This window comes from Bacillus cereus group sp. Bce041 (genome assembly GCF_052646455.1).
Genome location: NZ_JBQXON010000002.1, coordinates 287,029 through 344,699, shown reverse-complemented (window position 1 = coordinate 344,699; position 57,671 = coordinate 287,029). Strand labels below are relative to the sequence as shown.

Here is a 57,671-nt window from a genome sequence, read left to right as displayed (position 1 = left end):
AAATTTAAACTTCCGACAAAAATAGACAGATACTCCATCACACATATTATTTTATAGGTACATATTATATATGTAGAAACTTATGTGAAGGAGGAGAGAATGCATGTTTCAACAACCTAACTTATATCAGCAAACGAATCCATATGCACAGCAAAATATGTACCAATATAATACGGATACATATTTACGGTATAATATGTATCCTTTCGAGCCTTATTATGGAAATCAAAATTATTATCAACCGTTTGAAGTGTCCTTTATGAATCAAGCTCAACAACCACAACAGCAGCAACCTTATGTGAATCAAGCTCAACAACCACAACAGCAGCAACCTTATGTGAATCAAGCTCAACAATCACAAGCTCAGCAACCATACATGAATCAACCACAGCAGCAGCCTTATATGAATTTGCAATATTATATGCCACCACCATCTCCGTATGCTAATCAACAAGCGATGTTTTATCCACCAAAACAACCGTACCCGACGCAGGGTAAGCAAAAGCAACAACAGCCAAGTCAGTTTTCTAGTTTTGTTTCTCAATTTAAAACATCAGATGGTAACTATGATGTAAATAAAATGATGAATACAGCTGGACAAATGATGAATGCGATGAATCAAGTGACAGGTATTGTAAAGCAAGTTGGAGGCTTTTTTGGTAAGTGATGTTGAAGAATTGTCTATAAAAACAATGTAAATGAAATAAAGGACTAGACAAATTTCCTTGTAATAAATGGGTATATATAACAAACGGCTTTCTCTCTTTTCTCATACTGTAAAGTGTAATCAGATTTTTTTAACGAGAGAGGAGAGAAAAAACTATGCATCATTGTCATCCTTGCTTTGGAGGGCATAAGCCTACAGGACCTATTTGTACGACTGCTCCTGTCATTCATCCGACGAAACAATGCGTAACACACTCTTTTTCAACAACGGTGGTGCCACACATTTTCCCAACACATACAACACATGTACATCATCAACAAATTAAAAACCAAAACTTCTTCCCGCAAACAAATTCAAATGTAAATGTTGTGGACCCAATCGACCCAGGATTCGGTGGCGGATGTGGACCGTGTGGCCATGGTCATCATCATCATCACCACGGTCATCAAATATCTCCATTTGGGCCAGGACCGAATGTATCACCGTTTGGACCAGGACCAAATGTATCACCGTTTTTACCAAACAATGTATCACCAGTAGGTCCAAATATCGGACCAAACGTTGGTGGAATATTTAAAAAGTAAATGATATGTTAGAACTAGCGAAATGCTAGTTCTTTTTTTGTAATTGGAGTGTTGATATGAAAGTTATTGCAGTAACAGGATATAAGCCATTTGAACTTGGAATATTTAAAAATGATCATCCAGGAGTGGAGTGTATAAAGAAAGCATTACACCGTAAATTAATCACTTTTGTAGAAGATGGTTTAGAATGGGTTATAATAAGCGGCCAATTAGGTGTAGAATTATGGGCTGCTGAAGTTGTTTTTGAAATGCAAGTAGAATATCCTGATTTAAAATTAGCGGTATTCACTCCGTTTTTAGAACAAGAAGAAAATTGGAAAGAAGATAATCGTGAATATTACGAATTTATTCTTTCTCAAGCAGACCATGTTGATAGTATCACGAAACGGAAGTATGAAAGCCCAGAGCAATTTAAATTAAAAAATCAATTTTTTATTGAAAAAAGTGATGCGCTTTTAGCGGTATACGATGAAGAAAAACCAGGAAGTCCCAAATATATTGTAGAATCAGCAAAGAAAAAAGGGGAAATAGAAAATTATCACAGTTATTTCATTCTTTTTTCTGATTTACAAGATATAATAGAAGAGGAACAGTGGAATAATGCAGAGTAATATGTAATATAGTACTCGTATATATGATTGACAAAAAGCATTGTTTCTGAAAAAATTTAGTTAATGAAAGTTTTGGTAAAAATTTGAGGTGAAGAAAATGATTTCGGATAAAATTAAATTAACAGCGAAAGATATTTTAGAAAAAGAATTTAAAACAGGTATGAGAGGTTATCAGCAAGAAGAAGTAGACAAGTTTCTTGATATGATCATTAAAGACTATGAAGCTTTCCACAAAGAGTTTGAGCAATTAAAGCAACAAAATGCTCGTTTAAAGCGTGAATTAGAGGAACAAAAACTAGCAGTAACGCAAGTTCCACAACAACCTGTACAAACACCAGTTGCACAACCGGTTTATAACAACACGAATACGGATATTTTAAAACGCTTATCTAACTTAGAAAAAGCTGTATTTGGAAGTAAGTTATACGAATGATGTAAGGTGGGAAAAGGTTTAAGCATTTTACATAGAAAAAAACGTTGCAAAATCTTTTTGTTTCCACTATACTAATGGATGTCATAACGTTTGGGTAATCGCTGCAACGCCAACGTTGTAGAGGAAAGTCCATGCTCGCACGGCCTGAGATGGCTGTAGTGTTCGTGCCTAGCCAATTCATAAGCTAGGGTATTCTGGCTGTAAGGCTGGTTTAACGGCAGGGAAAAAACCTAAGTCCTTTCGGATATGGTTTGACTACCTTTAAAGTGCCACAGTGACGAAGTCCTTGAAGAAATGATAGGAGTGGAACGAGGTAAACCCCACGAGCGAGAAACCCAAATAATGGTAGGGGAATCTTTTCCAAGGAAATGAACGACGGGAAAGGACAGGTTTTATAACCTGTAGATAGATGATTGCCACCGGAGTACGAGGCGTGGGCCGTTTGTAGTACAAAGGAACAGAACATGGCTTACAGAACGTTATGAACCAACTATGAAATAACTCAGCTCTCCTTTGTTAGAGGAGGGCTTTTTATTTGTATGAAGTTATAAAGTATGAGTTAAAATGGTTAATGAGAAAATTTTTCGTAAAATGTAATAATTAATAGGACCAATTGCTATTAATTATTGTTTGAATATACATAAGAGGTGAATGCAAATGGGAAAAGTTACTTTAATTGCAACAGCGGCAATGGGTATTGAAGCGTTAGTTGCCCGAGAAGTTCGCGATCTTGGTTATGAATGTCAAGTAGAAAACAGCAAAGTAACATTTGAAGCAGATGAAAAGGCGATTTGTCGTACGAACTTATGGTTACGTACTGCGGACCGTGTAAAAATTAAAGTTGGCGAATTTAAAGCAACGACATTTGATGAGCTATTTGAAAAAACGAAAGCATTAAACTGGGGAGATTATATTCCAGAGAATGGTGAATTCCCTGTTATCGGTAAATCTTTAAAATCTGAATTATTCAGTGTTTCGGATTGCCAACGTATCGTTAAAAAAGCTGTCGTTGAAAAATTAAAAACAACATATAAACGTACAACTTGGTTTGAAGAAGATGGTCCGTTATTCCGTATCGAGATTGCAATGCTCAAGGATATTGCAACATTAACAATTGATGCGAGCGGTGTTGGGCTTCATAAACGTGGATACCGTATGGATCAAGGGGAAGCTCCGTTAAAAGAAACATTAGCTGCGTCTTTAATTAAATTAACAAACTGGAAGCCAGATCGTCCATTTGTTGATCCATTCTGTGGATCAGGTACAATTCCGATTGAAGCAGCATTAATTGGACAAAACATTGCACCAGGATTTAACCGTGGTTTCGCATCTGACGAGTGGGGCTGGGTAGGTAAACAAAACTGGCGTGAAGCTCGTCAAGAAGCTGAAGATTTAGCGAACTATGATCAACGATTACAAATCATTGGATCAGATATTGATCATCGTATGATTCGAGTTGCTCAAGATAACGCAGAAGAAGTAGGCTTAGGCGATTTAATTACATTTAAACAAATGCAAGTAAAAGATTTCACAACAAAAGAGGATTATGGCTACGTTGTAACGAATCCTCCATACGGAGAACGTTTAAGTGAAAAAGCACTCGTTGAACAACTGTATAAAGAAATGGGACAAGTATTCCGCCCATTAGATACATGGTCAGCGTATGTATTAACAAGCTACGAAGCATTTGAGAAGTGTTACGGAAAAGATGCGTCGAAGAAGCGTAAGCTGTTTAACGGATTTATCCGTACAGATTACTACCAATACTTCGGAAAACGTCCACCGCGTAATTCATAGTATAAAACTCCTCTAGCGCGCATATACTGGCTATTATGTAATGCGTAAAGGAGGAAGTCATATGGATAATTTTCAATTATCAATGATTCAAAAAGCTATTCACCGTACGTATGATGAGCTCGGAAAAGAAGTGGATAGTCAAGGTACGATTGTAGATGAAATACAAAAAGCACAAGAAGAATATTTGTCAGCTCTTTCACATGAAACAGCGATTGATAAACGGTATTTAAAGTCATTAATATAGAAGAAAATTTTCCTTTTTCGAAAGGAAAATTTTTTTTCGTGAATTTCTATGTATTGCAACAGGGGAAAGTGGCTGCACACATATGCGTAGCAGTTGCTATTATCTTTTTATAGAAAAACTTTTTGGTTGGAGGCTAAGGATGTTTACTGAGAAGAGATTACCATTTGAAGTAGGAAAACAAGATAATTTTTATGATAAGTTGAATGAATGGATTGGAGATGTGTTTTACGACATCCTTCCGGAAAAAGGCTTTGAAGAGCGTGATGAACAAATTTTTATGGCGTTTCAGTTAGAACGCGCTTTCCAAGAAAAGAAAGTTATGTTCGCAGAAGCTGGTGTAGGAACAGGGAAAACAATTGTATATCTTCTATATGCAATTTGTTACGCGCGTTATACTGGGAAACCAGCTATTATTGCTTGTGCAGATGAAACGTTAATTGAGCAGCTTGTGAAAGAAGAAGGGGACATCGCTAAGTTATCTGAAGCATTAGGGCTATCTGTTGATGTAAGGCTTGCAAAATCAATGGATAATTATTTATGCTTACGTAAACTTGAAGATGTTATGAGTGGACGAGCTCCAGAAGTAATTGAAGACGTATATTACGAGTTACCACAGTTTGTATTCGATCATGGTACGATGCAAAACTTTACTCACTATGGTGACAGAAAAGAATTTTCACTTTTAAATGACGAAGAATGGTCAAAAGTAAATTGGGATTACTTCCAAGATTGCTTTACTTGTGATTCTCGTCATCGTTGTGGACAAACTCTTTCTCGTGAACATTATCGTAAAGCAGCAGATTTAATTATTTGTTCTCAAGATTTCTATATGGATCATATTTGGACGTACGATGCTCGTAAGCGTGAAGGGCAAATTCCATTATTACCAGAAAGTAGCTGCGTTGTATTCGATGAAGGACATCTTGTAGAATATGCAGCTCAAAAAGCTTTAACATACCGTTTAAAGCAAACGATGATGGAGCAACTATTAACGAGATTGCTACAAAACGATATTCGTGAGGAGTTTGCACATTTAGTAGAAGAAACAATTTGGCAAACTGAACGATTCTTTGATGTGTTACAAGAGAATAAAAAGGAAATTGCCGGTTCTGATCGTCTAGAAATTACTGTGACAGAAAAAGTAACAGCTGAAGCGAAACGACTTTATGCAAAAATCGGTGAAGTTGGAGATGCATTAGTATTCGAAAGTGAAATGCATACAGTAAACACGTATGATTTAAATATTGTTGATGAGCATTTAGATGTATTAGAACATTCACTTCGTCTGTTCATGCACGAGAAAAATGTAATTACTTGGGGTGAAGAAGGTGATGGTGCCTTCACGTTAGTTATTATGCCACGTGCAGTTGAAGAAGTGTTACAAGAGAAAGTATTCTCGAAGAAAATACCGTATATTTTCTCTTCTGCGACATTATCGAACAACGATTCATTCGCTTTCACAGCTAATAGCCTAGGGGTAAAAGATTACTTGTCATTCTCAGTTGCTTCACCGTTTGATTACGAAGAGCAAATGACAGTAAACTTACTATCACATACGAAAGAAAATGAATGGGAAAGAAAGTGTCAATATACACTTGAAAATATACAAAAAACAAATGGACGTACGCTTGTATTATTCCGTACAACGCAAGAGCTTGCAGCGTTCAAAGAGTATGTAAGTAAAGAGCAAATGTCGGTTCCGTTCTTATATGAAGGAGATCAGGAAATTAGCCAGCTCGTTTCTCGTTTCCAAAATGAAGAAGAGACTGTACTTTGTGCGGTTCATTTATGGGAAGGTTTAGATATTCCTGGTTCATCATTATCGCACGTTATTATTTGGTCTTTACCATTCCCTCCAAACGATCCTGTGTTTGAAGCGAAACGTAAGCACGTAAATGATCCATTCTGGGATGTAGATGTACCATATATGATTTTACGACTTCGTCAAGGAATTGGGCGTTTAATTCGTACAAGTGAAGATAAAGGTGCTATATCAATTTTCTTATCTGATTCAGAAGATGAGAAAGTAGTTGCAGCTGTGAAAAATGTACTGCCAGTAGAAGGTAAAGAATTATAAGGAGAAAGCTTGGCGCTTGCCAAGCTTTTTTTCTATTATAAAAGGAATTTATGTTTCTGTGTCGAATTAAATTTGAGGTAGAAAAAGGAGGCTTTTATACGATGACAGTTGCTACATATGAAGTAGAAAAACAATTTTTAACATACGTGAAGAAGATACAAAATTACGGAGAAGCATTAAGTTTAATGTTTTGGGATTTAAGAACAGGTGCACCCAAAAAAGGTGTAGATCAGCGTTCAGAAGTAATTGGTATGCTTTCGTCAGAAGTGTTTGCTATGTCGACTTCAGATGAGATGGGAAACTATTTAACAGAACTTGAAGCTTTAATACGTGAAGATAAACTTTCTGAAACGACAAAGAAAATGGTTGAAGAGTGTCGGAAAGAATATGATAGAAATAAAAAAATTCCACAAGCTGAATATGAGGCTTATGTGAAATTAGAAGCGAAAGCAGAGAGTGTGTGGGAAGAAGCTCGCGAAAAATCTGATTTCGAAATGTTCCGCCCGTACTTAGAAAAAATTGTTGAATTTAAAAAGAAATTTATTACATATTGGGGTTATGAAACATATAAATATAATACATTATTAGACATGTATGAGCCAGGTATTACAGTAGAAGTTTTAGATCACGTATTTGGTCAACTTCGTGAGCGCATCGTGCCGCTTGTAAAAGAAATCTCTGAGTCTAAAAAAGGATTAAAAACAAGTGCTTTATCGGAACAGTTTTCAAAAGAAAAACAAAAGAACTTTACATTAGAACTATTAAAGCAATTGAATTATGACTTTGAAGCAGGTCGTCTTGATGAAACAGTACATCCTTTCGAAATTACATTAAATAGAGGGGATGTTCGTATTACGACACGCTATGATGAAAAAGATTTCCGTATGGCTGTATTTGGAACAATTCATGAATGTGGTCATGCAGTATATGAACAAAACATTGCAGAACAATTTGAAGGTACACCACTTTGCAGTGGTACATCTATGGGTATTCACGAATCACAATCATTATTCTTTGAGAACTTTATCGGCCGTAATAAATCATTCTGGAAGAAAAATTATGATTTATTAAAAGAGTATAGCGATGGTCAATTTGATGATATGTCAGTCGATGAGTTTTATGATGCAATTAACGAATCGAAGCCGTCATTCATTCGTATAGAAGCAGATGAGCTTACATACCCGCTTCATGTTATGGTGCGTTATGAATTAGAGAAAGAATTATTTGATGGTACATTACAAGTGAAGGACTTACCAGCAGCTTGGAATGATAAGATGGAAGCATATTTAGGAATTCGTCCGGAAAATGATGCACAAGGTGTATTGCAAGATGTTCACTGGGCTGGTGGCTCATTTGGATACTTCCCATCTTATGCGCTTGGTTACATGTATGCAGCGCAATTTAAGCAAAGAATGTTAAAAGACATTCCGAACTTTGATGCATTATTAGAAGAAGGAAACGTAACACCGATTCGTGAATGGTTAACAGAAAACATTCACCAATACGGTAAAACGAAAAAGCCACTTGAAATTTTAGAAGATGTAACAGGTGAAGGCTTAAATGCAAACTACTTAGCCGATTATTTAGAAGCGAAATATAAAGAGATTTATGAGTTGTAAAAAAAGAGCTGCTTAATTGCAGCTCTTTTTTAAAGGGGGATGGGAGAATGGACTATACATATACAGTAATGACGCAAGAAGAAGCAGAAGAAATTGCATACAACTGGCATTATGAAGGGAAATATTCCTTTTACGATATAGAGGCAGATGAAGAAGATTTAGCTGAATTTTTACATGATGAAAGTAGAGGGGATCATACATTTTCTGTGAAGGAAAATGGCACTCTCATTGGTTATTTTACTGTTTGTAAAATAAATGACGGAACGGTTGATATTGGTCTTGGAATGAGACCTAATATGACTGGGAACGGATTTGGTTTACAGTTCTTAAACGCTATACTAGCTTTTAGTAAAGAAAAATATGGATGCAAGTATATAACACTATCAGTAGCTATATTTAATGAGAGAGCGATTAAAGTGTATAAAAGGGCAGGGTTTGAAGTAGTTGGAACGTTTATACAGAAAACAAATGGTAGTTGTTTTGAGTTTTTGAAAATGAATTATATATGTAAAAATGATTAAAAAACAGAAGAATCTCCTTCTGTTTTTTTATGCAGAAATAAATCATACTTTTTGTAATTAGAAGTTTTGAAATTTTGGAAGAGGATGTGTATGATTGAAGTTTAATAGTAAATAGCAAGTTTAGTAAGGAGAGACAGCATGAGTATAATTAAAACGAAAAATGAAATAGAGTTAATGCATGAATCTGGAAAATTACTTGCTTCATGTCATAGAGAAATTGCGAAGATGATGAAACCAGGTATTACTACAAAAGAAATTAATACGTTTGTTGAAGCATATTTAGAACAGCATGGTGCAACGTCTGAGCAGAAAGGGTACAACGGATATCCATATGCGATATGTGCATCTGTAAACGATGAAATGTGTCATGCGTTTCCGGCCGATGTTCCTTTAACTGAGGGTGATATTGTAACAATTGACACGGTAGTAAACTTAAATGGGGGTCTTTCAGATTCTGCTTGGACGTATAGAGTTGGAAAAGTTTCTGATGAAGCAGAAAAGTTGTTGCTAGTAGCTAAGAATGCTTTGTATAAAGGAATTGATCAGGCGGTAATTGGTAATCATGTAGGAGACATTGGCTATGCAATTGAAAGTTATGTAACAAATGAAGGTTTTTCTGTCGCAAGAGACTTTACGGGACATGGAATCGGTAAAGAGATTCATGAAGAACCAGCAATTTTTCATTTTGGGAAACAAGGACAAGGACCTCAGTTACAAGAAGGAATGGTAATTACAATTGAACCGATTGTAAATATAGGTATGCGATATTCTAAAGTAGATTTAAATGGGTGGACTGCACGAACGATGGACGGGAAATTATCAGCTCAATATGAGCATACAATTGCGATTACAAAAGATGGGCCAATCATTTTAACGAAGTTGTAATTGGGAATGAAAGAGTTTGCAAAACTCGAACAAAAATAGTAGTTTTTAAAAATTTGTACGTGTTTTTTCGATACATGCTTTTCAAAGCATAAAAAGTACGTTATAATCCTTCTATAAAATAAATAGTTAGCTACACTCATATAATCGCGGGGATATGGCCTGCAAGTTTCTACCGAAGTACCGTAAATACTTTGACTATGAGTGAGGACGAATATAATTGCTTGTTTAGCATTCTTTTTTTGCGAAACTCCAAAAGCGCGTCTCTCACTTGTAACGAGTGGTGGCGGCTTTTGGAGTTTTTTTATTGCATAAGAGGGGGAACAAACATGAAAGTATTACAAGAAAAGATTTTGAACGAAGGAAAGGTTTTATCTGGTGACGTATTAAAGGTAGATGCTTTTTTAAATCATCAAATTGATCCAGTACTTATGCAAGAAATCGGAAAAGAATTTGCTAAACGTTTTAAAGAAGAGAACATTACAAAAATCGTGACGATTGAATCTTCAGGCATTGCACCAGCAGTTATGGCTGCATTAGAGCTTGGTGTAAAAGTAATTTTTGCACGAAAACGTAAATCGTTAACGTTACAAGATAATATGTACGTTGCAAACGTATATTCATTTACAAAACAAGAAACAAATGAAATTTCATTATCTCGAAATCATATCGATGAAAATGATCGTGTATTAATCATCGATGACTTTTTAGCAAACGGTCAGGCTGCTTTAGGTTTAATGAGTTTAGTAGAGCAAGCTGGAGCGAGTATTGCAGGAATTGGAATTGTTATTGAAAAAGCATTTCAAGATGGAGGAAAGAAGCTTCGTGAACAAGGCGTTCGTGTTGAATCACTAGCAGAAATTGCATCACTTGATAACGGCACAGTTACATTTGTACAGCAAGAAACTGCGGAGGTGAAATAAACGATGAAGCAGCATCCATTTAAAATTGCATCGCTTGGTATGCAGCATATGCTTGCAATGTATGCTGGAGCAATTATCGTTCCGCTTATTGTGGGCGGTGGACTTGGTTTAAATCAAAAAGAGTTAACATATTTAGTCTCAATTGATTTATTAATGTGCGGCGTTGCGACAATTTTACAAGCATTATCAAATCGCTTTTTCGGTATAGGACTTCCCGTTGTACTTGGTTGTACATTTACAGCCGTTGGACCGATGATTGCGATTGGAAAACAATACGGTGTGTCTTCAATTTATGGAGCAATTATTGCTGCTGGGTTATTCGTTGTTATTTTTGCGAAATTATTTGGAAAACTTGTAAAACTGTTTCCACCTGTTGTAACAGGATCTGTTGTTACTGTAATTGGAGTTACACTTGTTCCAGCAGCAATTAATGATATGGCTGGAGGAGTAGGAAGTAAGGATTTCGGTAGTCTTGAAAATTTAGCATTAGCATTTGGTGTGTTATTATTTATCATCATTATGTATCGTTTCTTTGATGGATTTATTCGTTCAATCTCTATTTTACTAGGTCTATTGTTCGGTACTATCGTTGCAGCGTTTATGGGGAAAGTAAGTTTGCAAGCGGTTGGAGAGGCGGATTGGTTCCACGGTATTCAACCATTTTACTTTGGTACACCAACATTTGAATTAACACCAATTATTACGATGATTCTCGTTGCTTGTGTAGGGATTGTAGAAGCAACGGGTGTATACTTTGCATTATCTGATATTTGCAATAAAAAAATCGGTGAAAAAGAATTAACAAAAGGCTATCGCGCAGAAGGATTAGCGATGGTGTTAGGTGGCATTTTCAACGCGTTCCCATATACAACATACTCTCAAAACGTAGGACTTGTTCAATTAACTGGAGTAAGAAATCGCGTTATTATTTATACTTGCGGTGGTATGTTAATCGCACTTGGTTTCATTCCAAAAATCGCAGCTATTACAACAATTATTCCGAAATCAGTACTGGGCGGTGCGATGTTAGCGATGTTCGGTATGGTTATGGCATATGGTATTAAAATGTTAAGTAGCGTTGACTTCGGAAGACAAGAAAACTTATTAATCGTTGCATGTTCTGTCGGAATTGGGCTTGGCGTAACAGTCGTTCCTACATTATTTTCACAACTCCCAGAAAGCATTCGTATTTTAACAGATAACGGAATTGTACTTGGAAGTGCGTCAGCAGTACTTTTAAATATCGTATTTAATATGGTGCCGCAGCGCAAAGTGAAAGTAGAAGAAGAGCCAGTATCTATGCAAAGTGCAGTAAGAGAAGCGTAAAAAAGCAAGGTCTCGTTATGAGACCTTGCTTTTCTTTTTAAGTGGCATCATTTTCCCGTAAGTACCAAGACGCCAAATGTACTCAAGTGGTCCGTATTGGTAATGTGAAAGCCACCAGCGGCTAATAAAGATTTGTAACGTGTAGAAACTAATGCAGAATAGTGGTCCAACCCATAGTGGAGCCAGATAATCATTTTTAAACAATAGCCCGAATACAAGTAATGTAACAATTGTATGCGAGATGTAATTTGTTAATGCCATTCGTCCAACGTATTGGAATGGACGTAATAACGTTTGCCATTTTTCTTTTTGTAATAAACGCATTAGTGTGAAAATGTAGAATATGAATAACGTTTTTCCGCTAAACATTGTAAAGACCTGCATATAAATTGGTTCATAAAATGGTTTTGATAAGAAGTAACGAACCATGAAGAACCACATTGGTAATGTAAAAAGGAACATAATAATTTGCCATTTTTTAAGCTTTGGATCTAACTCTTTCGCGCGGCGGAAAATATCCTTTTTGCCGGCGTATAAACCAAGTAAAAACAGCCCAACTGTTTCTGGGAGCATAAGTAAATTTAATCCAATTCCATCAGCGTAAAATGCATGGAAACGATTTTGTATTTGTGACAGCCAGTCTTCTAATGGCATGATAGGTAAGGAAAAACCTAGCTCTTCCTTTGGTACCAATGCAACCGTAATACCAGCCATTAGCATAATGAATTGAAAAATACTCAATAAAACGATAGCCCATATTAAAATAGTACGAGGTTCTCTCTTATAAAATAAAAATAAGAAAAATCCAGCAATCGCATAAGTATGTAAAATGTCTCCGTCCCATAAAAGAACGTAATGTAAGAAACCGAATAATAATAAAATAAGTAAGCGGCGAACAAATAAAATTTTTGGATGATCTGTTTTCGCTTCAGCACGACTCATAAAAATATAAAAACCTAATCCGAATAAAAACGAAAAAATTGTATAAAATTTCGTTTGAATAAACATATCGTAAAATAGGCGAATGTAGCTGTCTATCCCTTCGTAAATTCCTGAAAGATCACGTGAGTCAACCTCGGCGATAACAGGCCAATTCACAAGAAAAATACCTAGTACAGCTATTCCTCTAATAATATCAATGGAGTGTATCCTCTCGCCTTGTGTGAGATTTTGTGTCATTTTTTTCCTCCTTGTTAAGTAATTCCCTTTTATTATACGAAATGTAAGGTGGAGGGGATAGGGGATATTTCCATTTTTTTAAACTGTTAAGTTATGTAGGATGAGATATAATAAGAGTGCACAACAAGTTTTAACCTTTTTCAAAACAGGCAGTAAAGCTCCTTCTTATAAGGAGCTTTCTTTATGAAAAGTGTTGATAATGATTCTCTTTAATGATAAACTGTATTCAAAAGTGATAATCATTATCAAAAAAAGGTTGGTGCGTAAGTATGGTATATGCATTAGTAGCAGGTACAGTCGCTGTATATGCAGTTATTGCGAAGTATGTTTTAAATGGAGTAGGAACAGCAAAATGAGTGATATGACATAAAATCCCTTTCATTTGTAAAAAGAATGAAAGGGATTTTTTATTTTTAATGAGAATATGCTGAAAATTTAGTATGATAGTAAAGTGAAACTGTAATCAATGAGTAGGTGTAACTCTCACTGGTTATGAGCTCGCAAATAGCGGGGAAAAGTATATACATCTTGGATAAAGGGGAACAAGGGGATGACAAACATAGTACAGACAAACGGTATGAAAAAACTTGTTTGTTTTTATGAAGAGTGGCAAAAACACGGCGATGCAGAGAATAGTTTAAAGTTGTTTGAGGTAATTCAAAAATATAAACAAGAACAGCTTATGATAGCGTTCTGCGGTCACTTCTCTGCAGGGAAATCAACGATGATGAATCATCTATATAAAGCGCAGTTGTTACCGACAAGTCCAATTCCGACAAGCGCTAACGTTGTCAAAATTGAAAAAGGAATGGATCGTGTTGTTGTAACGGTTAAATCTGGAGAGCAGTACGAATATGACGGTGCATATTCAGCAGAAGAATTAAAACAAATTTGTAAAGACGGCGATGAAGTAATTGGTGTTCATATTTATCGAAACGACGCGCCGATTCCTGAAGGGGTTATGTTAGTTGATACACCAGGGATTGATTCAACAGATGATGCCCATCAATTAGCGACAGAGTCGACACTTCATCTGGCAGATGTCATTTTTTATATGATGGATTATAATCACGTCCAATCGGAAGTGAATTTACAATTTGTTAAAGAATTGAAACAACGTAATAAAACGGTTTATCTCGTTGTAAATCAAATAGATAAACATAAAGAAAATGAATTATCGTTTGAGAATTATAAAGATAGTGTAAAACAATCATTCTCTAACTGGGATATTGAAGTAGATGGTGTTTATTATACGTCATTACGAATGATGAACCATCCACATAATGAAATTAGAAGCTTAGAAGCGTTAATTACTTCTATTATGAAAGAAAAAGAGCAGTATGTAAGGACTGGAATGGAGCGAGAAACAGAATATTTAATGGGAGAACATTTCTCGTTTATTGTTTCTGAAAATGAAAAAGCTCTCTTGAAATATGAGGAAGAGTTAGCATCACCACTTTCTATTTCAGAGGTAGTTGAAAAGAAGGAAGAGTTAACGGAAGCGAAAAATCGTGAGGCAAGTAAAGAATCTCATGTGAGAAACGAATTTATAAAAGGTTTACAAGCTATATTAGATAACGCTTATTTAATGCCATTTGAAATGAGAGAATTGGCAAATGCATATTTAGAAACGAAATTAACAAAATTTAAGGTCGGTTTGCTATTTTCGAAAGGAAAGACGGAGCAAGAAAAACAAAGACGTGTAGAGGCGTTTTATTCTGCCCTTCAAAAGACTGTTGAAACGCAGCTTGATTTTCATGTGAAGGAATTTATTGTAGCCTTCTTAAAAGAAGAAGGATTGTTCACGGAGGAAATTGGGAAAGACATATATGGGTTAGAAATTGCTTTCGGACCAGAAATGTTGGCCGAAGTAATTAAACAAGGTGCAGGTTTCACAGGTGATTACTTACTTCTTTATACAGCGGATGTAGCGAATGAACTGAAGAAACGTTATTTTATAAAAGCACAGCAAATTTTTGATAAAAGTGCGGTCGTTTTAAAGCAAAAGGTGAGGGAAGCAGTTGCTCGTATTGAAGAAGAGATTGAAACATATACGATGTTGCAAACGGCGAAAGAAACACAATTACAATACAGTAACAATTTGGAGGCATATGAAGACTATTTACGAAATGTTTGGCACGATCATGTTGCTACGCCTGAAGGGCTGCAAATAGATGAGATATTGCAAAGGGAAAAGCAAATTGTTAGTGAGAAATTTACACTACAAGAGCAGGAAATCGTAAGCGATAACGTAGCGGTTCATGAAGAAGAGCTGAAAGGAACGGCGGCTTTAAATATTCAGCGGATATTAGAGAAAGTGAAAAAAGCTGAAACGATATTAGAGCCATTGCCAGCGCTGAAACATGTACAGCAAGAGGTAATAGAGAAAAGAAGACGTGTGGAAACAAAACAATTTACAGTAGCGTTATTCGGGGCATTTAGTGCTGGAAAATCATCATTTGCCAATGCCTTACTCGGTGAGAAAGTACTTCCTGTATCACCAAACCCGACGACGGCAACGATTAATCAAATTTTGCCGGTTACAGAGGAAAAACCACACGGAACAGTAATTGTTCAGTTTAAATCAAAGCAAGCGTTATTAGAAGATATGAAAGCTGTTTATAAGCTGTTTCATTATGAGATTGCTACGTTAGATGAAGCGTTAGCACAAATTGATAAAGTTATGAAATATCCTTCACCAACTGGGAAGCAAAAAACAACATTTAGCTTTTTACGAGCGGTACAAAAAGGATATGATGCAGTTTCTACTTATTTAGGAGAACAAGTACAAGTTACATTAGAAGAGTTCTCTGATTATGTAGCGAATGAAGAGAAATCATGCTTCGTTGAGTATATGGAACTTTATTATGATTGTGCTTTAACAAGGCAGGGAGTAGCGCTTGTAGACACACCTGGAGCGGATTCTATTAATGCTCGCCATACGGATGTTGCATTCCAGTATATTAAAAACGCAGATGCTATTTTATTTGTAACATATTATAATCATGTATTCTCTCGTGCTGACCGTGAATTTTTAATTCAGCTTGGTCGTGTAAAGGATACTTTTGCCCTTGATAAAATGTTCTTCTTAATTAATGCGGCGGATTTAGCAGAGTCTGAAGAAGAACTTGAAATGGTAAAAGGTTATATCGCAGATCAGCTGCTGCAATACGGTATTAGAAATCCGCGTTTATTTGCAATTTCAAGTTTATGTGCGCTTGAAGAGAAACAAGGAAAGAATGTTGAAAAAGAGAAGTATGGTATTTTACAAAACTCTGGGATTACGAAGTTTGAGGAATCATTTACGTCCTTTATGATGAGAGATTTAATGCTTGTTTCTGTGCATGCTCTATATGGTGCTTTGCAAGGGGCAGATCAGCTTTTAGTAAACATGATAAAGGGTGCAAAACAGGGGAATGAAGAGAAAGAGAAGCAAACGAAAAAATATGAAGCAGAGCGTGATCAACTACTTCATATCATTTCATCATATAGTGTACTTGCTGAAGAACAGGCGATGCAAAATGAAGTGAAAGAGTTGCTTTATTACGTGCAACAGCGTCTATTCCTGCGCTATAACGATGTGTTTACTGAATTTATTAATCCGGCGTCACTTCGAACGGATGGAAATGTGAAAACACAATTGCAACAGTGTGTTATGGAATTAGTAGCATTTATTCAGCATGATTTATTGCAAGAAATGCGTGCGACATCATTACGCCTTGAAAAATGGATAGACGAAGCGATGAAGCGTGCAAAGGACGAAATTGTAGTGAACTGTAAAGTAGAAAATGAATCAATTTCTATGAATGGAATAGTGGAGTATGAATATAAAGATATTACACATAAAGAACCGTTCCCTTCAGTTGAAATAAAAGATTTCAAAAAAGCACTGGCACATTTTAAAAATGAGAAAAGCTTTTTTGAAAAGAATGACAAAGCTTTTATGCAAGAAGACGCTAAATCTGTATTAGAACCGTTCGTATCAAACTATGTAGCTGATGAAAAAGATTTATTTGTTCATCATTATAAGCAAGAGTGGGATATGAAGTGGAACTTATTCCAAAAAGTGATGCAGCAAGATGTGATGAACTATTATGAAAGTATATTGTTTGCATTGGCTGAAACGATCGATGTATCTCTATATGAACAAAGTAAAGAACAATTGCAAAAGCAGTTAGTAGAGATTGAAAAAGAAATTTATGTTATATAGTCGTTATGAGAAAAAGATTCGTTCAATTTTCTTTTGCAGTACAGTATCTAAAGATTTTACAAATCCAGCAAATTCATCGGTAGAAATCATATGAGTAAGAACGAGTCGTCTGCCATCTGGTGTTTCACCGCATAAGACGAATGAAGAAAATTCATATGTTTTGTTTTCAACTACTAATTTTGGATAGGAATACGTGTCGCTTTTCTTCTTCTTTCCATCAATAGAGATGACGTTGCATTTTTTCTCATTGTTGTCCATGGTGAATCCCTCCTTTCTATTACTTATGGTAGACAAGGAGGGTTTAGAACAATAGAGAAGGGGGAATTTTTTATGTCTGTTGTAATAGAACGTATTCCAAAAGAGGCTATACCGAAGTCTTTATTGCTACTTGCTGATCCAAGTGAACGGCAAATAGCTACATATGTACAAAGAGGATTAACATACGTAGCTAAGCAGGGGGGGAGCGTTATCGGTGTATATGTTCTTTTGGAAACAAGGCCAAAGACGATGGAAATCATGAATATTGCGGTTGCAGAGCATTTACAAGGAAAAGGGATTGGGAAGAAGCTATTAAGGCATGCTGTAGAAACTGCTAAAGGATATGGTATGTCAAAACTTGAAGTTGGTACAGGCAATTCTAGTGTTTCACAACTTGCTTTATATCAAAAATGTGGATTTCGTATTTTTTCTATTGATTTTGATTACTTTTCGAAGCATTATGAAGAAGAGATTATTGAAAATGGGATTGTATGTCGTGATATGATCCGGCTTGCAATGGAATTGAATAAAAACGTATAACTATTTAGGGGGAAGAGAAGATGGAAGTACATAAAGCAATTACAGCACATTCTCGTAAACAAAATGAAAGTGTAAAAGCATGTTTACAATTAGATGCACAGCGTGAAGCAGCTATTGAAGCTGCCGTATCTCTTGCGTCAAATGGGAAAGAATTTTCGGTTGATGTCATTAATGTTGTAACGAAGCAAATTAATGATCTTGCAAAAAATGGTGTTACCTTGCAGCGTAAATATGTTACAGAAGAAATGGTTATGGAGTATGTAAGTCGTTTGAAAGAGAAAGAAGGTCGTTAAAGATGATAGTTACAGTCGAATGGTTACGTGAGCATATAGAAGATGAGAATGTCCGTATAATCGATTGTCGTTTTGATTTAGCGAATCCTAATTGGGGTAGAGAAAAGTATGAAGAAGGACATATTCCTCATGCGTTATATTTTGATTTGAATTTAGATTTATCAAGTCCTATAGCAGAACATGGTGGCCGCCATCCTTTACCAAATATTGAGGAGTTTGCAGACAAGCTTTCGGAGGCTGGTATTGATGAGCATACGACAGTAATTGCGTATGACAGTCAAGCCGGTGCAAATGCTGCTCGTTTATGGTGGTTATGTAACTATGTAGGACATGAGAAAGTATATATATTAGATGGTGGTTTCCCGGCTTGGAAAGAGAATGGACTACCGACAACAACGGAAATTCCTGTTGTTATACGAAAAACATTCAAAACAAACATACAAGATCATATGCTTGTAACGATGGAAACGGTCAGAGAGAATATCCGTGCAGGTGCGGATGTTACATTAATTGATTCTAGAGAGCCAAAGCGTTATGCTGGTGTCGAGGAACTTGTCGATCATAAAGCAGGTCATATTCCGACAGCGGTAAACCATTTTTGGAAGGATGGAATGTTGCAATCAGGACAATTTAAGAATGGAGCTGGGCAACAAGAACGCTTCCAAAATCTTTCGAAAGATAAGGAAACCATTGTATATTGTGGTTCTGGTGTTACAGCGTGCCCAAATATCGTTGCATTAAAATTAGCTGGATTCCAAAATGTTAAATTGTATGCAGGTAGCTGGAGTGATTGGATTTCTTATCCAGAAAATCAAATTGCAAAAGAAGAAGATTAATCACTTGCATGCAAAAATAATTTGTATTAAAATAAGGTCACAAGCAAGAGATTGCTCGAAAAACTTTGTATTTTACACATTGGAAACAATGTGATAATATAACGACAAGTAAATAATACATCCTGCGGTGTACGTAACTTATTTATGTCTAAAACCGATGTTAGTTATACGGAAGCTCAATATTTAGCGACCATCATCAAGCCTTCCTTGTGGAGGAAGATGTACGGTAACTGTGAGGGCATCCACCTGCGAGTAGCGGGTTTTTGGACATTTACGAGGAGCGGCACGTGCGGGGGTCTTATTTCAACTAACCTTATATAAAATTCCTACGGTGTACGTAGCTTATGCATGTCTTAAACCAATAAGTTTAATATGGAAGTTCAATATTTAAATGTAGCTAACATGCCATCTTTTTAAGAAGGAAGTTACAAACATTTGTGAGAGCATCCACCTGTGAGAGCAGGTTTATGGACATCTAGAGAGAACGGCATATGTGGGGCTATATAAAAACCTTACGTTTTATACGTAAGGTTTTTTTGTTGCATAGATATATCAATATTATCTTGATTCACCTGTGAAGTTTCCGTAATAAATGTAGCACTTTCTGTCTTCATCAATCTCTCTTGAATCTAAGGAGAACTCCATAGACATGCCGTCTCGCTGAATATATATAATATCTGAATGAAGAGATGGTAAAATTTCTTCATAGTTCCATACATCTTGACTATCTACTATGTTTGAACTCGTTTCACTTAGTTCTCTAATTTCAAAACCGATGTAGGAGTATGTAGGGTCTGAAGGGTCATTTGCGAAAACTTCTTTTTGAATATAAATAACTACTGTTCCGTCTGGATCAACCGAAGTTGCAGTAACAACATAAGTATTTTTCTCTTTAATAAAATATTCACAAGTCATGCGTGCGATAATTTCAGAATTAGAAATATTGGCGTAGTTCCATAAAGCAGGATACCCTTTCGTTTCATCATTAAGTCGATATTCTAAGCGCATTTAATCCCTCTTCTTCCTTTTTCTTCTACTTTATCATGCCATCCTATATAATAGGAATAGAATTTAAAAAGGGGAGTGCGAAGGTGACAAAAACGAAATGGCTAGTAGGTGGTGTCGTAACGTCTTTAATGACTGGCACTTTATTTGGTTGCGCACAAGATCTTCCCCCAAAACCAAATGATAATAGTTGTTCTGATTGGGATTGGGATGATGAACTTGGGGTATGGCAGTGTGATGATAGTAGTTCAGGTTATCGTGGGCATTATTTCTATGGTGGGCGATACTATCAAAATAAATCCACTTTTAAAAATTCATCGGCGTTTAAATCGTATCAATCGTCTGCTGAATTTAAAGGTGGAATTGGAAGCGGTTCAAAGGGAGGATTTGGGGGCTAAAATATGTCGCAATACATAAGGGATCGAAAAGAATTTTATTTAAAATATCCGGATTTTTGGTCGGATTTATATGAATGTGAGTATAGTTTGTTTCATGTTTTTTCTATAACAAATCAGACTTTGGACCAATTACACTTAGCGACTGAACGAATGGGGAAAATATTTTTTAAGACTGCTAGACTGCTGCGTAATTTAAGTGACGAACAGCTTCTAGATCTTGGCTTTCCATCCGCGAGTTTATCTTTCATTAGAATGAAAGGGCTCTATCCTGAATCTGTAATTTCGCGATTTGATTTTGCTGTAACAGAGGATAACAAAATCAAAATGCTTGAGTTTAATAGTGATACACCAACTTTTATTGTGGAATGTTTTCAAATGAATGGGAAAGTATGTGGAAATCTAGGCTATGATGATCCAAACTCGGATCAAGAACGATTGCTATCTTCTGGTGTAACGAAAGCAGTAATGGAAGCGACAAAGGGATTAGATAATCCAAATGTTGTTTTTACAGCACATCATGAACATATCGAGGATTGGAATACCACTATGTATTTAAGTCAGCTATGCCATGTTGAAAATAAAGTAGTGCCAATGTCAGAACTTAGAATTACAAAGGATGCTCTAGTCGATAAAGATGGGGCGAAGATTGATGTTTTATATCGCCAAACATATCCGATAGAAGATTTAATTGAGGATCAAGATCCTGAAACAGGAGATTTGGTAGGTGTGGAACTGTTACAACTTGTAAAAGCCGGAAAGCTTTTTATAATAAATCCTTTGTCAGCATTTTTACTTCAGCCAAAATCAATTCAGTGTCTTATTTGGGGGTTAGCAGAAGAAGAGGCCTTTTATACAAATGAGGAACAACAGTGGATTAAAGAATATATGTTACCTACATATTTAGAACCAGATTTATTTTTAGGAAAAGGTTCTTTCGTTCAAAAACCTTCATTTGGGAGAGAAGGAGATACAATTACGATTCGCGATAAAGACGAAAATATTATGCTTCAAAATGCACACCAAACATATAAAGCGTCACTGCCGATATTTCAAAAGTATATCGAACTGCCAGTTGTATCCTTGGAAACAGAAAAAGGGATCGAGAAACTGTCATATGTGTTTGGTTCGTTTTTAATTGCTGGAAAAGCGAGTAGTATCGGTATTCGTGCGGGAGAAAAGATTACAGGAAATGAATCGTACTATTTACCGGTAGGTATAAAAAGGAGGGGGAAAAATGATTAATTTTTTATTATATTTAGTAGTAACACTCGGCCTTTTATGTATAGGTCTGTTCTTGATGGAAGTGACAACGAAAGTAAAGGAATTTAAGTTAATGGCTCAAGGAAATAAGGCGGTAAGCTATGTGCTTGGAGGACGATTACTTGGGTTAGCTGTTGTTTTATATTCGACAGCAGCTAATTCAATTTCACTTCTTGATATGATTTCGTGGGGAGCAGTTGGGATTTTGGCTCAAATTATCGTCTTTTATTTAGCTGAGTGGCTTACACCACGCTTTAATATAAACAAAAGTCTCGAAGAAGATAATCAAGCAGTCGGTCTTTTTCTTATGTTTTTATCAATTTCAATTGGGATTGTAATTGCTGGTTGTATAACTTATTAAAAACTTTACGTTTAAACGTAAAGTTTTTTATTTTATCCCGTAAAAGCCCGATTGGTGAGGGCTAATAATCAGTGGGGGATGAACAAAACCTCCACTGATTAAAGTTACACTTTATATATGTTAGTTTGCCATACCTTTTGAAAAAATTGTAGGCTACGGTTGACATCTATTTTAAATAAGAGTAACATTTTCAATGTAATGAAAATAAGTCTCTGTTAGGTGAGGCTCCTGTATAGAGAAATGCTACTGCCCAAAAATGTCGAGAGACGCCAATGGGTCAACAGGAATGATCGAATTAAGGTTTTTCTTAACGTAGCTGGTAATGTACCTATGCTATACAGTGCTAAAACTCGGTGAGGGAGAGGTCCGTAGATTTCTAATTATATTAGAAATCGTTTATTTGTGTATGTAATGGCCGCTACTCTCTTAAGGGTAGGGGTCTTTTTTGTTACCAAGCTATGAGTAATTTCATAGTATAAACTATAAAATTAAACGAGGAGGTGAGGAGCATGTCAAATTCTGACTCGGTTCCGTTACCCATATACTTCAAATCAAAAATATATGATGTAGGCAGGAAACGATTTGTTCCTCCCTCTATATTTATCACAATATAGCGTTTATAAAGCGCGAGACACTTTCACAGTAAAGTGGATAAATTGAGAAACAAAGCGTTTCTTCCTATGTTGTAAAGGAGGAGACGATAATATGTTATATGCAAACAAAACTGTGGGTAACACGTCATATAAACTAAGTAAAAAATCAATAAAAGAACAAACAATGCTCCAAAAAAATAAAGATTTATTAATTGAAATTGCAACAAGAGATGTAAAATCTGTATTTGCATATTTTAAAACAACAAGAGATGGACTATCAATGAAAGAGGCACAAAAACGTATTCAAATATATGGCCGAAATGAACTAACTTCAAAAAGAGCACTTCTTGCAGAAGTAATGATGAAGCTAGGTGGCATGATTCCAGGTTTTTCAAAACAACGTGTGTGTGATGAATTACAACGTGAAACGATTACTGTATCTAGAGTAGAATGTTCTAGTAGTACAGGGCTAAATAGTGAACTGAAAATGATGGAGATACCTGTGCAAGAACTTGTACCTGGAGATATGATTTTTCTTTCGGCTGGAGATGCTGTGCCAGCTGATGTACGTATTATTTATGCAGATGATTTATTAGTGAATGAGTCTGTGTTAACGGGAAACGAAGCGAATATAGAGAAGTTTGAGAGCTGCTATCACCTTGAACGTAAACGGTTTATTCCATTAAAACGGATGAAAGATTATAATCCACTTGAGCTTGAAAATGTATGTTTTAAAGGTTCGCATATTGTTAGTGGAAATGCAAAAGCTATCGTTGTTTCTACTGGAAAAAATACGTATTCAGGCATCTTGCATACTTGTTGTAGTAGAACGTCTTAATGTGTTAATGATGCTAAATATACAAAAACAATGTATAATAGACAAAGTTGAGCAAAAACGTAGAATGGTAATCTATTTATATAACCTTACGTGATAACGTAAGGTTATTATTTTTTTAATAGGAGAGGAATTATGAAAAAAGTATTATTAGTTGATGGTATGGCACTATTATTTCGTGCTTTTTACGCAACAAGTGTCTACGGACAATTTATGAAACGACAAGATGGAACCCCTACGAACGGGATTCATGGTTATATGAAACACTTATTAACAGCTACGCAAGCGATCGAACCAACACATATCGTTACATGCTGGGATATGGGAAGTACGACATTTAGAACAGAATCGTTCTCGAATTATAAAGCAAATCGTGCAGCGCCACCAGAAGAATTAATTCCTCAATTTGATTTAGTGCAAGAAATGACTGCAAAATTATCCATTCCAGTTATCGGTATGAAAGGCTACGAAGCCGATGATTGTATCGGTACGCTTGCAAAACAATATTGCAATGAAGCTGAAGTTTATATTTTAACAGGTGATACGGATTTACTTCAACTTGTTGATAAGAGCGTTACAGTCATGCTTCTGCGTAAAGGAATTGGAAATTACGAATATTACACACCGGAGAAAATCATGGAAGAAAAAGGTGTAGAGCCGTGGCAAATCGTCCATGCAAAAGCTTTCATGGGAGATACAAGTGATAATTATCCAGGGGTAAAAGGTATCGGTGAAAAAACAGCGTATAAGCTTATTCAAGAGCACGGAACAGTATCCGCTGTACTAGAAAATGTAGAGTCATTAACAAAAGCGCAGCGTACGAAGATTGAAAGTGATTTAGAGAACTTAAATATTTCGTTGCAATTAGCCCAAATTCACTGTGAAGTTCCAATTTCATGTTCACTAGAAGAAGGATTACACACAATGGATGAAGAAAAACTTAGATTTGTTTGTGAAGAAATGAATTGGGGAAGACCTGAAATATTAATAAATATGCTATAAATAGTTTGGGAAGAGGGATGTTGCATAAGTCGAACTTTGACTTGGTGACACCTTCTTTTTGTTTTTATAAACAGTATTATAATAAATAAAATTATGTCGAACTCAATTTTAAATATATAAATATTTCGACAAGATATAATGATAAAAGTTGATGAAAATAATAACTTTTATCATGAAGTGAATTAATTTCAACATAGTTTTAGATAATCATTTTTTCGTGTTCACAAAGTTGTCAGAAAATAAACGGAATTTTCATATGAAGTTCAAATAGAATTCACAACAATCAATTATTATAAGAACACACAGATAATTCTTTATCTTTTATATAAACCATCCCCCAAGGAGGACAATGAAAATGAGAAAAAAAGTGAGAAAATCTTTTAAACAATTATTAATTGAAAATAAACAATCACTATTAAATAATAAAGAAAATATGAAAGAAATTGAAGAGAGAATTGAGAAACGACATGTAGCATATAGTGGTGCCAGTAATTAAATAAAATAAAAAAGATAGCCTACGTAGGCTATCTTTTTTATTTTATATTGAAAAAACGCTATTCAGCTCTTTAATTTTGTAAATATGCAAGATATTTTTATAGCGTTTTTCTATCAATATTACTCATTTTTCGAGGTTGAAATTGGTATATACCAATTTTTGAGATTTTCTATTCAAAATATTACAAAAAATGTTACAATACACTCAAATTTATACTATAAAATCATTTTAATATGAAAAATTGGAATGAAAAGAAAGGAGAGGAATATGAATAAAGATGTCGCTTTGAAATGATTATTATCATTTCATTAGGAGTTGATGTAAAAAGATGAAAAGATACGAAGAATTGGACTCTATAAGAGGGATTTCTTCATTAGTAGTAATGATTGGTCATCATTTAATGATTTTTTCAGCATTTCAAAATTACAGTTATGAAGATAATAAACCATTTGTTGTGTATCTATTAAAAGAAACGCCTGCTCGTCTAATTTTTAGTAGTGGTAACGAATCAGTTATTATCTTTTTTGTTTTGAGCGGATTTGTTTTGTATGAATCTATTCAAAAAAACTATAGTAGCTATGGGTCATACCTTTTAAAACGTATATGCAGAATATATATTCCTTATATTGTGGCAATAATTATAGCTATTGTATGCCAGATTACAATTAGTGAATATGGTATTTCTTATTTAAGTGAATGGTTTAATCGCTCATGGACGATTGAAAGTTCTTCAAGCTTAATCGCACAACATATTTTATTGGTTGGGAAATATAATACAGATGCATATAACGGTGTGATTTGGTCACTTGTCCATGAAATGCGAATATCAATAATTTTTCCGTTAATTTTGATGATTTGCTTACGAAAAACGTTAAGGTGTTCATTACTATTATTGTTTAGTTTTAGTATATGTTCTGTCGTAATATTATTTTTGTTTCGCTCGGGCTTAACATTAACAAGCTATGCATTAACATTGCATTATACGGTGCTGTTTTTACTAGGAGCACTAGTTGCGAAGTATAAAAATAATTTAATAGTTTTTTATAGTAATTGTACTAAAAACACAAAAATTGCATGGTTTTTATTTGCGATTTTACTTTTTATGTATGAAGGGCTTATAGGAGAAATTAAAGTGCTCAATAATTTTATATTTCGAGACTACGTAGTGGCGATAAGTGCAAGTCTATTTGTCATATTAAGTTTGTCAATATCAACTTTGTCGTCCTTGCTACATAATAAATATTTGTTATATTTGGGGAAGATTTCTTACAGTCTTTATTTATACCATATTATATCGTTGTTTTCCCTTATATACATGCTCCATGAAATATTACCGTTGCCTATTATTTTAATTTTTTCACTTGTTTTTTCGTTTATACTTGCAATGCTTTCGTATGTATATGTAGAAAAATTTGCATTCGGAGTCGGAAAGTATGTAACAAAACAAGTGGATAGAAGAGAGAAAGGGTTATCTGTAAAGAGTGAATTGCAGGATGTTATTCAGAAAAGGGCGGTGAAATAATTGAAGCAAGAAATGAGTATAAAAGATTTTCAACAATTATTGAAAAGAAGATTCGTAACGATTATTTTAACGATGTGTTGTTTAACCGCTTCTTTAGTTCTTATCTCTATGTATGTTTTAAAGCCGTCATATCAATATTCAACGCAAATTCTTGTTGGGAATTTAGATGAGTTTAATAAGGAAAATTCAACAAATAAAACACAAGAAAATAAGCAACTAGTAACATCGTATGTTGATATTTTAAAAAGCCCATTAATTATTTCAACAGTCAAAAAAACTTTGAAATTAGAGCAATCAAGTTATGAATTAGCACAAAAAATCTCGGTAGTGAATACGGACAATTCACAAATTGTAACTGTTACAGTAAAAGATTCCAATCCGAAAGTCGTGAAAGACATTGTAAAGACATTGGCAGAGCAATCACAACAAAGTTTTCAACAGTACACAAATGTACAAGGTGTGAAAGTGTTGACGGATCCTGAGTTACAGGAACAGGCTGAAAAATTGTTTCCGAAATTTCAACTGATCATTCCTATTTCTTTAATTGTTAGTTTTTTTGTTGGGATAGGTTTAGCTGTATTTCGAGATTATTTTGATGAACGTATATACACGGAACAAGATTTAGAGAAAATAACAACAGTCTCTGTTATTGGTCACATAAATGTGAAACCGAATAGAAAACAGAAATCTACAGAGATTGATAAACAATCATCTATATATCGAGGTGAACATGTCGATGTTTAGGACAAAGAAACAGCTGCCATTCGATTTGCATGATGATCTGATGAAAGAGCAGTTTTATACGGTGTATCACGAGCTGAAAAAATCTAGAAAACAACTATTCACAGTTAGTTCAACGAAGGACAGAGGGGTTGTTGCCTCACTTATAGTAAATATGAGTCTAGTGTTTGCAGAAATGAAGAAAAAGGTGTTACTTATTGATGTGAATTTTTCTGACCCTAAATTACATGTATTATTACAAAGTGATCACATGATAACCGTAAACGATATAATAAGCTCTTTCCCCTGCAATTATGAATCTTTTTCTAGTAATTTGTCTAAATACTTATATTGTATTCCTGCAAAAAAAACAGTACACACAGGGACGCCTTTAGTTGCTATGGATGAATTTGATAATGCGATTGCTAAGTGGAAAGAAGATTTTGATTACATTTTCGTTTATTCTTCTGAAGTATTTGAACTTCCTGCTACGCACATTATTGCAGGGAAATGCGATGGAGTGGTTTTAGCAGTTAAAAAGCAAAAAGATTCATTACGTACAGTGCAAAAAGTAATAGCGGATATAAATAGGAAAGAATGTGAATTAATAGGTATAATTTTATATTCTTGAATGTGGGGGTAACGATCCATGATTCGTGAAACAAATCAAGCCAAGTTGTATACGATTCCGGCTCAAGAAAAGCCTAGCATATTGAATCGAAGTGTAAAACGCTTGTTTGATATTATATTTTCAATCATATTGTTACTATTAACAATACCAATTATGTTGTTCTTTTGTATTATGATTACCTTAGAAACATCAGGGGCTCCAATATACTTTCAAGAACGTTTAGGTATAAACGGGAAGAAGTTTAATGTATTTAAATTAAGGTCGATGGTAAAGGATGCTGAAATGAACGGACCACAATGGGCAAAAGAACATGATCAAAGAATTACAAAAGTTGGATTGTTTATAAGAAAAACGAGAATTGATGAATTACCACAGCTCTTAAACATTTTAAGAGGAGATATGTCTTTTGTAGGCCCTAGACCAGAGAGAGAGTTTTTTTATAATGAGTTTGATGCGTATATTCCAGAATTTAAGGAACGTTTAATAGTAAAACCAGGACTAACAGGATGGGCACAAATAAATGGAGGGTATAATCTTGATCCAAAGGAAAAGTTGAGGCTGGACATGGAGTATATTGAAATGAAAACATTTCGGATGGACATCCGTATTTTATGTAAAACCGTTTTAATTGTATTGAACGGTAATGGTGCAAGATAAATATATATGTAAACAAACAACATATGTAAGTAGGTTACTTGCAAAGGAGAACTTGTATGGGTAGATCTATTCTAAGCAATATTATCCATCTATTTTATAGTACGATTTTAGCTAACCTTCTTCAGGCCGTCAGTTTAATTGTTTTAGCAAACTTTTTTAACGCACAACATTATGGGATGTTTAGTGTTGCCATAGCAGTGACGTTTGTTATGTTATTTTTTACAGACTTAGGACTTAGTAATACGTTTCTTCGAGAAGGGGCAAAGGATGGAGCAGATTTAGAGAAGATTTTATCATCGTATATAAAAATAAGGATGATTCTACTTATTTTTATTTCTATCATCGGTTATATTGCTATTCATTATATGTATGCGGATAAAAATTTAATTTATATGATGATAAACGTAATGTTTTTCATGTTAATAGGATTAACTTGGCAAAACATAGGGATTGCCTATTTTCAACTGACGGAACGTATGAAGTATATAGCGCTCATAAAAGTTGTATCAGCATCAGTTGTCATTATAATTACATGTTTTTGTATTTTCGGAGAGTTACCGGTGTATGTAACAGCTCGTTTATATGCTTTTGGGTATATGATTGGTGGTTTATTCAGTATATATATCATGAGAAGAAAGACGAAAATGAATATGAAAGTCGTAATTCATAAAGCGTTATTTTGGCAATTAACTCCCTTTATTATTAGCGGTTTTTTAATAATGAGTACGCCACAATTAGCGCCTATCTTGCTTAACTATACATTGCCATTAAGTATGGTAGGTGTTTTTGCAGTGGCGTACCGGATGCCGGCAGCTTTATATCAAGTACCAGGGGTAATTGCAGGTGCATTTTTTCCGGTGCTCTTTAAGCATTATAACCAGAATAATATAGAAGAGCATACGAAATTAAATTTACTTCAAATTAAATCAATGGCGATTGTAGGAATATGTATGACGATCGGTTTATATCATTTAGCACCATACTTTATTTCTATATTTTTTCATGAAGAATGGAGGAATGCAGTAGAACCACTCCAAATATTATCATTTCTTATTGTGCTACAAAGTTTAAATATTGCCATTGCTGACGGTTTAACGACGAGTGGTTGTCAAAATAAGAGGACTGTTGTGCAGTGTGTAGCATTGGTGATAGGTGGGGTTATGCTTTATAGCTTTAGTAGTCTTGGTGGAGTGATAGGAGCGGCATACGCTATGGTTTTATTTGAAATAGTCGCTTTAGTGGGATATATAGCGGTAAGTGTAGTGAAGAAAAAAATTGTATTCCAAATTGTAATACCGTATACAATTTATTTTGGTGTAACCTTTATTGGAGTGCAATATATATTGCATACATATCATTTAATTGCGCTTGTTCTTAATATACTAATTGTAGTAGCTGCCATATTCCTATATGATTATGAGCTAAAAAAACTTCTTCTTTCTTTTATAAGAAAAATACGCAAAAAGGATTATATTACGAAACAGGGGATATAGCCTATGGAAAATAATATGAAAGTATCAATGGGATGGATTATTCTTCTAATATTATTTGTCATGTTAAGTAAATACAATTTATATATTGGATTTTCATTGAAGATATATATGGTTTTTTTAGTCATATATTTTTGTTTAACAATTAAAGACTTTCATATTCAAAAGTTATATTTTCATGAAGTTATATTTTTAATGTTTTATTTCATTTATTGTTTAAGCGGAATTCTTTCTATGTATTTAAATGCTAGTATTCGTATGATTTTTGGCGTGCTACTCGTTTTAGGATGCTATTTTATAATGAGAAATTTATTGGGGAATACTGAAATAGTGGTACTTGAATCATCTATTGCTTATGTAGGAATAGTATTTAATGTTGTAAGTCTACTACTCTATATAATCGGTTTACAATACTTTAGTTTATACGGTGGAGAAGAGAGAGAAATTTTTGCTGGATTATTAGTTGATAGAGGATATCCACGGTTAATTGGATTGCTAGATGATCCTAACATTTTTATTTTCTATAATACAATATTTTTTATGTACTATATGACGAATTTGCAAAATATCACTAACATCTTAGGGTTAATTTTATGTGTTACGACGAGTCTATTAACCTTTTCAAGAGGGGGAATATTAGCGCTTGTGCTTGTCATTTTTGTATATATATGTATGTCTAGTTTCGCTAAAAAAATAAAAATAATTATGAGTTTAGTATTGTTTAGTGTAGTTATTTTTAGTTTATCGAATAGTGTAATGGGGGGCCAATTAGATGACATATTAAATAAACGAATTTCTGATTTTTCCCATGATAATGGAAGTGGTAGATTTACATTATGGGAAGCTGCTTTTAAATATTATTTATCCAATCCATATATCGGAATTGGTGCGTTTAACTTCTCGAATTATTATGAGTATCAATTTAATGAAAAATTATATGTACACAATACATTTTTAGAAATTTTGTCTGAGTCGGGTACAATTGGTTTTCTTCTATATAGTGCGTTTTTATTCATATTAATGTTTAAGTTAGCGCAGCATACTTTGTTTCGTGAAAAACCATACCTTCTATTGACTATGATTGCATTTTTATTTCAGATGATGTCATTGTCACTCATTATTAACGAAGCGTTCTTTTTATTTTTAGCAGTTGTTGTGAAGTATATTTCAATATATGAAGGAAGGGGAAAGATAGATGGTAAAATGTCTATCAGCACATAACGAGCCGCCTTATGTTTCTGTAATAACACCTTCTTATAATAGTATACGATTTATAGGTGAGACAATTTCATCTGTACAGAATCAATCGTATGAAAACTGGGAAATGATTATCGTTGATGACGGTTCAACCGACCAATCTGCCGCAAAAATTAAAGAGATAATAGAAGGAGACTCACGAATTAGGTTATTATCATTAAAAGAAAATGTTGGTGCTGCTAAAGCTCGGAATTTAGCGATCCAAGAGGCGAGAGGAAGGTACATTGCCTTTTTAGATAGCGATGATATATGGTTGCCGCATAAATTGAAGACACAATTGTTATTTATGGAAGAAATGAATATTGCTTTTTCATATGCGTCGTATAGTTTAATTGATGAAAACGGTAATGAATTAAATCGTGAAGTGAGTGCACCAAAATCTGTTGACTATCATTATTTAGTAGGAAATACAATTATCGGTTGTTTAACAGTGATGATTGATCGTGAAAAAATTCCATATGTCGAAATGCCTAGTATACAGCCGGAAGATACAGCGTTATGGCTGAACTTATTACATGAAGGGTATGAAGCAAAAGGGATACAGCAAGTGTTAGCAAAATATAGAATTGTTACAAATTCTGTTTCTAGAAATAAAATTAGAGCAGCTTTCCGGTATTGGAAATTGTTAAGGGAACAAGAACGACTGAATTCGGTGCAAATTTTTTACTATTTTAGTAAGTATGCTTATCATGCTTATAAAAAAAATAAAATCAATGTAGTTGGGAAGACGCAATTATGAATATACTGTTGATGACAGATAAATTGATAACTGGCGGAGCCGAGAGCTATTTTTGTAAATTGGAAAGTAATTTGCGTTATGATGATTTTAAGATTTATACAGCTGCAGGTGATGGAGAACTATATGAATCTCTTACTAGAAAAGAAAATTTTATATTACTTAGTCGATGGAATCATTTGAGAAATATTTATTATTTACGAAACGAAATTTGTAAACGAAAGATAGAGCTTATTCATGCAAATAGTTTGCGAATGGTATTATATGCTTTTCTAATTCAAAAGTTTATTAAAAAAAAGATGAAAATTGTTTATACGAAACATAATGTAACGATATTAGAAAAGAAAATGCCAACGCTTTTTCGTTATTTCATGAATAAATATGTGAACAATATTATTACAGTAAGTGAGTTTGAGAAGAATAATTTAATTTCAATTCATGTAGCAGAAGAAAAAATAAATACAATTTATAACGGTGTCGATATTGAAAAGTTTTTATTCCAGCAGAAAAAGAAAGAATCTACATATAAAATAGGGATATTAGCTAGATTATCCAAAGAGAAAAACCATCAACTATTTGTCAAAATTGCAAATGTGTTGAAAAAGAGAAATGATTTTATGTTTTATATTGCTGGTGATGGACCAGAGAAAGAATCGATTATGAAAGAAATAGAAAAATATGGATTGCAGCAAAGGGTGAAGATGCTAGGGAATATTTCAGAGCCGCATGAGTTTATAGGGAATATGGACGCCTTACTTTTATTATCTTTTCGTGAAGTGTTTCCAATGGTAGTAATTGAAGCGATGGCTACAGGGACACCAATTGTTTCAATAGATGTTGGTGGAATACATGAAGCGGTAATAGATGGAGAGTCAGGTGTTTTGATATCTGAATATTGCGAATCGGAATTCGCAAGTGCGCTTGAGGAACTACAAGGGAATGAAGAAAAGGTAACTGCTATTAGATTGAAAGCACGAGAGAAAGCAATGAGATATTTCTCGTTAACTAAAATGATAGAGGAAACGAAAAATATATATGAATTAAACAAATGACCGAGTAGGTCGTTTGTTTTTTTTATTATAGAAACTTTTAAGAGACAACTCACATATTATATGAAAAAGGTAATATGAGGAGTGAATTTATTTTGTCAGAATATATTTCATCCCAAGAAGATTGTGCGCCAGAAAGTAGCGTTCATATTGATTGTTTTGGCGCAGTTCCAAACTCGGGAAATGATAGCTCATTAGCAATTCAGCAAGCTATTGATTATTGTGTAGCGAATCGAATTTCGACGGTTAGAATTACAGGGATAAATACGTACAAAATTGTAAAGCCGATTGTTATTAAATCAAACGTAAGATTAGAGTTGGATCCTACCGTAACACTGCAAATTGATGGGGATTTTAATGCATTTGAGCTACAAAGTAACGCTTCGATAGTTGGTGGTACTCTTCAAGTTATAAATCCATTGTTTCAATCTGCTGTTATTTATGTTTCTGGTTCACAACAAATCGAAGTACCTAATCAATCTGTTATATCAAATATAAATATAATAAATACAACTCCATCGTATAAAGGAAAAGCTATACATTTTTATTGTCAAAAGGCATGGGATTTTATTAGTTTCTTTCAAGTTAAATTTATTCAAATTAAAAACTTTCAAACTGCAATACATTTGAAGACAGAATATATAAATGATATCAATACACCTTGCTGGATTAACGCCAATGTATTTCAATCTATATTTATTGATGGATGTGTGTATGGGATTGAAGTAGATGGAAATAGTGATTTGCCAAATGAAAGTTCAGGAAATACGTTTCATGATATTCAAGTGCAATGTAGACAACAAACGGAAAAAGTAATTCGTTGTTCAGGTGCGTATAATACATTTGATTGTATGATCTGGGATACGTACCGGATGAGTAGTGAACAAATTGTTATTGAATTTTCTTCCAATTCTCATCGTAACTACCTTTTTTCAAATCTGCTTTCGACAACTATTGTAGATAAAGGACAATACAATGTTTGTAAGTCTACTTATGAAGAATCCCTACGAATTCAGTTACCTTTGACGTTAAATAGACCTCATTTAATAGGAAATCAAGATGATATTTTAGTAAATGCTCAGCAGAAATATAACGTTAAGCAAGTAAGTGGAAAAGTGCCGTACGGGGGAAATCTCACAAATTGCTTTAATTTAATAGATGAACAAAGTGTAAACTATATTGACGTTCCAGATAGTAATCCAGTTGTAATTGAAATGGATTTTACGAAAAAACCAATACAAATGTTAAATTGTTTTGGAATGTATTTTGGATGGGGAGAGAGCCCAAAGAAAATTAAAATTGAATATGCATTAAGTGCAACTGGAAGTTGGGTTATCGCGTTGGATGTTCCATTAAATGTTGGCGATACAATTATATCGAATATGAAGGCCAGTCAGTTATATAAAGTTAGAATTACATTAAGTGGTTATTCTCAAGATCATAAACGTTTTCGAATTAATCGTATCTTTGCAAGATCTTCTATGGAAAATGGGAGTGCTTGGTTAGCGACGACTGGCGGAAGAATGTTTGGAGATATTGAAATAGAGGCAAGTAAAGGTATAATCATGAAGACTGCTAGTGGAGTGAAATGGAAAGTTACTATTAATGAAGCTGGCCAACTTATTACGACTAAAATAACTTGAGATGGTGTTTAATCGTATATCCTTGGACGAGTTACAACGTAGTGGGATATAGGTAATGAAAAAGAGATTGTAATTTGGTTTCAACCAAACTACAATCTCTTTTTTGTTTCAATTACTTCCACCAAATCCAAGTCCAAAGGTAATTTCGTACATTTCGAGGAGTAATGCGAATGAAGCGTTCACCGTCAAAGAAGCAATTTAAATTTGGAAGTGCTTCATCTGGATTTTCTGGAACAAAGGTGACGATGTTTTCGTTACTTGTAACGGTTACTGTAATTGGTGGGTCGGTAGGCGAGACTTGAAGTTGTAACGAAATATTGGCCGTATTTTTAAAGGGATTATTAACAGGGGGGCTTATCACTTGTACTGTGAATAACACGATAATTGTTTCGTTTGGTTCCAAATTAGTAGCGACTAGGAAACCGATATTCGGATTCGCTAGTGGAGAGCGTTCACCGTTAATAAAGACAGTGCCATTTATAAATTGTAAACCTGCTGGAATAGTATCTTGTAACGAAATATTTGAGAGTGAAATTTCAGAAGTATTTGTAATGCGTACCGTGTAATCAAAATATTGATTTAAATAAGCTGAGCTGACGGAAGCATTTTTCGTGACTGTTGCAGTTATAAATTGAACTGGTATACGAACGATATTTGAATTAACAATGAAAGTAATAATTGGATCCTGTGGTGTCAACTGAAAAGCAGCGGTAACTGTTGCAGAATTTATAATTGTACTGTTTGAAGGAATAGAAGTTGCGAGAACTTGAAATGTTATAGTTGCTACTGTACCTGCAGATAAAGAACCAATATTAATACCAGTGTCTGGACGAACATTTGGAACGGGAGTGCCGTTAATGGTTACGCTGTTTTCTATAAATGTTGTACCAGCTGGAATGCTGTCTATAATGGAAGTACTTACTGTAGGGATTGGAGAATCATTAAATATCTCTAACGTGAACGTAATAATATCTCCTATCACGACAATAGATTTGTCAGTTGTTTTTTCAATGCCAACCATCGGATCAATAACTGTCGTTGTAACGGTATTTGTTTGTTTTGTAATTGTAATAGGTGGTTTTGTTGAATCAATGATAACGGTATAGGAAACAGAAGCATCATTATTAATTGTAGATTGAAGAGTAGAAGAAGATATTGTCACTTGGAACGTAATAATAACAAATTCATTAGGAGCAAGATTTCCTAACGTAATACCATTTTCAGGATTCTCATTAGGCTGATTGATTCCGTTAATTGTAACACTACCAATAACGAATGTGGTATCTACTGGTGCCGTGTCTACTAGAAGAAGATCTTCAATAGTGATATTACCACTATTAGTAATAGTAATGGTGTACGTTAAAGTTTGACCAGGTAAGGCACTCGTGAAATCAACAGCTTTTATCGCAATGACATTATCATTTTGAACAGTTGTCGTGACTGTATTTGTTGTAGTCGTATTTGTAACAGGTACGTTATTTGGGTCGACTATATAGTTAAAAGTAGTAATTGCGTTGTTGTTTAGTTCATTTGGTGTTGGAATAGAAGTCACAGTTACTTGGAATGAAGCGATAGCATCTTCACCAATAGTTATAGTACCAATTGGTATGCCGCTTACTGGATTCACTCCTGGAAGAGTTTCTCCGTTTACAATGACGCTATTTTCTATAAATGTAGTACCTTGAGGAATAATATCTTGAATGATTACATCATTTACTGCAACATTACCGGTTTGATTTAGTGTAATCGTATACGTTAACGTATCACCAACCGTTGCAAATGCAAGGTCAACAGCTTTATTACTATTCAAATTCGCGTGATTAATTTCTGTTGCGGCAGCTGATGAAATAATAGTTTCGGTAATAGGTGGTCGATCTGGTACCGTGTATTCATATTCAATTGTACTCGTGTTAGAGATTGGATTTGTTTGTGGAATCGAAGTAACCCGTACTTGGAATAGAATAGTTGCTGTCGTATTAGGCGGAATGTTATCAATTTGTATACCGTTAAGAGGGTTGTCATTTGGCCGAGCATTGCCGTTCACGATAACACTATTCTCTATAAAGCTCGTATTTGCTGGGATGATATCTGTAACAATAATGTTTTCAACTTGTATATTTCCGTTATTTATGATGGAAATTGTATAAGGGATGATAGTTTGTAAGTCAGCATATTGGATAGGCGTTGTTTTTGTCGCAATTACATTAGCAGAAATAACTTCAGTGAAGGTAATATTGCTAGTCGATATTTGTTCTTCCACGTTTATTGTATAACGAGAAGTTGATTGATTTTGAACATGGCCGCTAGCAGGAAGAGCTACGACGGTAACAGAAAATGTGACTGGGATAGAAATATTAGGAGCAATCGTTCCCACAAGTATACCTACACTTGGGTTGGCGTTAAGTTGAGGAATGTTATTTACTAAAACGCTACCGTCAATAAAGGTTGTTCCATCGGGTATATTGTCTGTAAATATAACAGCAGTGGCATCCGTATTCCCTGTATTCGTTAAAGTTGTTGTATAAGTTAAAATGTCACCAATTGTTACAGAGGTCAAATCAACAGTTTTAAGTGAAACGATATCAGCATCATTAATTTGAACGAAAGTAGTATTGGAAGTAGTAGATTTTTGAATTGGCGCAAAGTCAGGATTGAAAATAAAGTCGTAAACGATGTTTGCAGTATTAGGTGTTGGATTTACAGCAGGTAAATTCGTAACGGAAACTTGAAATGTTATTGTAGCCATTTGACCTGCTGCGACGTTAGGAATGGAAAAGCCGATATTTGGATCTGCTGCAGGAAGTACAGTATTATTAACTATTACACTTCCTGGAATAAATACTGTTCCATCTGCTATAGTATCTGTAAAAAAGATGGAGTTAGTTGTAGCCGATCCATTATTTTGAATGAATACTGTATATTCAATGGTTTCATCAATAGTAGCTAATACAGTATTAGCAGATTTTGTAGCAATAAGAATAGCATCAATAAATTGTATGTTTGTAGCATTGGAAGAGGTCGTTTCTGAAATTGGTGGTGTGCTTGTGTCTGGTCGATACTCATAGTGAATGACGGCGATATTATTAATGTTATTTTGTGGCGGTATAGAAACTACGCTTACTTGGAACGTAACAATAATCGTATTATTTGGAAGAATTATATCAAGATTGATACCGGTAATTGGATTTTCGTTAGGTCTTGGTACGCCATCTACAAGAATGCTATTTGGAACGAATGTGGTGCCAGAAGCAATTGCGTCAAGTAGGAGAGTATTTGTAATAGGTATTGTACCGGCGTTTGTAACTGCGACTGTATATGTGATGATTTGACCGATACGTGTAATGGATCTGTTAGCGGATTTAATTGCACTAACATTTGCCGTTCGCACTTCAGTATTTACTGCATTTGATAACGATCTACGCTGAATAATTGGAGAACTAGGGTCAATTTGGTATTCGTACGAAGTGTCTGAAATATTAATGACTGTATTGCCCTCTGGTATATTTGTAAGTTGTACTTGGAATGAAATAGTGACTGTTTCATTTGGTTGTATCGTGCCGAGAGTTACTCCGTTTTCAGGATTCACGCCAGGCTGAATTACATTATTTATTGCTAAGCTATCTTCAATGAATATAGTACCTTCTGGAATGTTATCAATGAACACGATATTGTTAGCCGGAACGGTTCCTATATTTTGAAGTGTATTTGTGTAGGTAATCATTTGCCCGATTGATACGAAATTTACATCCGCACTTTTAACAGAAATAATATTTGCATTTTGAAGTGATGTTGTAACAATGTTAGAATTTGCAGAGCGATTTACTGGTGGGGCTGTAGGAATACTTACATATTGGTAAGTTGCTGAAGATTGATTTACAATTTCAGTTTCATTCGGTGGATTATTTGTTTGCACTTGAAATAGTATCGTTTTGGAACTGTTTGCTGGAATTGTTCCAATCGGTATTCCGTTTTCAGGATTTACACCTGGCTGAAGGACACCATTAATTGTGACACTATCGGGAACGAATGTAGTCCCAGCAGGGATAGAATCTGTGAAATTAATATTTATTGCGTCAACATTACCGATATTTTTCACTTCAGAAATATAAAGTATAGTTCCACCGATATCTACAGTTGTTGGATTGGATGTTTTTGTAATTGCCAATTGTGCTTGCACGAAATTTGTAATAACGATATTACTAGTAGATGTTTCAGTAATAGGCGGTTGCCCTGGGTCTGGTTGGATTGTATATGTTGTATTGGATTGATTTGTAATCGATTCTTGGGAGAATGAATCGTTAATAAGAATTTGGAACGAAATAAGGTGAGTAGCGTTTGCTGCTAAAGTAGGTAAAGTAACACCTACATTTGGATTGGCATCAAGTATAGTTGTTCCGTTAAGTGTAAAACTATTTTCTACGAATGTAGTATCTTGGGGGATCGTATCTGAAAATATGAGATTAGTAGCTGGAATATTTCCTGTATTTTCTAGTGTTATTGTGTAAGTCAAAATATCACCTGTTGTTGCTTGCTGTGCATTGACTGCTTTTAAAGAAAGGATAGTCGCATCCGAAATTTGTGTGAAAGCAGGATTAGACGTAATTGTTCGAGAGATGATAGGAGCAGTTGGATCGGCGATAAAAGTATAGTCAATACGGGCTGTATTAGAAATTGGGTTTACGCTTGGAATAGATTGAACGATAACCTGGAATGTTACAGTGACGATTTCTGACGGTGTGATGGAGTTTAATGGTATTCCTACGTTAGGATCAGCATCTGGAACGGAAACGCTATTAATAGTTACGCTATTCGGAATAAAGGCAGTTCCTTCGGGGACCAAATCTGTTAAAGTAACTGTATTTGCAGTAGTATTTCCGTTATTTTGAACGACTACTGTGTAAGTGATTGTACCGTCAGTAGATTGTACGAGAGAATCTGTACTTTTAATTACGGATAATGATGCATCAACAACAGCTGTATTAACCGTATTAGACGAGGATGTTGCTGTAACAGGAGGTTGACTTGGATCGACAATATACGTGTAACTTGTAAGTGCTTGATTTATAATTGCTCCTTGTGGTGGAATAGAACTTGCAAGAAATTGGAACGTAATAGTAGCGGAATCACCTGGTGCGATAATACCAACGGGAATACCGAGAGTTGGACTTGCATCTGGAAGTGAAATCCCGTTGAGCGTAACACTATTTGGAACAAATAATGCTCCTTCAGGAACTCCGTTAATGAGTAATACAGAGTTTGCAGGGAAGTTTCCAGTATTCGTTAATGTTGCTGTATACGTAATTACATCCCCGATAGACACAATTGAACGATTTGCTTGTAAAACAGTTGTAACAGTCGCGTTATTAATTTGTGTTGAAGCGCTATTAGAATTTATCGTGCCTGTAACAGGAGGAGAGGCCGGATCAACGATGAATGTGTATTGAATAGATGCTACGTTTGTAATCGGATTTGAAGGTGGAGTTGATGTAACTATGACTTGGAAAGTAACGGTTAAGGAACTATCCGAGCTAATTGTTCCGATATTCACTCCGTTATTTGGATTTGCACCTGGAATGGTACTTCCATTTACAGCAAAACTATTTTCAACAAAGGTTGTTCCTGCTGGAACTGGGTCTGAGAAATTTACATTCGTAGCGTTTGTATTGCCGCTATTTTGAATCAAAACTGTATAAGTGATCGTATCTCCAATATTTGCAAAGGCTGTATTAGCAGTTTTTACAGCTGAAAGTATTGCTGTATTAATAGAAGTAACGAAGACATTCGTTTCCACATTGCCAGGTTGAGCCAGTAATGCATTGCCTACGTTATATTGGAAGTTAACAAATCCTAAGTTTTGGAGTTCAGGTGTGAACGTTGTTGGATTACTTACGATTTGTACTTGGAATATGATTGTAACAGTTTGATTTGGATTGATTGTATTTATGCCAACACCGTTAATAATCGAAGCGGATGGTAATGGAGTGCCATCAACAATAACTGATCCTGCAACAAATTGTGTCCACGATGGTAAAGGGTCTGAGAATATAGCGTTGTTAGCAAGAATATTGCCTGTGTTCGTAATAGTCGTTGTATACGTAATCGTATCACCAATCGTTGCAAAAGTTTTATCTCCTATTTTAATAGTATTTAAAATAGCACTTTCAATTTTTGTTGTAACGTTGTTAGAAATAATATTTTTTGAAACTGGAGGATTAGCTGGATTAACGATATGTTGAAAGCTAACGCTAGCTTGATTAGTAATTGGATTTATAGGCGGAATTTCATTGGCGATAATGTTAAATGCTACGATGACAGATTCGTTTGGCGCGATATCACCGATTGGAACGCCTGTAATGATATCTGCATTTGGGATGCTAGTTCCGTTCAGTGTAAAGCTATTCGGTTCAAAGGAAGTTCCGTCTGGAATAAGGTCGGTAAAAATAACATTCGTTGCACTTACATTTCCGCTATTTGTAATTGTAACGGTGTAGGTAATATCCTGCCCGATATCTACCGTAGATACATTTGAATTTTTTTGTGCAGTAAGGATAGCGCTATTAATTTGTGTTGTCGTTGTATTAGATTGATTGGAAGTTGTAATAAGTGGCTGGCTAGGATCAACGACATAATGATATGTGGTAGAAGCAGAGTTAGAAATGGGATTAAGTGTTGGAAGTGTAATAACAGTTGCTTGGAATGTAACGATTGCCGTATTACCACCATTAATGGAACCAATATTTACACCAGTTGATAAATCGGCGTTTGGAATGATTTGCCCATTAGCTGTGAAACTATTTGGAACGAAACTTAAATTGCTATCAAGAATATCGATAATAGTTACATCAGTTGCGGTCACATTTCCGGTATTAGGAAGGTTAAGTGTAAATGTTATTGTATTACCAACATCCGCAAAAGTAAGATCTGCTGTTTTGGTGCTAATAATAGTTGCGTTGTTTATTTGAAGGAGTGTAGTGTTGGAAGTAGCTGCACTTGAAACGGGAGGATTAACAGGATCAACAGTAAATTCATACGTCGTTGATGCTGTATTTGGTGCTGGGTTACTAGGGGGAATATTGTTTACTGTAACTTGAAAGACGATACTATATATTTCATTTGGTGGAAGTGTTGCAAGTAATACACCTGTATTTGGATCCGCGTTAGGTTGTAAAACGCCATCGATAGTTAATGTGTTAGGAACAAATGTGAGTCCACTTGGTAATGCATCTGTGAATACAATATTAGTTGCATCGGTATTGCCTACATTGGTAATAGAAGTAGTATAAAAAGCAGTTTGCCCGATATCTACAAAGGATACACTTTCATTTTTCGTCATAGACAATATTGCTTCGTTAATTTGGGTTGAAACAGGATTACTAATTGAAGTTTCTGCATCAGGCGGTGAGACTAATTGATACGATGTTGATGAGAAATTTACAATTGGGTTTTGGGTTGGTAATGATGTTACAGTAACTTGGAACGAAACTGTTACTGTAGTCCCGGCTGCTATTGTCCCAATATTCACACCGTTTGATGGATCCGCCCCACTTTGAGGAACTCCATTAATAGAAAATGTGTTTGCAATAAATGTAGTGACGCTTGGCACTGTATCTGTAAATATAACATTTTGTGCAGATGAGTTTCCATTGTTTGTTAAAACGACAGTATAAGTGAGTGTGTCTCCAATACGACTAAAGGATTTATCAACTTGTTTTAATGAAAGAATGTTAGCTGTATTAATCGTAGTAAACACTGTGTTTGAAGTAACGTTTCTTGAAACGATCGGTGCATTTGGATCCGCGATAAATGTGTAAGAAGCAGTAGCGGAATTGGCTACAGGATTTTGGTTTGGTGTAGAAGTAGCAGTAACTTGAAATGCGATAGATATTGAGTTGTTAGGAGCAATTGATCCGATTGTTATACCTGTATTAGGATCGAGTTCGATGTGTGTACTGCCATTGATTGTGACACTATTCGGAATGAACGTTGTGCCGTCTGGAATAAGATCAGTGAAAGTAATATTCGTTGCATTTGTATTGCCGTTATTCGTTAAAATTGTCGTATAGGTAATAGTATCACCTAGTGTTACAATTGTTTGATCGACCGATTTTACCATCGTTATCATAGCATCTAATACTGGGTTTGTGACAATATTCGTTGAAGTAGAAGTAGTAGCAGGAGTTCCGTTTGGATCAACAGTATAAGAATATAAAATTGTATCGTTACCCATAATTGAACTTGAAGGAGGAACAGAAATAACATTTACTTGGAAGGTAACAGTTACTGTTTCACCAGGCGCGATATTTGGTATATTTACTCCGAGTGCTGGCTGTGCACCAAGCTGTTGGATGCCATTTATTGTGACGGAATCTGGTATAAAAGTAGTACTAGGAGGAATTGCACTTGTAAAAGTTATATTTGTAGCTGGTGTATTTCCTGTATTTGTAATAGTTGTTGTATACGTAAGTGTATCCCCGACGGAAATAATAGATTTATCCACACTTTTTTGGGTTGTTAATATCGCACTGTTAATAGTTGTCGAAACCGTATTAGATACATTCGTTTGTGATACGGCAGGTTGGCTAGGGTCGACCACATGTGAAAATTGTACAGAACTAGAATTAGAAATTGGATTTATACTTGGAATGTTTGTAACAAGTACGTTGAGAGTAATAACGGCCGTTCCATTTGGGTTTATATTTCCAATCTGAATCCCGTTAGCTGGATTTCCGATTTGCTGTGTACCAGAATCGTTTGTAAGAGTGCCAGATATGAATGTCGTTCCGTCAGGTAAAATATCTGTGAAAATTATATTTTGTGAAGTGACATTTCCAGGGTTATTTAATGTAATCGTATAAGAAATTGTATCACCAATCGTTGCGAAAGTTTTATCTACAGATTTGATTGCCACAATTTCCCCAGAATTTATTTGTGTCGAAACAGAATTAGATGTCGTATTTCGTGAAACAAGTGGTAAATTAGGTCCTGTCATAAATTTATAATCAATAGAAGCGCCGTTTACAACCGGTGAGTTTGGTCCGCCTGGTCCAATTGTGAAAATTGGATTTGGAATGCTAACTACTTGCACACGGAAGGTAACATTTATAAAATCTCCTGCAATAATATCTCCAATTGGTATCCCGTTAGCTGGATTTACTCCAGGTAATAAAACTCCGCCTACTCGAACGCTATCTTCTATAAATACTGTGTTATTTGGAATCGGATCTGTAAAAATGATATTCGTAGCAGTTGTGTTTCCTACATTTTCTAATAAAACTGTATACGTTAAAAATGAATTTCCAGGTGCTATGTCAGAAAATAGCCGATCCACACTTTTCGTTGCTTGAATAATCGCTTCGTTAATTTGAACTAAAGTTGGATTACTTGTAGCTGTTTCTGTCACCGGCGGCTGGGTAGGATCAACAATAATCGAGTATGTCGTGCTAGACTGGTTCAAAGTTGGATTTGTAACTGGTATTGAGCCAACGATAGCTTGAAAGCTAATTGTTGTCGTTCCTCCAACTGGAATTGAGTCTAAAGAAATCCCGCTATCTGGTCTAAATCCAAGTTGTGGGATGGTATTAATTTGTACGCTATCAGGAACGAATGAAAGTTCAGGTGGTAATATATCGATAAAAACAGGTGTGTTTGCGGCAGTATTTCCGCTATTGGTGAGGGTAGTTGTATACGTAATTGTATCTCCAACAGCAGCAAAAGCACTGCTTGCAGTTTTTGTTGCGATGACAGAAGCAGTATTTACTTGTGTAAAGGTTTTATTAGATTGAACTGTTCGTGAAACTGGCGGTTCATTTATATCTACAATAAAGCTATATTGAAGCGATGATTTATTCGGGATTGGATTAGGGTTTGGAAGTGTTGTAATGTTTACTTGAAAACTGAGTGTAGCAGATGCATTTGAATTCAAGTTACCAATATTGATACCGTTTTGTGGATTTGCATTCGGAACGGTTACACCATTTATCTTAAAGCTATTTGGGATAAAGGTAGTACCGTTTGGAATTGTATCAGTAAAAATAATGTTGTTCGCAGTAGTATTTCCGTTGTTTGTAACAGCTGAAGTGAATGTAATTGTATCACCAATTGTAGCGAAAGTTGTACTAGCGCTTTTATTTATTACTAAAGTAGCGTCAATAATTGGTGTAACTGTTGTATTTGTTACAGTGCTACCAACAGCAGGAGATTGGTTTGGATTTACGGTATATTCATAATTTACAAGAGCATTATTTGTTAATGTGCCACTAGGTGGTATCGCTAAAATTTGTGCTTGAAAAGTAATGAATACAGTATCTCCTGGCGAAATATCTGCCAAGTGAACACCAAGTGATGGATCTAATCCTGGTTGTGGAACATTATTGATCGTTACGGAGTTTTGGATAAATGAAGCTCCTGCGCCAAGCCCATCTGTTAAAACAGTTGCACTAGCAGGGATATTACCTGTATTTGTTACTGCAATCGTATAAGTAACAATATCACCAATTGCAGCTGTCGGTGTATTCACAGACTTAGTAGCGACAATAGTAGCGTTATTAATTTGAGTTGTTATTACGTTACTTAACGTATTGGCGGATGCTGGAGGTAAGTTAGGATCTACGACATACTGGTACGTTGTATTACTTTGGTTCGGGATTGGATTTGGATTCGGGATAGAATTTACTTGTACTTGGAATGAGATGATTGTATTTGCATTCGGATTTATTGGGTCGATTGCAATTCCGCTTGCTGGATTGACATTAGGCAGTGTATTCCCATTTACAGTAACACTATTAGGAATAAACGATGTTCCGTTTGGAATTACATCTGTAAATATTACATTTGATGCAAGTGTGTTCCCGTTATTCGTTAAAGTAGTCGTGTACGTAATAATATCATTTACGTTAGCAAACTGTTTATCTGCAGATTTAGTAGCGGCAATTGAGGCGTTATTAATAGTTGTCTGTACAGTGTTAGAAGCAACCATCTGCATCACAGCAGGTTTGGATGGATCATACGTATATTGGAATGTTGTGCTTGATTGATTTGTAATTGGGTTTACAGCAGGGATAGTTGGTACAAAAACTTGAAATGCAACGGTGCGTGATGAATTCGCTCCTATCGTACCAATTGAAATGCCGGTGGCAGGATTTGCGTTAGCTACAGGGACATTATTAATCGTTACAGTATTAGGAATGAAGAGGGTACCCGCTGGAATGATATCTGTAAACGTTACATTAGTAGCAGAGATATTCCCGTTATTTGTTAAAATAGTTGCATATAGTATGACATCACCAACATCAGCGAAGTTTGTGCTTGTGAGTTTTGTAGCAACGATATTAGCAGTATTAATTTGTGTAGTTACTATATTGCTAGCAGTGTTTCTAACGAGAGCGGGTAAGTTTGGATCAGCGATAAAGCTATATTGAAGTGAAGCGCTGTTTTGAATTGGGTTTGGTGAAGGTAGCCTATTTGCACTTATTTGAAAAACAATCGTTGTAAAACCACCTGAAGGAATGGAGCCGACTTGAAGACCGGTACTAGGGTCTGCACTTTGTTGTAAAGTACCACCTATAAAAATACTATTTGGTACGATAGTGGAGCCATTAGGGATTATATCGGTAACAATAACATTATTTGCTGTAGTATTGCCAAGATTAGCTAAAGAAATTGTATATGTGATTGGTTGCCCGACATCGGCGATAGTTAAATCTACTTCTTTGACAATCACTACATTTGCTAAATTAATTTGTGTACTTACAGTATTACTTACAGATGTTTCTATAGTTGGTGGATCGCCCGGATTTAGAATAAAGCTATACTGTGTACTAGATGAATTTAATGTTGGGTTTTGTGTTGGTAAAGAGGTGACGGTTACTTGATAAGAGACAGTAAGTGAGCCATTAGCAGCAATGGAAGGTAGTGGAACACCTATATTTGGATCTGCGTTATTTTGGAGTACACCATTAATAAGAAAAGTGTTTGGGATAAAGGTAGTACCGTCTGGATTCGTATCTACGAAAGTAGGACTATCAGCAGAAACACTTCCTGCATTCGTCAAAGTAACAGTATAAGTTAATATATCCCCTACGGTAGCGAACGCTCGGTCCACTGTTTTGGCTGAAATGACATTTGCATCGTTTACTTGAGTAAATGTAGTAGTTGAAGTAGTGTTCTTACTTACAGGTGAAGCGTTTGGATCAACGATAAAGTTATAGGAGATGGAAGCGCTATTTGAAATAGGGTTTGGATTTGGAATGCTAGTTATTACTACTTGGAATGAAGCTGTAATTGTAGTATTAGCATTGATGCTACCAATATTGATGCTAGCTGGTGTAACGCCTGGCTGAGTAACACTGTTAACTATAACGCTGTTTGGGACAAAGGCGGTTCCATTCGCAATTGAATCAGATAGTAATATATTGTTCGCTGCAACATTTCCATCGTTAGTAAGAGCAAAGGTGTAAGTTAATACATCGCCAACTTCCGCAAACGTTTTATCTACAGATTTATTAACATGGAGATTTGCTAGTCTAATTGTTGATGTAACAGAATTAGAATTTGCTGTTTTTGAAGTCGGTGGCAAACTTGGATTTACAGTATATAGATAAGAAGCGAAGGCGTTATTAATGATAGGATTTTGGGTCGTAATATTGATGACTGTTACTTGGAAAGAAAGGGTAACAGTAGCCCCACCAGGAATTGTGCCGATAGGTAAAGCAACGAGAGAATCTACATTTTGTAAAACTCCGTTTAGTGTTACAGTACCAGGAGTCAATATCGTTCCGTTTGGAAGTGGATCTGTTAGTTGCACGTTATTAGCGGCTGTATTTCCACTGTTTGTAATAAGGATTGTATAACTTATTGTTTCGCCAATTGTAGCAAATTGTTTATTTGTTGATTTTGTTAATGTTACATTCGCATTGTTAATTTGAGTGGAAACGAGATTCGAAGAAATATTTTTTGTAACAGGTGATTGGCTAGGATTGACAGTATATTGATAAGAAGCGCTTGATCCGTTAGATACGACATTTGACGTGGGTATTGTGTTTACTACTACTTGAAATGCAACATTTTTTGTTGTGCCGCTTGTTATGGATCCAATGTTCACGCCGGTAGCGGGATTTGCACCCACTTGTGTCGTGCCATCTATTGTTAAACTGTTTAGAACGAAAGTTGTTCCAGTAGGGATGATATCTGTAAAAATAACATTGTTCGCATTTGTATTACCTGTACCTGTAAAGGAAACGGTGTACGTTAGTGTATCACCAATATCTGCAAAATTTTTATCTACTGCTTTCGTCATTGTTACAGTAGCATTATTCACTTGAGTGGAGACAATATTTGTCGTATCAGTCCCACTTACTACTGGTTGATTAGGTACAGGAATGTATTGATATGTTGTTGTTCCACTATTTAATATTGGGTTTGTTTGAGGGATAGAAGGAACGAGCACTTGGAATGAAATAGTAGTAGTGGAATTTGCGGCAATTGAACCAATTGTTATACCATTAGCGGGATTTGCGCCAGCTTGAGTAACTCCGTTCACAGTTACACTCCCTGGAATGAAAGTAGTCCCGCTAGGAATCGGATCCGTATATATCACATTCGTTGCAGCGGTATTTCCTATATTAGCTAAGGCAATACTGTAAGTTAATGTTTCACCAATATCGGTAAAAAGTTTGTTAACTGATTTTGTTCCATTAATATCTGCAAGGTTAATTTGTGTTCCAGCAGAGTTACTTGTTGCAAGACCATTAAAAGTTGTTCCTCCGGCGATTGGTGTATATTGAAATGTAATATTAGCAGTGTTAGAGATAGGATTTTGACTTGGAAGAGAAACGACAGTAGCTTGGAAAGTTACTATACGAGAAGCACCATTATTAATTGTTCCAAGAGATATACCAGCCGCAGGATTTGCATTTGTTTGTGGTACGTTATCTACTGTTACAGTGCCGGGTATAAAAGAAGTACCATTAGGGAGACTATCTATAAAAATAGCGTTATTGGCAGGAAGAAGCCCGGTGTTAGGGATAGTAACTGTATAAGTGAGAATATCTCCAATTGCAGCAACACTTTTATTTACGCTTTTCGTTGCTTGTATATTTGGGGAGTTTATATTAATTTGTAAGCCGACTGTATTTAACATATATGCATCTCCGTTAGTAGTTAAACGGATTGCAGCGGATACTTGTGAGTTTGTTAAATAAGGAGAAATATCAATAGAAGTAATATCCCAGCCCTGTCTTCCTGCGGAAATGTTTGTACCTGTAGAAGCACTTTGATTTCGCGTTCCAAATGTCCCAGTTGTATCTAAGTTTCCTGCAGCATTATTAACTTGAGAACCGAAGAAATTATTTATGGCATTATTTGGTCCAGATAAAGCATTTAATGAACTGAAATTTGGTCCAAATAAAGCTTGATCCCCGGTTAAATCTGCATCTCCTTCGGTAGAACTTAAAAATAATCTCCCGCTTACTGGTCCTCCTGAAGGTGTTAAAAATCCAGAAACAGATACATCGGCACTACCAGTTTCTGCAGAAACACGGTTACCAGCTACATAAATGGTTAAGTTTCTTGCTGGCAATGTCCCGTTTTGATAAGCGACGATAAGCGTCCATCCAGCCGAATTAATTGTTCCATTAGAAGCATCTATAGGATCTACAAGTCCAGGAACCGCTCCTGTAGTATAGGAACCAGCACCTCCCGCTTGAATAAGAGTTGTTACGTCTGCTGAACGAGTGTAAAAGCCAAATGTAATAGAGTTTGAAACGAAAGTTTGATTTGAAGCCGTAACAGCTGAAGGAGTAATCGAGTATGTTGAAACAGGTGTTGTAAAAGAAACTGGGTTTCCTAATACACTCGTAATGTTTTGATCACGAGATAAATAGTTTCCACCCCAAACGAGTTCTGCGTAAAGAATAGTACTACCAGCAGGGATATTTAAAATAGCGGTAGAACTATTTTGTGTATAGTTTAATGTTGTACCAGCAGGAAAAGTAGTTACTTGTAAAGCAGTATTCGTAGTTGCGAATGCACCAATTGCCCCGATTGTACCAGCACGGTTTTGATTGCTGATTTTACTTAAGCCTAAAGTATTACCTGTAATAGCGAGTGCGCCGTTAGTGGTGGTAGAAAATCGATTCGTAATGGGCATGTTGTCACCTCATTTACAATATAGTCTTGGTCAAAATAACATATGTGTGTGACAAATAAAGGGAAACATGTACAAGTTGATTTCGTAATAATGATTTAAATGTCTAGATAAGGGGATGGAGTATGATTGAATTGGAAATTAGAGTGGAGCGTCTTCGGAAAGAACAAATAAGCGACATTGTAGCGCTATCTTCTTATATTGGTTGGGATTATAACAGAGAAGAAATTGAGACTATTTTTAACGCAGGGATTGTATACGGTGTTTGGAATGAGAAAGAGGAACTAATTGCTAGCGCAGCAATAATATTATATGGGGAGAAATTAGCATCTATCGGAATGGTGATTGTACATCCAGATTATAAGGGGAGAGGGATTGGAAAGATAATAACGGAAGCGTGTGTTAAAAGCGTATCAGCTCATACTCCAATTATGCTTATTGCTACGGATGAAGGGAAACCTTTATATGAAAAGTTAGAGTTTAGGGCAGTAAGTTATGTTTCTAAATACATATGTAACTCATACAATGCGAAACATTATTGTGTAAGAAATGAAGATTATGTGATGAATTATGAAGAGGGTGATTTAGAAAAAATAATAAAAATAGATGAATATGCGTTTGGAACAAATAGAAAAGAGTTTTTAAAGAAAAGAATTATGCAAAGTGAACAGTGTATCGTTGTAAAGGACAAGGAACAAAATGTATTAGGTTACGGTTTAAGCATACAAACACCAGAAAATAAGATAATAGGGCCGGTTGTTGCTAAAAATGATGAGATGGCAATGAGAATTGTACATGATTTAGCAAAAGGGCATAATGGTAAATTAAGAATTGATGTACTAGAAGGAAAGAAAGATTTTATGAAAGTATTAGAGATTGCTGGTTTTAAAAAGGTGAATACACCACCAATTATGATGAAAAATAGCGGTCAATTATTAAAAAGGAATAATGAGCTATATAGCATTGCAGCACAAATTTTTGGGTGAAAAAGAATCCTTCTGAATGAAGGATTCTTTTTCGCTAATCACGATATTGATCATGAGTCGGCTGAAAGAGGTCTTCCTCGATATCTCTCACCATAGAAAAATGATCAACGTTATAATGACCGTGTAAAGTTTTATTGTGATGACTAATAATTTGTTCTGCAGACAATACGTTAGAATCAGTTGTTGAATGACCGTTTTTAATTAATGTAACGTCAAATCCTTGTACAGTTGCTGCTCTAACTGCAGTGTCAATGCAATGTTCTGTTTTACATCCGCCTATAACAATATGATTAATGTTTTCTTCTTTTAAAAGTTCAAGTAAAGAAGTGCCGTAGAATGAATTGGTTGCTGCTTTATTAATAAAGATTGCAGACTGAGGTATTTGAATTTGATTATGTACTTCAAATCCTTCGCCACTACCAGAAGCAACATCGATATCTCTTACGAAAACAATAAGGGCATTTGAATCTATTGCTTTCTGCAGGGCTATATTTAGTGTAGATAATAGCTCAGTTTTACGAAAAACTTCATTTTCTTGCTCATTTCCATCAATTAATTCTTGCTGAGCGTCGATAATTAATAGTGCTTGTTTCATCGTGTCTCCCCTTTAATATGAAATAAGTTCCACTGTACATATTCCTTCAGATTGTTAGAAAATCCTCCATTGTAAGCGAAGTAGAAGATTGATTTACAAAGTTGTCAAAGAAATTTCATTCTCATAGCGTGTAAAAACATGTATGATAGGAGATGGAGAATTTTTGAGTAGGTGGGAATAACATGCAAACAGTAGAAGATTATCTTTCATTCTTACATACGAAAGGATTTAAATTATCAGAGGAAGCACAAGGGTTTATTATGTTTGGACAAGGATATACTGGTGCGTCTGATGGGATTGTGAACGCAGCAATAGAAGCCACAATTAAACATCAATTGCAGTTTGATGGTAGTTATTTCGTTGCGTTATTAGAACGATTGAAAGAGGAAGAAATTACAGATAAAAAAAGCGCTAAGGCTTTTATGCGGAAGTTACAAGCGTAACTTCACGCAGCCTGCGCTTCTTTTTTTGTTTTGGAAGGTAATTCAACAAAAATCATGCCTAGAAAAATACATAGACATCCGATAATAGCAGAAATAGAAAGTTGTTCATTTGCAACGAGAACGCCTGTTAATGCAGCAAAAACGGGCTCCATTGCGAAAATAATTGCTACTCTCGTTGGAGAAGTGTGTTTTTGTGCCGATGTTTGAATGAAAAAAGCAATAGATGTTGCAAACAGGGCAGTTAGAAAGAGTGCGAATAAAAAGGATTGATTCGTCCATAGTGATACTGAAAATAACTTTTCCCAATCTTCAAACAAGAAAGCGCAAATAGAAGAAAATATACCAACAGCTAATACTTGAGATGTGCTTAATAATAAAGGTGATATTTTTTTAGAAAAGAAGCCGTTAATAAGAATATGGGCAGCGAAAGCGACTGCACAACCAAGAACAAGTATATCTCCTATATTTAATTGGAAAGAATCAGCAGCTGTTAATAAGTACAAACCTGTTGTAGCTACAGCAATACCAAGTACGATGAAAATGGTGGCTTTTTGTTTTAAAAAGATAAATGATAAGATTGGGACCATAACAATGCTTAGCCCAGTTAAGAAACCTGCTTTTGAAGAAGTTGTATAAAGTAAGCCAAATGTTTGTAATAAATAGCCGACAAATAAGAAGAACCCAACCATTAATCCAGCTAAACTACTATGTTTTAATTCTTGTTTTGAAGTTTTCTGTGAGAAAATAATTTGAACGAATAATAAAATAATTCCAGCGAATAAAAAGCGAATACCATTAAACGTAAATGGATCAACGAAAGACATAGCGTTTTGAACGACAACAAACGTAGCTCCCCAAATAAAAGAGACAAATAATAAAGCAAGAGGAGCAATCCACTCTTTTTTCACACTCATACCCCCGTTAATTTTGTAAGATAGCTTTTCTAGCTAATTCATCAGCTACTTTATTTTGACTACTTGGAATCCACTTAATAAAAAAGAGATCGAAGTTTTTTATGTACTGCAGTGCTTCATCTAAAAGAGGTGCAAATATTTTATTTTTTGCGTATTCCTTTTCAACAGCCCGCTCAACAAGCTGCGAATCTGTACGAAAAGAGACAGTGCTATAATTATGCTCGATGCAATATTTTAATGCTAAAAGTAAAGCGCGGTATTCTGCTTCATGATTGGACATTGTTCCAAGTGGTACTGATAATTGTACAGGTGGCTGAACGCCTTTAATAAACACTCCTGCACCAGAAGGACCAGGATTTCCTTTTGATGCACCATCAATATATACTTCAATCAAAATGAGAAACCTCCAAATTATAAGATGATCCCCTACTTAAATATTTTTTGAAGTAGGGGATAGAGTAGTTATCCGATTGTGATGCTGTAACGACATGTAAATGTTTCATTCGCTTGTAAAGATTGAATTCCCTTTTTGTCCTTGAAATCTTTTGCTGGATTTACTTCATCAGCGATGCCATACCAAGGTTCAATACATAAGAAAGGTGCGTTATCCCCTGGTGTCCATACGCCAACAAATGGGAATCCATCAAATTCTACTTTTACAAATTTATTATGTTTATGAGAACGAATCGAAATTTCATTCGTATTCATATGTTCAAAAATAAGTGCATCATTTTTGAATAAATCATATGTAAGTGGCAATTCAGTCGTATTTTCAGCGATTAATTGCTTTTTGTTTGAAAGATAAGGTCCTTCTAATACGCTTGTTTCTAAGCGTTCCGAACCATTAAACGATAAGTGATAATCTGTAAATGATTCACCGTCCAATAAAGGGAAGTTGAATCCAGGGTGTGCTCCAATTGAGAAGAACATCTCTTTTGAAGTAGGATTGTTTACTTCATATGTTACATGAACACTTTGTCCATCTAGCTCATAAGAAACGAGTAATTCGAATTCGTATGGGTATTTTTTTAATGTTTCTTCATTACTAGTAACGATATAAGTGATCTTTGTTTCGCTTTGTTCTTTCACAGAGAAAGTAAGATCACGGGCGAAACCGTGTTGTGTTAATGAATATGGTTTACCGTCTACGTAGTATGTATTATCTACTAATCGACCGACAATTGGGAACAAAATTGGTGCACGGCGTCCCCAATAAGTAGAATCACCTTGCCATAAATATTCTATGTTGTCTTCTTTTAAGCGAACGCTCTGTAATTCTGCACCTTTGTCAGAAATGGAAACGATCACTTTTTCATTTTGAATTGTTGCTGTCATGAAGTGAAACCTCCTAAATCTTTCATATGTTTTATTATACGTTGTCTAAAAGAAAAAAGGTAGTTCACGATAGGAATCTATTGACGAAAGAGGGGCTACCACGTAAAATATAATCTTGTTGCTTAAAAAACGAATAACGTGGTTCGAAACCATCCCACGTAAAAAAACTAAGGAGATTTTGTCATGAATATTAGAACATTAGTCGGTAATGGTATTTTAGCGGCATTATATATTGCTGTTTCTATGCTTATTCAGCCATTTGGCTTTACGAATGTACAATTTCGTATTTCAGAGATGTTTAATCATCTCGTTGTATTTAACAAGAAAGCAATTTACGGAATTGTATTAGGTGTATTTTTAACGAATCTCTTTTTCTCACCTATGATCGCTTACGATTTAGTATTTGGAGTAGGGCAATCTATTCTGGCGTTAGTTGCAACGATTATTTCTATGCGATTTATTAAAGGTGTTTGGGCTCGTATGATTTTTAATACAGTTATCTTTACAATTACAATGTTTATGATTGCAATTGAACTTCATCTTGCATTGGGTTTACCATTTATGTTGTCTTGGTTAACTTGTGCAATTGGTGAATTTGTTGTCATGGCGATCGGTATGCCTGTAATGTACTGGATTAATAAGCGAATACAATTTGAAAGATTTATGTAATAGATGAAAGAGCTATTCCTATAGGGATAGCTCTTTTTGTATGTAATCATATTGAATATAATGCTGTGACTCTAGATAAAATATAATAAAATAAAGTGAGGCTTCAATTAGCCGGATATATATAAGAAGTCTTACATAAGGGGAATGTAGTATGAAATATAAAATTCATTGGTTGTATAAAACGAAGCGTGGATTGCAGACGGAATTAACAACAGAGTATATGAACATAGAAGAAGTACTTCAATTTGCAGAGGATTTTGAGAAAACAGGAAGAGCTAAGGAACTTTTATTTTACGATGAAATGGACGCAGAATGGTCATTAAAAGAGATGAAAAAGTTAAGTAAGCAAGTAGAGGAAGAGCCCCAAGAAATACTCGTTTATTTTGATGGGGGGTATGATGTGCAAACGAAAGAAGCTGGCGTTGGTATATGTGTGTATTATAAAAAAGGAAATACAAACTACCGCATTCGCCGTAATGCATATATAGAAGGTATATATGATAATAATGAAGCGGAATATGCATCATTATTATACGGTATGAATATACTCGAGGAACTAGGGATTAAGTATGAAGCAGTTACACTTCGCGGAGACTCACAAGTGGTACTGCAGCAATTAGCCGGAGAATGGCCTTGTTATGATGAACATTTAAATCATTATTTAGATCAAATTGAACAAAAGGCGAAGCAAATGAAATTAAAACTTATATGTGAGCCGATATCTAGAAAACAAAATAAAGAAGCACATCAATTAGCTACGCAAGCATTGGAAGGAACAGTTATTGATAGTCATAAAGAAATAACTGAATAGAGAGGTGCAAAGGTGGATAAAAAGCAACTCATTACAGAGGTAAATGACTTATTAGAAACGTATTGTGAAGGCTGTTTTTTGCGAGAACATAATCGAAAGACAAATAGTAAATATTATGCTCATTCATTTTGTATAAGGCAATGTACAGTTGGAGAAACATTGAAAAAGTATGGGGACCAGTTGTCATAAAAAACATCCAGAGAAAATTCTCTGGATGTTTTTTAGTGTCTTGCTTCGTTTAGTTGATGCTCACATTTATTTAATTTCTTTTCCTCATTCATTAAAAATGGTTCATCTAAATCAGTTGCAACAGATTTCATAATTTCAAGCTGAGAGCGAGCTGCTTCTACAGCAGTAGTAGCATGCTCTAATGTATCTGGATCCATTGAAATTGTTGCTGATCCTACCATTTTTTGTGCTGTTTCTACACGGAATTTCACTTCTTCAAAATCATTTACTTCTGATCCCATTAATAATTCCTCCTTTGTATAGTGCGCATTTCACATAGTTTTTGCTCTGTAAAACGGAAATATACAAAGGAATAACAAAGGAGGTTACCAAGTAAGGTAACCTCCTGTTATATGTTGGATTAAAGTTTTACTACGTTAGCAGCTTGAGGTCCGCGGTTACCTTCAGTAATGTCGAAAGATACTTCTTGACCTTCTTCTAAAGCTTTGTAGCCGTCGCCTTGAATAGCAGAGAAATGTACGAATACATCGTCAGCGCCTTCCATTTCGATAAATCCAAAACCTTTTTCGTTGTTAAACCATTTTACTTTTCCTTGCATGTCACAATTCCTCCTAAAAGCGTTTACTATTTTCATTTAGTGAAATTCATTTTAAAAAAATAATATAAACTAAAAATGCTATATTCTTGAATATTCTGCTAAATGATTAATTTAAATATACACGAATTGGGAGAATTTAGTCAAGTAAGCGTTTTTATTTTTTTGTATTTTTAAATAATTTTCCAGTCAAATTTTTAAATAGGTATAGGACAGGCTGAGTATATAATATTCTTAATTGAATGCTATACATAATGAGGTGAAAGAATGAATAAGTCTTACTTATTAGATAATGAAGGAATGAGAACGAGAACCGACATACCGGATTGGGTTGCAAAAGAATTTGAGATTTTTTCAAATGTTGTGTTAGAACCAACTTTTCCATGTTATTTCGGTTTAACAGCTATGAAAAAGAATGAACTTCGTTATTCATTTCTTTCTCATAATGATTGGAGTCATTTACCACATACAATGTTATCTTTTTTAGAGTTAATGAAAGAGAGGCCGATTGTAAGAAGGGGCTTTTTCCTTTTTGTAGAACCGGAATGTGAAGAACAGCCACTCGAATATTACCGTGATTCCTTTTGGAAAGTGTTACAGTATTTACATGAAAACGATAATCAAGCATGGCCAAAGCAAATTCCTGAAGATCCAGACCATTATTTATGGGAATTTTCATTTGGTGGTGAGTCAATATTCGCATTTGGAAATGCGCCAGCTTATAAACAACGAAAAACTAGACATTTAGGGAATTCTCTCGTTATTGGGTTTCAGCCACGCACTATTTTTGATGGATTAGAGGGAGATCGTCCTAAAGGAGCATATTCAAGACAAATGGTTCGTGAGCGAGTTGAAAAGTGGGATCAATTGCCGAAACATCCTAACATTAGTCATTATGGTGACCCAGAGCATCGTGAATGGAAACAATATTTCATAGGAGACGATGTAGAGCCAATAAAAGGGAAATGTCCTTTTCTTCATAGGATAGAAAAGTAAGAGCCATCACCTAGATGGCTCTTTTGTATATTTTGGATAAAAAAGGGTATTTTATTATGAAAGCTAGTCTATTTTTTCAAATTACATCATTAACTAGTAGTAAAGAGAGTAGAAAGGATAGAGCGATGTTTGGAGCAATTATACAGCAAATCGTATTAGGTATATCATTAGCTGCGCCAGTAGGGCCGATTAATATTGAAATGTTAAAACGAGGAATTGAACGTGGGTTTTGGCACGCTTGGGTTGTTGGAATTGGTGGAATGACTGCAGATGTTTTATTTATGCTTCTCATTTATTTCGGTTTATCTTCTATGTTTATGTATACATATGTACAAGCCTTC

At 35.1% G+C, this 57,671-nt stretch carries 48 protein-coding genes, 3 other RNA genes and 3 riboswitches (1 of these 54 running past the window's edge); of the genes, 41 read left to right on the top strand and 10 right to left on the bottom strand.

Annotated features, from left to right (window positions below):
• Window positions 1–103: 103 nt before the first annotated feature.
• From ACUN13_RS07675 to pbuX, 13 genes are all read left to right on the top strand, one after another.
• Window positions 104–667 (top strand): YppG family protein, encoded by a 564-nt coding sequence (locus ACUN13_RS07675; RefSeq protein ID WP_025688535.1) that lies wholly within the window; start codon window positions 104–106, stop codon window positions 665–667.
• A gap of 155 nt (window positions 668–822) precedes the next feature.
• Window positions 823–1,251, top strand: coding sequence for a CotD family spore coat protein (locus ACUN13_RS07670; RefSeq protein WP_000546270.1), 429 nt, complete (start codon window positions 823–825; stop codon window positions 1,249–1,251).
• Window positions 1,252–1,307: 56 nt separating this feature from the next.
• Window positions 1,308–1,862 carry a DUF1273 domain-containing protein gene (locus ACUN13_RS07665; protein ID WP_000862908.1) on the top strand — a complete coding sequence of 185 codons (555 nt, stop codon included), beginning with the start codon at window positions 1,308–1,310 and terminating at the stop codon, window positions 1,860–1,862.
• Between the two features lie 97 nt (window positions 1,863–1,959).
• The gene (gene gpsB, locus ACUN13_RS07660; protein WP_000622431.1) at window positions 1,960–2,295 is read left to right on the top strand and encodes a cell division regulator GpsB; all 336 of its coding nucleotides are present in this window, start codon (window positions 1,960–1,962) and stop codon (window positions 2,293–2,295) included.
• An 86-nt stretch (window positions 2,296–2,381) separates the two neighbouring features.
• Window positions 2,382–2,772: RNase P RNA component class B (gene rnpB / locus ACUN13_RS07655), an RNA gene on the top strand.
• Between the two features lie 180 nt (window positions 2,773–2,952).
• Entirely contained in the window at window positions 2,953–4,092 is a 1,140-nt protein-coding gene (locus ACUN13_RS07650) for a THUMP domain-containing class I SAM-dependent RNA methyltransferase (RefSeq protein WP_000521224.1), read from the top strand.
• Between the two features lie 61 nt (window positions 4,093–4,153).
• Window positions 4,154–4,336, top strand: a complete 183-nt coding sequence (locus tag ACUN13_RS07645) for a DUF3921 family protein (RefSeq protein WP_025688539.1) — start codon at window positions 4,154–4,156, stop codon at window positions 4,334–4,336.
• A 139-nt stretch (window positions 4,337–4,475) separates the two neighbouring features.
• Entirely contained in the window at window positions 4,476–6,413 is a 1,938-nt protein-coding gene (locus ACUN13_RS07640; RefSeq protein WP_025688541.1) for a helicase C-terminal domain-containing protein, read from the top strand.
• Between the two features lie 101 nt (window positions 6,414–6,514).
• Entirely contained in the window at window positions 6,515–8,032 is a 1,518-nt protein-coding gene (gene ypwA / locus ACUN13_RS07635; protein WP_000215074.1) for a carboxypeptidase, read from the top strand.
• A 47-nt stretch (window positions 8,033–8,079) separates the two neighbouring features.
• The gene (locus tag ACUN13_RS07630; protein WP_088344789.1) at window positions 8,080–8,553 is read left to right on the top strand and encodes a GNAT family N-acetyltransferase; all 474 of its coding nucleotides are present in this window, start codon (window positions 8,080–8,082) and stop codon (window positions 8,551–8,553) included.
• A 138-nt stretch (window positions 8,554–8,691) separates the two neighbouring features.
• Entirely contained in the window at window positions 8,692–9,438 is a 747-nt protein-coding gene (locus ACUN13_RS07625) for a type I methionyl aminopeptidase (protein WP_088344791.1), read from the top strand.
• Between the two features lie 116 nt (window positions 9,439–9,554).
• Window positions 9,555–9,656, top strand: a riboswitch (purine riboswitch).
• A gap of 108 nt (window positions 9,657–9,764) precedes the next feature.
• On the top strand, window positions 9,765–10,358 hold the full coding sequence (locus tag ACUN13_RS07620; protein WP_000866483.1) for a xanthine phosphoribosyltransferase: 594 nt from the start codon (window positions 9,765–9,767) through the stop codon (window positions 10,356–10,358).
• A gap of 3 nt (window positions 10,359–10,361) precedes the next feature.
• Window positions 10,362–11,684, top strand: coding sequence for a xanthine permease PbuX (gene pbuX, locus ACUN13_RS07615; protein WP_000809213.1), 1,323 nt, complete (start codon window positions 10,362–10,364; stop codon window positions 11,682–11,684).
• A 15-nt stretch (window positions 11,685–11,699) separates the two neighbouring features.
• Here the strand turns inward: pbuX and ACUN13_RS07610 are convergent, their stop codons facing one another.
• On the bottom strand, window positions 11,700–12,863 hold the full coding sequence (locus tag ACUN13_RS07610; protein ID WP_025688546.1) for a DUF418 domain-containing protein: 1,164 nt from the start codon (window positions 12,861–12,863) through the stop codon (window positions 11,700–11,702).
• A 550-nt stretch (window positions 12,864–13,413) separates the two neighbouring features.
• Here ACUN13_RS07610 and ACUN13_RS07605 point away from each other — a divergent pair.
• The gene (locus ACUN13_RS07605) at window positions 13,414–17,073 is read left to right on the top strand and encodes a dynamin family protein (protein WP_000182135.1); all 3,660 of its coding nucleotides are present in this window, start codon (window positions 13,414–13,416) and stop codon (window positions 17,071–17,073) included.
• Between the two features lie 3 nt (window positions 17,074–17,076).
• Here ACUN13_RS07605 and ACUN13_RS07600 read toward each other — a convergent pair whose 3' ends face one another.
• Window positions 17,077–17,331, bottom strand: coding sequence for a DUF3931 domain-containing protein (locus tag ACUN13_RS07600; RefSeq protein WP_000369740.1), 255 nt, complete (start codon window positions 17,329–17,331; stop codon window positions 17,077–17,079).
• 72 nt (window positions 17,332–17,403) lie between these two features.
• Between ACUN13_RS07600 and ACUN13_RS07595 the strand changes: the two genes are divergently transcribed.
• From ACUN13_RS07595 to ssrS (ACUN13_RS07575), 5 genes are all read left to right on the top strand, one after another.
• Window positions 17,404–17,871, top strand: coding sequence for a GNAT family N-acetyltransferase (locus tag ACUN13_RS07595; protein WP_000117689.1), 468 nt, complete (start codon window positions 17,404–17,406; stop codon window positions 17,869–17,871).
• A gap of 20 nt (window positions 17,872–17,891) precedes the next feature.
• Complete coding sequence (locus ACUN13_RS07590; protein WP_000451818.1) at window positions 17,892–18,164, top strand: YpbS family protein; 273 nt, start codon at window positions 17,892–17,894, stop codon at window positions 18,162–18,164.
• Window positions 18,165–18,166: 2 nt separating this feature from the next.
• The gene (locus ACUN13_RS07585) at window positions 18,167–19,000 is read left to right on the top strand and encodes a sulfurtransferase (protein WP_000637560.1); all 834 of its coding nucleotides are present in this window, start codon (window positions 18,167–18,169) and stop codon (window positions 18,998–19,000) included.
• A 116-nt stretch (window positions 19,001–19,116) separates the two neighbouring features.
• Window positions 19,117–19,299, top strand: a non-coding RNA gene (gene ssrS, locus ACUN13_RS07580) — 6S RNA.
• 21 nt (window positions 19,300–19,320) lie between these two features.
• Window positions 19,321–19,504: non-coding RNA, 6S RNA (ssrS, locus tag ACUN13_RS07575), on the top strand.
• Window positions 19,505–19,558: 54 nt separating this feature from the next.
• On the opposite strand, the gene ACUN13_RS07570 is transcribed toward ssrS (ACUN13_RS07575), so the two are convergent.
• Window positions 19,559–20,008, bottom strand: coding sequence for a hypothetical protein (locus ACUN13_RS07570; RefSeq protein WP_025688552.1), 450 nt, complete (start codon window positions 20,006–20,008; stop codon window positions 19,559–19,561).
• 83 nt (window positions 20,009–20,091) lie between these two features.
• Here ACUN13_RS07570 and ACUN13_RS07565 point away from each other — a divergent pair, with 83 nt between their 5' ends.
• From ACUN13_RS07565 to ACUN13_RS07495, 15 genes are all read left to right on the top strand, one after another.
• Window positions 20,092–20,403 (top strand): hypothetical protein, encoded by a 312-nt coding sequence (locus ACUN13_RS07565; protein ID WP_000169030.1) that lies wholly within the window; start codon window positions 20,092–20,094, stop codon window positions 20,401–20,403.
• 3 nt (window positions 20,404–20,406) lie between these two features.
• Window positions 20,407–21,645, top strand: coding sequence for a glutathionylspermidine synthase family protein (locus ACUN13_RS07560; RefSeq protein WP_000084933.1), 1,239 nt, complete (start codon window positions 20,407–20,409; stop codon window positions 21,643–21,645).
• Entirely contained in the window at window positions 21,638–22,024 is a 387-nt protein-coding gene (locus tag ACUN13_RS07555; RefSeq protein WP_000606868.1) for a DUF350 domain-containing protein, read from the top strand. The genes ACUN13_RS07560 and ACUN13_RS07555 overlap by 8 nt, the downstream gene beginning before the upstream one ends.
• A gap of 204 nt (window positions 22,025–22,228) precedes the next feature.
• Window positions 22,229–22,394, top strand: a riboswitch (M-box (ykoK) riboswitch).
• 335 nt (window positions 22,395–22,729) lie between these two features.
• Window positions 22,730–23,455, top strand: a complete 726-nt coding sequence (locus ACUN13_RS07550) for a P-type ATPase (RefSeq protein ID WP_025688555.1) — start codon at window positions 22,730–22,732, stop codon at window positions 23,453–23,455.
• A 132-nt stretch (window positions 23,456–23,587) separates the two neighbouring features.
• Window positions 23,588–24,454 (top strand): 5'-3' exonuclease, encoded by an 867-nt coding sequence (locus ACUN13_RS07545; protein WP_000757075.1) that lies wholly within the window; start codon window positions 23,588–23,590, stop codon window positions 24,452–24,454.
• Between the two features lie 355 nt (window positions 24,455–24,809).
• On the top strand, window positions 24,810–24,950 hold the full coding sequence (locus ACUN13_RS07540; protein ID WP_001228048.1) for an FbpB family small basic protein: 141 nt from the start codon (window positions 24,810–24,812) through the stop codon (window positions 24,948–24,950).
• Between the two features lie 328 nt (window positions 24,951–25,278).
• Entirely contained in the window at window positions 25,279–26,472 is a 1,194-nt protein-coding gene (locus ACUN13_RS07535) for an acyltransferase family protein (RefSeq protein ID WP_000833055.1), read from the top strand.
• The gene (locus ACUN13_RS07530; protein ID WP_000807062.1) at window positions 26,473–27,216 is read left to right on the top strand and encodes a YveK family protein; all 744 of its coding nucleotides are present in this window, start codon (window positions 26,473–26,475) and stop codon (window positions 27,214–27,216) included. It begins immediately after the preceding gene.
• A complete protein-coding gene (locus tag ACUN13_RS07525; protein ID WP_025688382.1) occupies window positions 27,203–27,823 on the top strand; it encodes a CpsD/CapB family tyrosine-protein kinase in 621 nt (206 codons plus the stop codon). Before ACUN13_RS07530 ends, ACUN13_RS07525 begins: the two co-directional genes overlap by 14 nt.
• A gap of 18 nt (window positions 27,824–27,841) precedes the next feature.
• On the top strand, window positions 27,842–28,480 hold the full coding sequence (locus ACUN13_RS07520; RefSeq protein WP_000617648.1) for a sugar transferase: 639 nt from the start codon (window positions 27,842–27,844) through the stop codon (window positions 28,478–28,480).
• Between the two features lie 56 nt (window positions 28,481–28,536).
• The gene (locus ACUN13_RS07515; RefSeq protein ID WP_000533741.1) at window positions 28,537–29,973 is read left to right on the top strand and encodes an oligosaccharide flippase family protein; all 1,437 of its coding nucleotides are present in this window, start codon (window positions 28,537–28,539) and stop codon (window positions 29,971–29,973) included.
• Between the two features lie 3 nt (window positions 29,974–29,976).
• On the top strand, window positions 29,977–31,191 hold the full coding sequence (locus ACUN13_RS07510; RefSeq protein ID WP_025688381.1) for an O-antigen ligase family protein: 1,215 nt from the start codon (window positions 29,977–29,979) through the stop codon (window positions 31,189–31,191).
• Window positions 31,166–31,966 (top strand): glycosyltransferase family 2 protein, encoded by an 801-nt coding sequence (locus ACUN13_RS07505; RefSeq protein ID WP_059303975.1) that lies wholly within the window; start codon window positions 31,166–31,168, stop codon window positions 31,964–31,966. Before ACUN13_RS07510 ends, ACUN13_RS07505 begins: the two co-directional genes overlap by 26 nt.
• The gene (locus ACUN13_RS07500) at window positions 31,963–33,015 is read left to right on the top strand and encodes a glycosyltransferase family 4 protein (protein WP_025688378.1); all 1,053 of its coding nucleotides are present in this window, start codon (window positions 31,963–31,965) and stop codon (window positions 33,013–33,015) included. Before ACUN13_RS07505 ends, ACUN13_RS07500 begins: the two co-directional genes overlap by 4 nt.
• A 92-nt stretch (window positions 33,016–33,107) precedes the next feature.
• Complete coding sequence (locus ACUN13_RS07495) at window positions 33,108–34,655, top strand: hypothetical protein (protein WP_000006054.1); 1,548 nt, start codon at window positions 33,108–33,110, stop codon at window positions 34,653–34,655.
• Between the two features lie 112 nt (window positions 34,656–34,767).
• Here the strand turns inward: ACUN13_RS07495 and ACUN13_RS07490 are convergent, their stop codons facing one another.
• Window positions 34,768–49,800: a DUF7507 domain-containing protein gene (locus tag ACUN13_RS07490; protein ID WP_445423743.1), complete on the bottom strand. Its 15,033-nt coding sequence runs from the start codon at window positions 49,798–49,800 to the stop codon at window positions 34,768–34,770.
• A gap of 122 nt (window positions 49,801–49,922) precedes the next feature.
• Between ACUN13_RS07490 and ACUN13_RS07485 the strand changes: the two genes are divergently transcribed.
• The gene (locus ACUN13_RS07485; RefSeq protein WP_025688375.1) at window positions 49,923–50,783 is read left to right on the top strand and encodes a GNAT family N-acetyltransferase; all 861 of its coding nucleotides are present in this window, start codon (window positions 49,923–49,925) and stop codon (window positions 50,781–50,783) included.
• Between the two features lie 34 nt (window positions 50,784–50,817).
• Here ACUN13_RS07485 and ACUN13_RS07480 read toward each other — a convergent pair whose 3' ends face one another.
• Window positions 50,818–51,378: a cysteine hydrolase family protein gene (locus tag ACUN13_RS07480; protein ID WP_025688374.1), complete on the bottom strand. Its 561-nt coding sequence runs from the start codon at window positions 51,376–51,378 to the stop codon at window positions 50,818–50,820.
• A 182-nt stretch (window positions 51,379–51,560) separates the two neighbouring features.
• Here ACUN13_RS07480 and ACUN13_RS07475 point away from each other — a divergent pair, with 182 nt between their 5' ends.
• Window positions 51,561–51,821: a DUF6123 family protein gene (locus tag ACUN13_RS07475; protein ID WP_001195212.1), complete on the top strand. Its 261-nt coding sequence runs from the start codon at window positions 51,561–51,563 to the stop codon at window positions 51,819–51,821.
• Between the two features lie 2 nt (window positions 51,822–51,823).
• Here the strand turns inward: ACUN13_RS07475 and ACUN13_RS07470 are convergent, their stop codons facing one another.
• The 3 genes from ACUN13_RS07470 to ACUN13_RS07460 form a co-directional block, all read right to left on the bottom strand.
• Entirely contained in the window at window positions 51,824–52,729 is a 906-nt protein-coding gene (locus tag ACUN13_RS07470; RefSeq protein WP_134266157.1) for a DMT family transporter, read from the bottom strand.
• Window positions 52,730–52,742: 13 nt separating this feature from the next.
• Window positions 52,743–53,129 (bottom strand): reverse transcriptase-like protein, encoded by a 387-nt coding sequence (locus ACUN13_RS07465; protein ID WP_000573880.1) that lies wholly within the window; start codon window positions 53,127–53,129, stop codon window positions 52,743–52,745.
• A gap of 68 nt (window positions 53,130–53,197) precedes the next feature.
• Window positions 53,198–54,070, bottom strand: a complete 873-nt coding sequence (locus tag ACUN13_RS07460; RefSeq protein ID WP_000127397.1) for an aldose 1-epimerase family protein — start codon at window positions 54,068–54,070, stop codon at window positions 53,198–53,200.
• Between the two features lie 132 nt (window positions 54,071–54,202).
• A riboswitch (PreQ1 riboswitch) is annotated at window positions 54,203–54,247 on the top strand.
• A gap of 6 nt (window positions 54,248–54,253) precedes the next feature.
• On the opposite strand from ACUN13_RS07460, the gene ACUN13_RS07455 reads away from it, so the two are divergent.
• The 3 genes from ACUN13_RS07455 (at window position 54,254) to ACUN13_RS07445 (ending at window position 55,739) form a co-directional block, all read left to right on the top strand.
• Window positions 54,254–54,739 carry a QueT transporter family protein gene (locus ACUN13_RS07455; protein WP_025688368.1) on the top strand — a complete coding sequence of 162 codons (486 nt, stop codon included), beginning with the start codon at window positions 54,254–54,256 and terminating at the stop codon, window positions 54,737–54,739.
• Window positions 54,740–54,890: 151 nt separating this feature from the next.
• Window positions 54,891–55,550: a ribonuclease H family protein gene (locus tag ACUN13_RS07450; RefSeq protein ID WP_048538189.1), complete on the top strand. Its 660-nt coding sequence runs from the start codon at window positions 54,891–54,893 to the stop codon at window positions 55,548–55,550.
• Between the two features lie 12 nt (window positions 55,551–55,562).
• Complete coding sequence (locus tag ACUN13_RS07445) at window positions 55,563–55,739, top strand: zinc-finger domain-containing protein (protein ID WP_002023738.1); 177 nt, start codon at window positions 55,563–55,565, stop codon at window positions 55,737–55,739.
• A 32-nt stretch (window positions 55,740–55,771) separates the two neighbouring features.
• Here ACUN13_RS07445 and ACUN13_RS07440 read toward each other — a convergent pair whose 3' ends face one another.
• Together ACUN13_RS07440 and cspB are read right to left on the bottom strand one after the other, a co-directional pair.
• Window positions 55,772–56,020, bottom strand: a complete 249-nt coding sequence (locus tag ACUN13_RS07440) for a DUF2564 family protein (RefSeq protein WP_000534392.1) — start codon at window positions 56,018–56,020, stop codon at window positions 55,772–55,774.
• Between the two features lie 119 nt (window positions 56,021–56,139).
• Window positions 56,140–56,337 carry a cold shock-like protein CspB gene (cspB, locus tag ACUN13_RS07435; RefSeq protein ID WP_001161731.1) on the bottom strand — a complete coding sequence of 66 codons (198 nt, stop codon included), beginning with the start codon at window positions 56,335–56,337 and terminating at the stop codon, window positions 56,140–56,142.
• A gap of 264 nt (window positions 56,338–56,601) precedes the next feature.
• Between cspB and ACUN13_RS07430 the strand changes: the two genes are divergently transcribed.
• Both ACUN13_RS07430 and ACUN13_RS07425 read left to right on the top strand, forming a co-directional pair.
• Entirely contained in the window at window positions 56,602–57,330 is a 729-nt protein-coding gene (locus ACUN13_RS07430) for a YqcI/YcgG family protein (protein ID WP_025688362.1), read from the top strand.
• A gap of 14 nt (window positions 57,331–57,344) precedes the next feature.
• Window positions 57,345–57,671, top strand: the 5' portion of a protein-coding gene (locus ACUN13_RS07425; protein WP_025688360.1) for a LysE family transporter. 417 nt of this gene lie beyond the right edge of the window; 327 of the gene's 744 nt are visible here — the first part of the coding sequence; its start codon is at window positions 57,345–57,347; its stop codon lies beyond the right edge, outside the window.

Coding starts and splice junctions, on each gene's coding strand:
- ACUN13_RS07675 (WP_025688535.1), top strand. CDS start 104: ATGTTTCAACAACCTAACTTATATCAGCAAACGAATCCATATGCACAG.
- ACUN13_RS07670 (WP_000546270.1), top strand. CDS start 823: ATGCATCATTGTCATCCTTGCTTTGGAGGGCATAAGCCTACAGGACCT.
- ACUN13_RS07665 (WP_000862908.1), top strand. CDS start 1,308: ATGAAAGTTATTGCAGTAACAGGATATAAGCCATTTGAACTTGGAATA.
- gpsB (WP_000622431.1), top strand. CDS start 1,960: ATGATTTCGGATAAAATTAAATTAACAGCGAAAGATATTTTAGAAAAA.
- ACUN13_RS07650 (WP_000521224.1), top strand. CDS start 2,953: ATGGGAAAAGTTACTTTAATTGCAACAGCGGCAATGGGTATTGAAGCG.
- ACUN13_RS07645 (WP_025688539.1), top strand. CDS start 4,154: ATGGATAATTTTCAATTATCAATGATTCAAAAAGCTATTCACCGTACG.
- ACUN13_RS07640 (WP_025688541.1), top strand. CDS start 4,476: ATGTTTACTGAGAAGAGATTACCATTTGAAGTAGGAAAACAAGATAAT.
- ypwA (WP_000215074.1), top strand. CDS start 6,515: ATGACAGTTGCTACATATGAAGTAGAAAAACAATTTTTAACATACGTG.
- ACUN13_RS07630 (WP_088344789.1), top strand. CDS start 8,080: ATGGACTATACATATACAGTAATGACGCAAGAAGAAGCAGAAGAAATT.
- ACUN13_RS07625 (WP_088344791.1), top strand. CDS start 8,692: ATGAGTATAATTAAAACGAAAAATGAAATAGAGTTAATGCATGAATCT.
- ACUN13_RS07620 (WP_000866483.1), top strand. CDS start 9,765: ATGAAAGTATTACAAGAAAAGATTTTGAACGAAGGAAAGGTTTTATCT.
- pbuX (WP_000809213.1), top strand. CDS start 10,362: ATGAAGCAGCATCCATTTAAAATTGCATCGCTTGGTATGCAGCATATG.
- ACUN13_RS07610 (WP_025688546.1), bottom strand. CDS start 12,863: ATGACACAAAATCTCACACAAGGCGAGAGGATACACTCCATTGATATT.
- ACUN13_RS07605 (WP_000182135.1), top strand. CDS start 13,414: ATGACAAACATAGTACAGACAAACGGTATGAAAAAACTTGTTTGTTTT.
- ACUN13_RS07600 (WP_000369740.1), bottom strand. CDS start 17,331: ATGGACAACAATGAGAAAAAATGCAACGTCATCTCTATTGATGGAAAG.
- ACUN13_RS07595 (WP_000117689.1), top strand. CDS start 17,404: ATGTCTGTTGTAATAGAACGTATTCCAAAAGAGGCTATACCGAAGTCT.
- ACUN13_RS07590 (WP_000451818.1), top strand. CDS start 17,892: ATGGAAGTACATAAAGCAATTACAGCACATTCTCGTAAACAAAATGAA.
- ACUN13_RS07585 (WP_000637560.1), top strand. CDS start 18,167: ATGATAGTTACAGTCGAATGGTTACGTGAGCATATAGAAGATGAGAAT.
- ACUN13_RS07570 (WP_025688552.1), bottom strand. CDS start 20,008: ATGCGCTTAGAATATCGACTTAATGATGAAACGAAAGGGTATCCTGCT.
- ACUN13_RS07560 (WP_000084933.1), top strand. CDS start 20,407: ATGTCGCAATACATAAGGGATCGAAAAGAATTTTATTTAAAATATCCG.
- ACUN13_RS07555 (WP_000606868.1), top strand. CDS start 21,638: ATGATTAATTTTTTATTATATTTAGTAGTAACACTCGGCCTTTTATGT.
- ACUN13_RS07550 (WP_025688555.1), top strand. CDS start 22,730: ATGTTATATGCAAACAAAACTGTGGGTAACACGTCATATAAACTAAGT.
- ACUN13_RS07545 (WP_000757075.1), top strand. CDS start 23,588: ATGAAAAAAGTATTATTAGTTGATGGTATGGCACTATTATTTCGTGCT.
- ACUN13_RS07540 (WP_001228048.1), top strand. CDS start 24,810: ATGAGAAAAAAAGTGAGAAAATCTTTTAAACAATTATTAATTGAAAAT.
- ACUN13_RS07535 (WP_000833055.1), top strand. CDS start 25,279: ATGAAAAGATACGAAGAATTGGACTCTATAAGAGGGATTTCTTCATTA.
- ACUN13_RS07525 (WP_025688382.1), top strand. CDS start 27,203: ATGTCGATGTTTAGGACAAAGAAACAGCTGCCATTCGATTTGCATGAT.
- ACUN13_RS07520 (WP_000617648.1), top strand. CDS start 27,842: ATGATTCGTGAAACAAATCAAGCCAAGTTGTATACGATTCCGGCTCAA.
- ACUN13_RS07515 (WP_000533741.1), top strand. CDS start 28,537: ATGGGTAGATCTATTCTAAGCAATATTATCCATCTATTTTATAGTACG.
- ACUN13_RS07510 (WP_025688381.1), top strand. CDS start 29,977: ATGGAAAATAATATGAAAGTATCAATGGGATGGATTATTCTTCTAATA.
- ACUN13_RS07505 (WP_059303975.1), top strand. CDS start 31,166: ATGGTAAAATGTCTATCAGCACATAACGAGCCGCCTTATGTTTCTGTA.
- ACUN13_RS07500 (WP_025688378.1), top strand. CDS start 31,963: ATGAATATACTGTTGATGACAGATAAATTGATAACTGGCGGAGCCGAG.
- ACUN13_RS07490 (WP_445423743.1), bottom strand. CDS start 49,800: ATGCCCATTACGAATCGATTTTCTACCACCACTAACGGCGCACTCGCT.
- ACUN13_RS07485 (WP_025688375.1), top strand. CDS start 49,923: ATGATTGAATTGGAAATTAGAGTGGAGCGTCTTCGGAAAGAACAAATA.
- ACUN13_RS07480 (WP_025688374.1), bottom strand. CDS start 51,378: ATGAAACAAGCACTATTAATTATCGACGCTCAGCAAGAATTAATTGAT.
- ACUN13_RS07475 (WP_001195212.1), top strand. CDS start 51,561: ATGCAAACAGTAGAAGATTATCTTTCATTCTTACATACGAAAGGATTT.
- ACUN13_RS07460 (WP_000127397.1), bottom strand. CDS start 54,070: ATGACAGCAACAATTCAAAATGAAAAAGTGATCGTTTCCATTTCTGAC.
- ACUN13_RS07455 (WP_025688368.1), top strand. CDS start 54,254: ATGAATATTAGAACATTAGTCGGTAATGGTATTTTAGCGGCATTATAT.
- ACUN13_RS07450 (WP_048538189.1), top strand. CDS start 54,891: ATGAAATATAAAATTCATTGGTTGTATAAAACGAAGCGTGGATTGCAG.
- ACUN13_RS07440 (WP_000534392.1), bottom strand. CDS start 56,020: ATGGGATCAGAAGTAAATGATTTTGAAGAAGTGAAATTCCGTGTAGAA.
- cspB (WP_001161731.1), bottom strand. CDS start 56,337: ATGCAAGGAAAAGTAAAATGGTTTAACAACGAAAAAGGTTTTGGATTT.
- ACUN13_RS07430 (WP_025688362.1), top strand. CDS start 56,602: ATGAATAAGTCTTACTTATTAGATAATGAAGGAATGAGAACGAGAACC.